The organism is Sneathiella sedimenti (assembly GCF_017313765.1).
GTDB lineage: Bacteria > Pseudomonadota > Alphaproteobacteria > Sneathiellales > Sneathiellaceae > Sneathiella > Sneathiella sedimenti.
This window is the reverse complement of the sequence record NZ_JAFLNC010000003.1, coordinates 344,627-402,297: the sequence shown is the minus strand read 5'-3', so window position 1 is coordinate 402,297 and position 57,671 is coordinate 344,627. Positions and strand designations below refer to the sequence as shown.

The following is a 57,671-nucleotide window of genomic DNA, read 5'->3' as shown; positions in this document are numbered from 1 at the left end:
CTGAAAACGCGGGATACAGCCTTGAGGGAACGCTGATGAAACAACTGTTGATATTCAGGCGTACAACGGCCCTCTTGCTGGCGGGGCTTTTTCTGCTTGGCCCGGCGACCGCCATCTCCGCCCGCGCGGAAGTCACCGAGAAGGGACTTTTCGGCCTCGTCGAAATCTCGTCGGATAATCTTGCCGCACTCCCTCACTGGCTCAAGGTCAAGGCAAGCTTTCCATTGCTCGCGAATGCAGCGTCCAAATGTGATGACCGGATCGAGGATTGTCAGTCGCAGCAGATGACCCTGTGGCGCACAAAGATCGCCGAATTGCAACGCTCGCCCAAGCGTATTCAGATGCAGGAGATTAACCGCTTCCTCAATGGCTGGAAATACATTCCCGACGACGTGGAAGCCAGCCCCGGAAGTCCTTGGGCGTCGCCCCTTGAATTTCTGTCTAACGGTGGCGGATCAAAGGATTTCGCCGTTATGAAATACATAAGCCTTAAAGAGCTTGGGTTTGACCCGGACTCCATGCGGATCGTTATTGCGAATGATGTGCTGCGCAATAAAGTACATGCGGTGTTAAGTGTTTCACAGCAAGGAAAACGTTATGTTCTCGACAGCCTGAACGACACAATTCTGGAAGAACGCTTCGTGAATTATTATGTCCCTCTCTATTCCGTAAACGAGAACACGAGATGGGCGCATATACCGATTGATTTCCTGACCGCCCAAGATGCCGCAGGGAGTAATACTAATGACTGACACGACGGCAAAGCTCGACCTTAATACATTTCTCTCCGACGGCGCCCCCAATGACAGCGGATTAATCGTGAAAGCGCCGTGGAAAATTGCCGCGCTTTTTCTCGCTGTCTTCGCAATCCTGGGATACTTCCTTTGTGATTATGCAATCCAGTCCCGGAAACTGGAGATGGTTGGAGAGCTACAAAAGCGGCTGGACGTCAGTGCCTCCGGGAAAGCACAAGTGATGGGAACCTGGCTCGCCGGGGAAATCGAGAATGCCAACCGGATTGCGGACAATGATCTTTTCCAGCTTTTCACTACGGAAATTAATCTTGTTGGAGGTGGGAAGCTACCAGCGTCGTTAAGCGAACAGCTCCCGTATATGCAGAATGCATTTTCGAATTTTGTGAACCAGACCGGCCTTATCGGGGCCTATCTCATTGGCAAGGATGGTCGCGCCTATCTGGCTTCGGGTGACGCCCCGGCCCTGACGGACGCTCAGCGTTCGACTGCTCAGGCGCAATATGAAAAGACGGAAATCACCTTCTCGCCGCTCCGGGCAAGCGAAACCGGCCTCGTTTTTGATTTTATCTTACCTATTCACGCGGCCCAAAGTGATCCCGGAAGTAGCAAATTAGATACTGTTGGTGTCTTACTTGTCACTGTGCCGGCGTCAGAACCCCTTGCTGAGCTGCTGAATGCGCCCCTCTACAACAACCAACCCGATATGACACGGCTATATCAGAAAGTAGACGGCAAATTTTATGAGCTTTTTCCTCTGAAGCCTCCCTATATTGCAGCCAAGGAAGAGTCGCAGCTTATGCCGGGTGCAATCGGCTTTCAGGAAATATCCAGAGAGAATGGGGAAAGCCTGTACTCATCCGGTGCCCTGGTCCCGAACACGAGCTTCGTCGTCTTTCAGCAAATTTCAAGTTCGGAAGCTCTGGCGCCGTTACGGACTTACGCACTGTTTGTGATCGGTCTGGCCGTCAGTTTCCTGATTATTGTTTTCACCATACTCGTAGTAATCTGGCTGATCCTTAAAGGTCAAAACGCCCGCGCGCTCGCCCATCAGTACAAGGAATTTGCCGCCCAGATAAACGCGCAACGGCGGCTCCTGGGCAGCATCAACAATACGATCGATGAACTTATCGGCCTGACCGATCCCGAGGGACGATATATCTATGCCAACCCGTCCCTCGCCCGTATTGCGGATTATCCGCTTCGGGCAATTCCCGGCAAGACCGATCGCGACCTGTTCGGCGATAAGGCCGCCCGTGAACTTGCCGAGCATGATCGCAAGGCCATTGCAACGGAGCAGACGGTTAACGCTTTTGTTGAGATTGAAACGGTCGATGGCATACGGATCTTGCGGGTTGCCAAATCCCGTTTCGTCAATGAGGACGGCGCATTTTTGGGCATTGTCACTGTCAGCAGTGACATTACTGACTATGTGAAGTTCCAGCGCCGTAAAGAGGAGATGGACCGTAAAGCCATGACGGTTCTTTCCCAGATGCTGGAGGCTAATGACCCTTATCTTTCGGATCATTCCGTCCGAATGGCACAGCTTAGCAATCACATATCGGTAGAGATGGGACTGCCGCCGGAAGTGATTAAAATAATCAACACCGGCGCACATCTTTCACAGATCGGCAAAATTTCCATTCCCCGTGAAATCAGGGAAAAGGAAGTGCGGCTGACCGAGAAAGAACAGAAGGTGATGCAGAAACATGTTCTGATCGCTGAAAAGATTTTGGCGAACGCGGATGTGGAGCAGGAAGTCCTTGATGCCGTCACGCAGATTAACGAGCATCTTGACGGAAGCGGCTATCCAAGAGGCCTGACAGGAGATGAAATAGATATGCCGGCCCGCATTCTCGGGATGGCGGATATCCTGATTGCCCGCATTTCGCCTCGGTCCTATCGTGATTCCATCAGCGTCGACGAGGCACTTCGCGTGTTCAAAAACAATCCGGAAAAATACGATCCGGAGGTTGTTGACGCTATGTTGCGCTTTTTCGAGACGGAAATAGGTGCCAATTTCAAGGCCAATATCGAGAAAAGCAAAAAGACTTAAACGACTTTACGACTCGTCAGAGACAATATTGCTTTTCAAGAGTAAATCAGTCGCATCCGGCAAATCATCGGATGCGGCATTGCCTAGGATTAGGTCGGTGCCTGAGATTTTCAGAGTCCCGAAATCTCCGCCACCGCCTTCGACAAAGTCCATAGAGCCGCTATTCTCTTCTGCCGCGATATTCAATGCATCAAACAAAGCATCAAGGTCGACAACGCCACTTTCGTCCAGCTCTAGAAACGCCAGATCCGCTGTCTCGCTATTTTCGGACACAGCCTGATCATCTTCGACCAGCTGGATTTCATCTGTTTGTTTGTCACTCATGATCGCTACAACCCCTGCGTCCCCAAGGCTGGATATTGTATTCCTTGGTTATTTCCCAGCTACTCTATCCATTGGTAAGACGTGATTCATCCCCCATTTGAGGTAGATTACAATAAATTTCGCCGTATTTTCATAAAATTTTATTTTTTTTGCTACTTTGGCAGTTGAGAAACACGATCACCAAACATATCAAGAGAAACAGCTATTCCCTCTGTTACCCCATTCGAGCTTGAAAATGTGGCGACGTGAATGCCTATGAGGGAATAATTTTTGCCATCATATAAAAAGAGAGGGGAGCCTGAATCCCCCTGGGTTGCGTCGCACTGGTGCCGCAAAAGAAAGCCCATTTTGCTCTGTTGGATTCCACTGATTTTACAGTCTTCATCCGCCGTCAATATATGCGCAATATCCCTGCTATAACCAGCCTGGACAATAACGGAGCCTGTGGAGAGAATTTCCCTTATCTTGAGAAGATTTATGTCTTCTACCGCTGCAAACCCGAATTGCTTTCCCAATGGCTTTTCCAGCTGCGCAATCGCCCAATCATTTTCCAGGACCGGCTTTTTCGTTGTCACCGTGGGTGGCCGGCCATTCGCCAGTTCGAAGCTCGCAATTTTTGTATGCGCCTTCACCTCGCCCTTCTCATAGCCAACAACAAAATGAAATGCACTTGGGATTGACCACTTGTTTTGCCGCTTGTCCCAGAAGCAATGGGCCGCCGTCAGCACCGATGACGGCCCGACAAGAATACCCGTGCAATGACTGCCATTGCGGTTTAACCGCCCGATCATGCGCCACGGATAATCCGTGATCCTGACCCGCACGCGATTGTCTTCCCCCTTGATTCCGGGAACCTTCAGTACTTTTGCCGGAACCGCCATATCGGCACGGGCAACATCTGGAGTAAGGAGCACAGCAAGAGGGAGAAGAACGCAAAGGCGCATTACTGTTGAAAGCCAATCCCCTACATACCCAAGAAATGGCTTCATCAATGCATCCTTAAACGGAAAGCCCGATCCTTTTGCGAAGGGTTTCGTCCCGTATTGACAACTCCTGCCCGGCCAGGTCGCTGGCGTCCTCACTACACAGCCAGGCAATAGCCTTCGCAGGATCTTCAGCAGGGGCAAGATCTTCACGTGGAATCTTGCTCACGACATTAATGCCGGAGGCGCGGATTGTACCCTGCATATCAGTATCGACGACGCCCGGCGCAAAACCATAGACGCGAACGCCCTTTTCACCTGTTTCCAGCGCCGTCGCCCGGGTCATCATATAGACGCCGGCCTTGCCGGAACAATAAGCACTCCATCCTTCCATGGGACCATGGGCTGCACCGGAACTGATATTGATGATGACACCAGCATTCTGGTTGAGGAAATGCGGCAGCACTGCACGTGTTCCGTTGTAAACACCGACAAGATTGATTGAAATATTCCGGGCCCAGGCCTCCGGTTCACTCGTTGCAATCTCGCCAATCGGATCGACTATCCCGGCGTTGTTGATCAACGCATCAATCCGGCCATAGCGGTCCAGCGTTTCCGCTATCATTTTTTCTACAGCGGCATAGTCGGACACATCGCAGCTTGCGGCAAATGCTTCACCGCCGGCATTCTTAATCTGCTCAAGAATACCGCTACAGGAACTGGCGGAACGCGCACTCAGGCAAAGTTTCGCCCCGTTCCTCGCGAGTTCGAGTGCGGCCGCCGCACCGATCCCACGGCTGGCTCCGGTGACAATTATAACCTGATCTGATAACTGACTCATTTAATTTCCCGTTCGATTAAATACGGTTGATGTTTAAAATGAAGAATTGGGTTTTTTTAAGAACGCTTCTTCTTCTTTGGTGCTTTGCCGGTTCAGCTGCTTGTTCCGATGCGGAAATCTTCCGAATTTTTCAATGATGTCATAGTGCCTTTCAGCATAATCAACCAGTTCATCCGACCCAAGTTGCTTGAACAGACGGAGCGACAATTTCTGGTCCTCAATATCCTCGCTATGCTCAAACGGCAGAGCTGCAAACTGCTTTTGCGTCGTATTGAGTTCATCATAAAACCCGCGTGACAGCATATGCCGGGCAATCTCCCTCGCCTTACCATCCGCCGCAAAGGCGCGGGGTGACACCCGAAACATGTTGCGTGTAAACTGGTCAAACAAGATAATTAAAGCAAGGGATCCGCGCGCGCTTTCTGCCCAGTCAAGATAGCGTCCAGCTTCTGCATTCTCGAAATCATCAAGGAACCGGCTTCGAATTTCCGCGTCAAAATCCGCATCCTTCTGAAACCAGACCTTCCGTGGTTTGCCGTAGTCCGCGTGGTTCTCTGGTAAAAACCAAAAATCGAGAATTTCCTGAATTCGGTCCATGGGTATCCTCTCTCAACTCTTGCTAATCGATCGCATCGAGTAATTATTGCGCATTCGCGAAACTTATAGATTGCCGCTTACCGTGACAAGGTGACGGCCCTAGTTTCCGTCTTTGTGATCGCTCCCGCGCTCGCTTTCAAGCAACGCCTGATAGGACGCGGCATCTTCGCTCTGGATGATGGTTTCGGAACCCTCTGCGCGAGAAGGATGCTCCATTTCTTCAGAATTTCCTTGGGTTGACGCCGGCGACGGTGACGAGGCTCCACCCATTAACGACCCGACATATCCCGTCGTTGCCCTGAAAACACGAACGACGGCAAGAGTTTCCTTACCATAGGCCTTGTTCCAGAAAAGCTGGAAATTGCTGGCCTGACCGGCCGCGACACTTTGCGCCCGCCGCGCCGTTAAAAGCCAGAGCGGGCTGATCATCAGGCTCAACGCAATCACGGTAATCATCAATTGCGAAATGTCTCGCGATACATATCCACTGGCGCCGCCCGTGGCCATAAGGAGAAAGGAGAATTCCCCGATTTGACCCAGTGCCGTGCCGGCAATAAATGCGGACCGCCAATCAACGCCTGTCACCCGCAGAATCACAATATTGATGGCTGTTTTCCCGACAATTACGATCAACAGCATGACGAGGACAAGACCAATATTCTGCCAGATATAGGTCACATCTATCAGCAAGCCAATGGACAGGAAGAAAATCATCAGCAGGATCGACTGGATCGGCTGTGTTGCTTCGACGATACCCTTCCGTTCCTGGCTGTTCCCGATGATGAGGCCCGCGAGAAACGCCCCAAACGCCGGGGACATCCCGAGGAGGCCGCTGATCGCTGCAAGCCCGAGGCAGAATACAATCCCGAAAAGCGGGGTAAGGTCCGCATGGCCCGAAATCACTTTCAGAAACGGCAGATGGATGCGTTCCCTGCGACTGAGAAAGAGAATAAGTCCGATCAGGAAAGCGACCGCTAGCCCAAGGGTCAGAACCAGAACGGAAATATTAAGCGACTCCCCCGAAAGACTGCCCACAATAAGCAGCATGGGCACGACGGCAAGATCCTGTGCAATCAGAAGCCCAACGGCAATATTGCCTGTCCTTTGATGCAGCTCCCCAATGTCTTCAAGGATTTTAACGGCGACAGCGGTCGAACTGATCGACAAGCTGAACGCCAGAAGCAGCGTCAACTCCCACGGCCAGTCCAGAAATAACGCAATAAGTCCCACAACGACGTAGGAAACCGCCACCTGGAGGATAACACCCCCGATGGCCGTCTTCCAGATACGCATAAATGATTTCAGATTGAGTTCCATCCCTATCAAATAGAGAAGCATCAGAACCCCAAGTTCGGCCAGTATCTCGACATTTTCCCGGCTCTCTACAAACCCGAAAGCCGAACGGCCAAGCACCATCCCTGCAAGCAGATATCCGACGATTGCCGGCTGCTTTAGACGTGTCATAATCATCCCGAAAATCAGGGCAATCGTCGCGATGATGGCTATATCAGTGAGTTGATGCATATTGAGCTATGGAGCCTGCTTGAAAGCGGTAATACTGAAAGGGTACGATCACGAGGTAAAAAGCGCAAGAAGCGGACTCAATCGAGGGTGATTTTTTGCGGTGTTACCTGCTTTTAACCCTCAATATTCCAGAAGCGACGGATTTCAGCCGCCGAAATCCGGAAAATATCATCGATGGTCAGTCGATAATGACGCGCATACCGGGTCAGTAATTCAAGCTCATTCAAATACTCTTCCTCACATCTGAACTGGTCACAAATTTCCCGATCGCTCATCAAATGCAAGGCGCGTACCTCCATGGCAACCCGGTGCCGGTTGACCGCTTTCGACTGATCCGCCGACCTCGCCGCGAGACACAGGAATTTCTCGACTGCCTCAATCAGCTTTTCCGCCGGATAGAATAGCGCGCTGGTACGCACGAATTGCCGACATAACTTCGCGACAAAGGCGGACTTTGGCAGGGTGTTTTGCTCCAGATATTTCCGGACAACCATCCGTCGACAATAGACCAGTTTTTCGGGCATCAATCGTGAAAGGCTCAGGAAAGATGGTGCATAGGCGACGAGCTGGCGGAATGTCAGCTGCTTTTCAAGGAATTTATACTCTGCAATCCAGAAACGCCGCTTTGTCGACGATAACCGCGCGAGTTCGCTGTCCACCGTATCACGAAGGATTGTCCGTTCCGTCCTTTCTTGCTCGATAATAGACTTTCTATGCGCCCGGGTGACCTGATTATCAACTATGAAAGGACGCGCCCATCCCTTCAGGGTCGGCGCCTCACTACGCCACGGAAGATTATCCCTTGGCGTCAATAAATCAGAAGCTGCCAGGCTGTCGCTTTCACCATCATTCATGGGAACCATGTCACATTGACTATCTAAGAAGGCACGAGCTAGACGCTTATCAGATACTTTGCGTGATCAAAAAATGGCGGAAAATCAGCCTGAAACCGTCGAAACCGACATCTGGATTGGTCCGTCTTTCCGCTTGTTCCAGAATTGCGTCACATATGGATTATCAGTGTGCCCGGCTTCACGAACATCTCCAGACCACACCACCCGTCCTTCATGCAGCATGGCGATCCGGTCCGAGATAATACGTGCTGTCAGCAAATTGCTGGTTATCGCCATAACCGTGCTGCCCAGTTCCCGCACATTATTGAAAATCTGGTCATTGATGACATTGCTCATGATCGGGTCAAGGCCTGCCGTTGGTTCATCAAGGAACAGGATCGGAGGATTTCCAGCGATGGCACGGGCAAACCCGACCCGTTTCTGCATACCGCCCGAGAGTTCCGCCGGGAATAAATCCGCCACATCCGCCGACAGGCCAACCGAACGCAGCTTCTCGATTGCCATTGCCTTGACATCCTGCTTCTTCATGCCCGGTTGCTGGCTCAGGCGAAAGCCGATGTTTTCCCACACCCGCAATCCATCAAACAATCCTGAACGCTGAAACAGAATGCCGAACTTCCGAAAAAATTCCATTCTGTCCTTCTCCGGCATGTCATTGACTTCCTCCCCGTCAAGAAGGATTGAGCCGCTATCGGGCTTGATCAACCCGAGTATGCATTTCAGCGTCAGTGTCTTGCCGGCACCGGAAGGGCCGATCAGGGTCAAAATCTCGCCAGCTTTCACCTCAAGATTTATACCGTTCAGAACCGGCACGCCATCAAAGCTCTTATACAGATCCCTAACGACAATTTTATGTGTTGCTGCCTCCGTCATGGGCATGAAACTACAGGATAAAATTGCGAAAACAAACTGCATTCTGCTATGACGGGGCAGTTTTACGGAGACGATGACGAGATGATCCCGACTTTTCCGCGAGAGAGTGAGAAGACGCGCCAGTTTCATGGCGGCGACCTTGGACATGTACAGGCAAAGTTCGGGCACGACCTGTCGGAATGGCTGGATTTAAGCACGGGAATTAACCCGGTGCCATATCCGCTTCCTCCTTTGGCAGAAGATCATTGGCGACGGTTACCGGGATTTGAGAATGAGGCCAGGTTGATTAAGGCCGCCCGCCAATATTATGACCTTTCCGGAAAGGCCGATATTTGTGCCTTTCCCGGCACTCAGGCCGCCATTCAGATGCTGCCACGGCTGACACCATTAACAGAAGTTGCCATCCTTACACCAACTTACAATGAACATGTAGCCTGTTGGCGGCGCGCAGGACACCGCGTCAGGGAAGTCGACGACATTTCCGCGATACCGGATACGACAACCATCGTCATTCTTGTGCATCCGAACAATCCTGATGGGCGCACCTACAACAGATCGACGCTGCGGGATTTAGCAAGAACACTCACCTCGCGAAATGGCTGCCTTATTATTGATGAAGCCTTCTCGGACGTCATGCCGGAATTGTCTCTCATGCCTGAGTTGCTTGATGACGGCATATTAATCCTGAAATCCTTCGGGAAGTTTTTCGGTCTCGCGGGTCTTCGTCTCGGCTTCCTCGCTGGCCCGCCGGACTTTATCCGCGTTATCCAGCAGGAAGTGGGTCCTTGGGCGATCAGTGGCGTTGCGCTCGAAATTGGCACACAGGCCCTGTCCGATACCACCTGGATCGCCAGCGCCCGCAACCAGTTGGAAAAGGCGTCGAGGCGATTGTCTGCCCTGCTGGGCGCTGCAAATCTCAAGATCATTGGCGGAACCGACCTTTTCTGCCTGACAGAATCACCCCATTCTCCCTCACTTTTCCAACATCTTTGCGAAGGCGCAATTCTGGTTCGCACCTTTCCGGATCATCCCGAACGACTTCGTTTCGGGCTGCCTAGAACAGAAACCGACTGGGTTCGCCTGGAAGGAAGACTTAACAGCTGGGCAAAACGATAAAAGCGTCGCCAATGGATTGACAGAAACGGCATTCCGCCGTAGCGTCGCCGCCGATGGTTCCCAATCAGGGATTATAAGGGAATGCGGTGCGATCCATGGATCAAGGCCGCGGCTGTCCCCGCAACTGTATGCGACTAGCCGGCACATAAAACCACTGAGATAATCGGGAAGGTAAGTGCCGGTGCCATTCGCAAGCCAGGAGACCTGCCATCAACTGTATCAATTTCTGCTGCATGACGGAGGATCATGATGAGCGTAATGACATTGCGAAATCCGCACCCTAATTCCAAACGCCCCTGCTCGGCCGACCCATTGGCCTGCGCGACTTCTTTCCCCGGAGTAATGATATGAGTGAGAAAATACCGGCAACCGTTATCACCGGTTTCCTTGGCGCGGGCAAGACCAGCCTGATTCGCCACCTGATCGAGAATGCGGACGGCCGAAAACTAGCACTTATTATCAATGAATTCGGGGATCTCGGCGTCGACGGCGAACTCCTCAAGGGATGCGGCAATGAAAATTGCACGGAAGAAGACATTGTCGAGCTTGCCAACGGCTGTATTTGCTGCACGGTTGCCGATGACTTCCTCCCAACCATACAGAAAATTCTGAGCCGGAAAGATCGTCCCGATCATATTATCGTCGAGACCTCAGGTCTTGCGCTTCCGAAACCATTGGTCCGGGCGTTCGGATGGCCCGAAGTAAGAACGCAGGTAACGGTGGACGGCGTAGTGACCGTGATCGACGGGCCGGCCTATCGTGACGGCCTGTTTGCCGCCAATCCTGACGCGGTGCAGGCGCAGCGTGAAGCGGATGAGATGCTGGACCATGACAGCCCGCTCGAAGAACTGTTTGATGATCAGCTCAATTGTGCGGATATGATCATTTTCAATAAGGCTGACCTAATCGCTGCGTCCGAAATGTCCTCGGCAGCGGCTAAATTGAAAGACCGTCTCCGCCCACAGGTGAAGATGCTCCAGACAAGCCACGGCAAGATCGATGCCCGGGTTCTGCTCGGTCTTGGGGCGGCGGCGGAAGATGATCTCGACGCCCGTCCGTCAGTTCATGACGATGCGGATGAACACGAGCATGACGACTTTGACAGTTTTGTTCTGGAGGTCGGGGAAATCACATCGCCAGAGACACTGATTGCCAAGCTGGAAAATGCCATCGCAGCAGAAGGTATTTTAAGAGTGAAGGGTTTCCTGTCAGTCAAGGACAAGGACATGAGGCTCGTTCTGCAGGGTGTCGGAAGCCGGTTACAGCATTACTTTGACCGGGAATGGGCCACCGATGAGGAACGTGTCAGCAAGCTCGTGATAATTGGTGAGCATGATATGGATCAGGCCGCCGTCACCAAGATAATTCTGGGCTAGCATGCATCTTCTCGCGGCCATACCCGGCGGCATCGCCGATGGATCGGAAGCAGTCGACCTGGCGCAGGCACCGGGCGACATCATCTTTCTGTCCGCGGCGGATACAGAGCTTTCAAGCCTTGCTCTAAGTCAGAAGGGTCGCTCAGGCGCGCCATCCCTCCGGCTCGCCAATACAATGCAACTGTCCCACAATCTTTCCGTCGATATCTATGTTGAGGATATGATTGCCAACGCAAAGCTGGTGGTTGTCCGCCTGTTGGGCGGAATCGGCTACTGGCCCTATGCGGTGGAAAAAATCACGGACTGCTGTCGTGCGAAAGGAATAAAGCTCGCGTTTTTGCCGGGTGACGATAATCCGGACGAAGAACTCGCCGCCCTCAATACAGTACCCCACGATACATCTCACCGGCTCTGGCGATATCTGGTGGAAGGCGGCCAGGAGAATTATGCGGGCTTTCTTGATTACTGCGCCTACTTGCTGGACCAGACAACAGAGTGGCGTGAACCTAAACCTTTGCTAAAAGTCGGTCTATACTGGCCAGGCCGCAAGCAACCGGGCCTCTCGGATCTCCGCAAAATCTGGAAAGAAGACGCACCGGTTACCGGCATTATATTTTACCGGGCGCTTTATCAGGCCAATAACCTTGCACCGGTGGATGCGCTGATCGATGCTCTGGTTAGACGCGGCCTTAATCCCCTTCCCATTTTTGTCTCCAGCTTGAAGGATCCCGTATCAGCTGAGATTGTGGAGCATATGCTCCGGGAAGCGCCACCATCCGTTCTACTCAACGCCACCGGCTTTGCGATTTCCAGCCCCGGCGCCACACGGAAGAGCACCCCGTTTGATAGTGCCGATTGCCCAATTCTGCAGGTGATTTTCTCCGGCGGCAATGAAGACCAATGGAGAGAGGGTGTTACCGGACTGTCCTCGCGGGATATAGCGATGAATGTCGCGTTGCCTGAAGTTGACGGGCGGATCCTATCCCGTGCTGTCTCGTTCAAAACTGATGGAGGATATGACGAGGCGACACAAACGAGTATTATCGCCTATAAACCTGTGCAGGACCGGGTGGATTTCGTTGCCGATCTTACGGCGAACTGGACGCGGCTGCGCAACACGCAGGCAACGAACCGGAAAATCGCGCTGATCTTTGCGAACTATCCCAACAAGAACGGCCGGATTGGGAATGGCGTTGGCCTTGATACCCCGGCGAGTTCCATCGAAGTCCTGAAAGCGTTGCAGTCCGAAGGATACTCGGTCTCAAGCATTCCCGAGAATGGGAATGCCCTGATAAAGGATTTACTGGACGGCCCGACGAATGACCGGGGCGGGAAGGCAAAAAGGGAAAGCGGCATTGCTTACCCCCTCTCCCGTTATCGCGCGTATTTCAACACACTGCCGGAGAGACTGCAAAGAGACGTCACCGAGAGATGGGGCGACCCGGAAAGTGATCCGTTCATCGAAGGGGAGCAGTTTCTCCTCGCAGCCCGTCGACTCGGCAATGTGATCGTCGGCATCCAGCCCGCACGCGGCTATAACATCGACCCGACAGCGAGCTATCATGACCCGGACCTCGTTCCCCCGCACGGCTACCTCGCCTTCTATGCCTGGCTTCGGGAGGAAGAACAGGTTCACGCCGTCGTCCATATGGGGAAACACGGTAACATGGAGTGGCTGCCCGGAAAATCCGTCGCACTCTCCCGCGAATGTTATCCAGAGGCTGTTTTTGGCCCGACAGTGCATCTCTATCCCTTTATCGTGAATGATCCCGGCGAGGGAACGCAGGCGAAGCGCCGCGCGAGCGCCGTCATCATTGATCATCTGACGCCACCCATGACCCGTGCGGAAAGCTATGGCCCGCTTGCCGACCTGGAACGGCTTGTCGATGAATATTATGAGGCCGCCGGTGTGGACCCTCGCCGCATTGCCTTGCTCAGGGAGCAGATTCTTGAGCTGACAGAGATGTCGGGCATCGATATTGACTGCGGGATCGCACAAGATGAGCCGGAGGATGAACGACTCACCAAGCTCGATAATTATCTTTGCGAATTGAAGGAACTGCAAATCCGTGACGGTCTTCATATTTTCGGAAGATCGCCTACCGGGCGACAGCTTACCGATCTGTTGGTCGCGCTCCTACGCATTCCACGCGGAGATGGCGACGGCGCGAATGCCTCCCTTATCCGCGGCATCGCGCTGGATCTCAATTTGCTGGAGGATTTCGACCCGCTCGATTGTGAGATGGGCGCAGAATGGACAGGCATCCGACCGGAGGTCCTTGATTTTGAAGGAACCTGGCGTTCCAATGGCGATACCGTTGAGCGGATCGAACTGCTTGCGGCGGCCCTTGTTTCCGGTGAAACTACACCAGATGAAAGTTGGCATCGGACAAAGACGGTGCTGAAGAGCCTTGAGAATCATCTGCGGCCGACCGTCGAAACCAGCGGCAACGCGGAGTTAACCGGCCTTCTTAAAGGGTTGAACGGACAATTTGTCGAACCCGGACCGTCCGGTGCGCCGACGCGTGGCCGGAATGATGTGCTTCCGACGGGGCGGAATTTCTATTCTGTCGATAGTCGCGCGGTCCCGACCCCGACAGCCTGGTTGCTGGGCTGGAAGTCCGCAGGACTTCTTGTCGACCGCTTTCGGCAGGAAAATGGTGCCTGGCCGAAAACCATGATCCTCAGCGCCTGGGGCACGTCCAACATGCGGACCGGCGGGGATGATATTGCGCAAGCGCTTGCGCTGATGGGCGTCCGGCCGACCTGGGACAAAGCCTCAAACCGGGTGACAGGATTTGAGATCATGCCCGCCAGCTTGCTGGATCGGCCCCGCGTTGATGTAACCCTTCGTATATCCGGATTTTTCCGCGATGCCTTCCCACAACAGATGGCGCTTTTTGACAGTGCCGTTCGCGCCGTCGCTGCATTGGATGAGGACGAGAAAACCAACCCCCTCGCCGCTCGGGTCAAGTTAGATGCGGAAACCCTTATCCAGTCCGGCGTTTCGCAAGAGGAGGCGCAGAACCGCGCCGGATATCGACTATTCGGCAGCAAGCCGGGCGCTTATGGGGCAGGATTACAGGCCTTGATTGATGAAAAAGGCTGGACTGATTCCGGTGATCTTGCGCGCGCCTACATCGCCTGGGGCGGCTACGCCTATCGTGCAGGCGAAGAAGGTAAGGCAGAGCAATCCTTGTTCGAACAGCGGCTCGGCCATGTGGAGGCCGTTATCCATAATCAGGATAATCGGGAGCATGACCTCCTCGACAGTGACGATTATTATCAGTTTGAAGGTGGCGTAGCGGCCGCCGTCCGGCATATCAAGGGCACGCAACCGACTGTCTATCATAATGACCATTCACGTCCTGAAAGCCCGAAAATCAGGACGCTGGAGGAAGAAGTGGGCCGCGTTGTCCGGGCCCGCGCCGCCAATCCGAAATGGATCGAGGGCGTGATGCGCCACGGCTACAAGGGCGCGTTTGAAATGGCGGCCACCGTCGATTACCTGTTCGCCTTTGCCGCAACGGCCCAGGCGGTGAAGGATCACCACTTCGATGCCGTGTTCGATGCCTATCTGATGGATGGCCGGGTCCGTGACTTCCTGAAAGAGAATAACCCTGACGCCCTGAGCGAAATGGCTGACCGGTTTCAGGAAGCGCTTGACCGCGACCTTTGGCGTCCCCGACGCAACACTATTCACGATGACCTTGCAATGCTGAAACGGGAGGGAACCCGATGACCACCAAGCTGACCCCGGAAGAAATCGCCCGCGCCAATGAAAAGGCGGCAAAGAAAAAAGCAGCTCGCGACAAGATGCTGGCGACAAAAACAATCGAGAAAGGCTTGCTGATTGTCCATACCGGCAAAGGCAAGGGAAAATCGACGGCGGCCTTTGGCCTCGCGGCTCGCGCGATCGGAAACGACATGAAGGTCGGCGTCGTACAATATGTGAAGGGAAAATGGGAAACGGGAGAGCGGAAGGTCCTGGAAGCCTTTCCCGACCAGATCGAAATTCACACCATGGGCGAAGGCTTTACCTGGGAAACCCAGGACAGGGAGCGCGACATCCGTGCCGCCGAAAAGGCTTGGGAGAAATCCAAGGAAATGATCGAGGCGAGCCGAGGCGATAACCCCGCCTATGACATGGTTATCCTTGATGAGCTGAATATTGTGCTCCGCTATGACAGCCTGCCGCTAGCTGAAGTGATCGAGTTTCTAAAAAACAAACCGGAGAAGCTTCATGTTGTCGTCACCGGTCGGAACGCCAAGGATGAATTGATCGAAGTTGCCGATCTGGTCACTGAGATGACGCAGATCAAGCACCCCTTCCGCTCGGGCGTCAAGGCACAGGTCGGGATTGAATTCTGATGTCGGCTGCCCTCATGCTGCAAGGAACGGGTTCGGATGTCGGCAAGTCGCTGCTTGTCGCCGGGCTGGCCCGCGCCTACAGCAATCGGGGGATGAAAGTCATGCCGTTCAAGCCGCAAAATATGTCGAATAATGCTGCCGTCACGATTGAAGGGGGCGAGATCGGGCGGGCACAGGCCCTGCAGGCACGGGCGGCAAGAACGCCCCTCCGCAATGACATGAACCCGGTACTTTTGAAGCCTCAGAGCGATGTTGGCGCGCAAGTGATAGTCCAGGGGAAAATGTATGGCACGGCTGTCGCGCGCGACTATCAAAAAATGAAGCCCGAACTGCTCTGTAAGGTACTGGAAAGTTTCCAACGGATTGGTGAGGGCGTCGACCTCGTGCTCGTAGAAGGCGCCGGCAGCCCCGCAGAAGTCAACCTCCGCGCCCATGATATTGCCAATATGGGATTTGCCGAAGCTGCCAATGTGCCAGTTATCCTGATCGGGGATATCGATCGCGGCGGAGTCATCGCGCAGATTGTCGGCACGCATATGCTGCTCTCCCCGTCTGAACAGCAGCGAACGAAGGGCTATATTATTAACAAATTTAGGGGAGATGTTTCCCTCTTCGACGATGGCCTGAAGATTATAACTGAGAAAACGGGCTATAAAAACTTCGGTGTGCTGCCCTTTTTTACAAAGGCACATCACCTGCCCCCCGAAGATGCCTTCTCGATCACGTCGCAGGCCCCGCGCGAAGACACCGTGAATATCGCCGTCCCTGTTTTTTCCCGCATTGCCAATTTCGACGATCTGGACCCCTTGATGGCGGAACCTGGCGTGACAGTACATATGGTGCGGCCCGGCACTTCCATTCCCGCCGGCATGGATGTAGTTCTGCTGCCGGGCTCAAAGGCCACTCTTGCGGATATGGATTTTATCCGGATGCAAGGCTGGGATATCGATATCCAGGCCCATGTCCGGCAGGGCGGGACGGTCATCGGTTTATGCGCCGGCTATCAGATGCTTGGTCGCCAGCTGTCTGATCCCGGAGGCATTGAAGGACCCGCCCGAACAATAGACGGGCTCGGCTTACTCGATTTCGAAACCACGCTAACCGCGGAGAAAAAACTGGTCGAGGAGGATGGAACAGAACATCTGACCGGCTCTCCGATCCGGGGCTATCATATGCATGTCGGCCGCACTGACGGTCCGGCTCTCGACCGGCCATTCGTGACCCTTGCCTCCGGTCCCGATGGGGCAATTTCGCCTGATAACCGGATTATGGGCGGCTATCTGCACGGATTGTTTGCAAGTGATGAATTCCGTAATAAATTTATTAACCGGTTTAAATATAGAAACGAAAAAATTGATAATTTTGAGAATCTTGTAGAGAATACCTTAGATAAACTCGCAGATCATTTGGAACATCATCTTGACCTTGATGGCCTGCTGGAGGTTGCCAATGGCGTCAGCTAAAGCTGTATATCGCGAAGGCGAGACCAAGAAGCAGCGCCATGATCAAGCCTCCTGCCACCCGGTAAAGAAGGAGGGCGCGAGAGATGTCATCCGGCCCTGCCATTCGTACGCCCGCTTCGTTCATCCAGTGATCCGGAACTTCGACACCATCATAGATACGCGGCCCGGCAAGCGCGATGCCAAGCGCACCTGCCATTGCCGCCTCCGGCCAGCCGGCGTTAAAGCTCCTGTGACGAGGCGCATCCCTGAACATCGCCTTGAAGGCATTCTTCGCGTTTGCCCCTCTTACCAAGCAGGCAGCAATGACGATCAAAAAACCTGTCAGCCGCGCAGGAATATAATTGACCGCGTCGTCAATCCGCGCAGCGGCCTTGCCAAAATATTCATATCTCCCGTTTCGATGCCCAATCATGCTATCGAGTGTATTGATCGCCTTGTAGGCACAAAGTCCCGGCAACCCCAACACCGCAAACCAGAAGATCGGGGCCACCGTCCCATCGGAGAAATTCTCGGCAAGGGACTCAATGGCGGCGCGCGAGATTGCACTCTCATCAAGGCTCTCGGGGTCCCGCCCGACAATATGGGAAATGGCTTCTCGCCCTTCCTCAAGGCTGGTATTCAGGCCGACCATCACATCGCGAACATGCGCATAGAGCCCACGCCAGGCGATCAGGCTACTCGCCAGCAGAGCAAGAATGATCATACCCGCCGGAATGATCTGGCAGAGAGCCGCGATGACATATCCCGCAATTGCGGCAACGGCAATGACAATGGCGCTGGACTGCACCCCTGCAATAAATCGACGCCTATTGCTTTCAATGGATTTGTTAAAGCCCGACTCCAACACCGAAATCAGCTTGCCCAACAACACGACCGGATGCGGAACACCCCGGTAGAGCCACTTTGGATCACCGACCAGCGCATCGATAATCATCGCCAGCAGGATAATCAGTGGCGGCGTGAAAAAAGCCGTATTGGAGATGAACAATATGCTGGACATCGGCTCAACATGATATGGGGAAGCAGATGCGTCAATCCTGAATCTGTTGACCCAGGCCAATGTGCCCCCCTAATACTAACACCAGCGCGGAACGTGATGCGCGCAGAAACTGGAGCTTGATATGACGGAAAAATACGGCGTAATGGTCTGTGGCCACGGTAGCCGCGACAAGGGAGCGGTCAGCGAATTCGCCTCCGTCGCAGAAGGGATCGCGGCGCGCCTTCCCCAGTATCAGGTGGAATCGGGCTTCCTGGAATTTGCAACGCCCATCATTCGTGATGGCTTGGACAAGCTTCGAGAGAGTGGTCATAACCATATCCTTGCCGTTCCGGGCATGCTTTTCGCCGCGGGCCATGCAAAGAATGATATCCCCTCCGTTCTCAACCGGTATGCGGCCGAGCATGAGGGCTTGACTATTTCCTACGGGCGCGAGCTGGGCATCGACCTTAAGATGATCCGCGCGGCCGGAGAACGTATCAAGGAAGCGCTCGCAAGTGCCCAAGATAATGTAGCCATGCATGAAACCATGCTGGTCGTCGTCGGGCGTGGTGCGTCGGATCCGGACGCCAACTCCAACGTTACAAAGGTTATGCGCCTCCTATGGGAAGGGCTGGGCTTTGGTTGGGGAGAGACGGTATATTCCGGCGTGACCTTCCCGCTCGTGGAGCCGGGGTTGGAGCATGCCGCCCGGCTTGGATATAAACGGATTGTGGTTTTTCCCTATTTCCTGTTTACCGGTGTTCTCGTCAATCGCATCTATGATTATACGGACAAGGTCGCCGCAGCCCATCCGGATATCGAGTTTATCAAGGCACCCTATCTCAATGATCACCCGCTGGTGCTCGACTGTTTCGCCGATCGGGTCGAGGAAATTCTCCTGGGCCAAAACAATATGAACTGCGGCATGTGCAAGTACCGGGAACAGGCGCTCGGGTTCGAGGATGAGGTTGGTCTCAAGCAGGAAAGCCACCATCATCATGTGGAGGGCATTGGTACGGGCACAGCGGACCATTCCCACGATCATCACCATAACCATGGCCATCATCATGATAATGACCACGACCATTCGCATGACCATAACCACGATCATCACCATCATCCCTATCCCCATGCGGATCATCCCCTGGGGCCGGTGAGCATGAAGAAAAGTGGCAACTGACGCTATGTATGACTATCTTCGCGACCCCGCCGCAATCTATGCAGAGTCATTCGCGACGATCGAGCGCGAAGCTGATTTCGCAGGCTTTGATGCGGCACTGCAGGCGGTAGCCACCCGCATAATTCACGCCTGCGGCATGCCGGAGATATTACCTGACCTTTCCTATCACCGGGATATCTGCACTTCCGCTATTGCGGCACTGCGCAATGGCGCGCCCATTTTCTGTGATTGTGAAATGGTTACGCATGGGATAATCCGGCGTTTTTTACCCGCAGATAATGACGTCATTTGCACCTTGAATAATTCGGAAACAGTTGACATTGCCGCACGGGAAAAAACCACCCGGTCTGCCGCTGCGATCGACCTCTGGCTCGATCGGGTCGAGAATTCCGTAGCTGTTTTTGGCAATGCACCGACAGCCCTGTTCCACCTCCTTGAGCAAATAGAGAATGGCGCCCCAAAGCCGGCCGCGATCCTTGCCTTTCCAGTCGGATTTGTCGGCGCGGCCGAATCCAAGCAGGCCATGATCGACAGTCGTCTCGATGTCCCCTACATCACCTTGCGCGGCCGCAAAGGCGGAAGTGCAATGGCCGCCGCCGCCCTCAATGCGCTCGCCAGCCTCGCAGGAAAATCCAAATGACGGCCTGGCTCAGCATAATCGGTATTGGCGAAGACGGGCTGGAGAATATTTCCCCTGCCGCCCGGCAGGCAATTGAGAACGCGACCCTGCTGGTCGGCGGGGATCGGCATCTTGCCATGCTGCCCGAGGATGGACGGGAACGAAAAACATGGCCAAGCCCGCTTATGATTCTGGTTGAGGAAATCTTGGCGCGGCGCGGGGAAAATATCTGCATTCTCGCGACGGGTGATCCGATGCATTACGGCATCGGCGTGACCTTTGCGAAAAGACTGCCGGCGGAGGAACTGGCAATATTCCCCGCCGTCTCCGCGTTCAGCCTCGCCGCTGCCCGTCTTGGATGGGATCTATCACAGACCGAGCAGATCACCCTTCATGGCCGGCCGCTGGACCTGCTCATTACGCATCTCGCACCCGGCAATCGGATTCTTGCTCTATCAGATAGTGGCGAAACCCCCTCTGATGTTGCCCAGCATCTCCAAACCCTCGGCCTTGGAGAGGCAGGAATGTCCGTATTGGAACATATGGGCGGCCCTTCAGAGAAAACACATCATGGAATTGCCCGCGACTTTCGTGGCAAAACTTTTCGCGACCTCAACACAATCGCCCTTCAATGCCCGAAAGAGCCAGCAGCACGAGTCTTTTCGAGGACGCCGGGCCTTCCCGACGACGCTTTCGATCACGATGGCCAGATTACCAAGCAGGAAATCCGCGCCGCAACGCTATCCGCCCTTGCCCCGTTTCCGGGAGAGCTTATCTGGGACGTTGGTGCCGGCTCAGGATCCATCGCCATAGAATGGGTGCGGTGCCATCAGGCGAACCGCGCCTATGCTATCGAGCCCCGGGAAGATCGCCAAGCTCTGATCGAGGCAAACTGCCGGAAGCTGGGCGTGCCTCAGGTGAAACTGATCAAGGGAACAGCGCCAGACGCCCTATCTAACCTCAGCGCACCGGACGCCATCTTTGTCGGCGGCGGCCTCAGCCATGAAGGCGTTTTTGACTCCTGCTGGTCGTCCCTCAAACAGGGCGGCCGACTGGTAGCCAATGCCGTCACCATTGAAGGCGAACTACGCCTCTTTGAAATCCATAACAGCTTCGGCGGGACATTAACCCGGCATAACATTTCACGTGCGGAAAAAATTGGTGGTTTCACAAGCTGGAAACCCTTCCGCCAGGTAACCCAAATACGATTGGTAAAAGAATGACAGGCACTCTCTACGGTCTCGGGATCGGCCCGGGCGATCCGGACCTTATCACCCTGAAAGCACTGAAGCTGCTGCAGGCGACAAAGGTACTTGCCTATCCGGCGCTTGAAGATGGTGACAGCCTTGCCCGGGCGATCATAGCGCCGCACTTGACGGAGCCGAAAACAGAAATTGCCGTGCGCATCCCGATGACTGTCGAACGTGCCCCCGCGCAGGCCGCATATGATGATGCGGCCGAAGAGCTGGGCGAGTATCTTGCAAATGGAGAGGACGTCGTTGTCCTTTGTGAAGGGGATCCCTTTTTCTATGGCTCCTTCATGTATTTATTTGGACGTATTGCCGAGAAATATCCCGTCGAAGTGGTTCCAGGTGTCTCCTCGCTAACCGCCTGCGCGACAGCGCTGCAATCGCCTCTTTCGGCGCGGAATGATATCCTGACCGTGCTGCCCGCGCCACTTCCCTCTGAAATATTGCGCGACCGGCTCCGCGATACCGATAGCGCAGCCATTATGAAAGTCGGGCGGCACTTCTCCCGTGTGCGCGATATCATCATCGACCTCGGGTTGGCAGAAAACGCCCGGTATATTGAGCGCGCGACAATGCAGACAGAACGAATCCTTCCCCTCTCCGACGTCCCGGACGATGCGGCGCCCTATTTTTCCATGATCCTCATTCACAAACGGGGGCAGGCATGGAAATGACTTCCCCCATAGCCATAATTCTCCTGAATGAAAGTGGCCGTGAAACGGCAGAGAAATTACAACGGGCATATCCGGAAGCGCTCCTTCACGGACTCGCCGGACGCACTGAGGAAACCGACCTCACTTTCACTCAAACAGCGACGCATCTGCAGGAGCTGTTTCGGGCCGGGACGCCAATTATCGGGATTTGTGCCGCGGCGATCCTAATTCGCTGCCTTGCCCCGGTTTTGCGGAACAAGCTGACCGAGCCACCGGTGATTGCTGTTGCGGACGACGGAAGCAATATCGTACCCTTGCTGGGTGGCCATCACGGCGCCAATAATCTGGCCCGGGAAATTGCGGTCAAGCTCAGTGCCCATGCGGCAATCACAACGGCCAGCGACATTCATTTCAATATCGCCTTGGATGCGCCCCCGCGCGATCTGGCGCTCGCCAATCCCCAACATATAAAAGGATTTATTGCCCGGCTTCTGGGAGGTGAAAAAATTCGTCTTGAGGGTACGCACGAATGGTTGAGCTCTTCGGACCTGCCATTTGCGACTGACGGGACGCTGACAATTGAAGTGACACCTAAGGCCGGCGAAGGCGGAGAAGACCGACTTCTATATCATCCGAAAACGCTGTCACTTGGTGTGGGATGTGAACGGAATACGCCGCCCGGCGACCTTGTCAGGCTTGCAAAAAGCACGCTGACAGCCGTGGGCCTTAGCCCGCTTGCCGTTGGCGCGGTTTGTTCGATCGACCTGAAATCAGATGAAGCAGCGGTTCACGCAGTCGCCGCTCATTTCGGTCTACACCCGCGTTTTTTCTCCGCTGCTGAACTGGCGGCGGAAACCCCGCGCCTCGCGACACCTTCTGACATTGTCTTAAAGGAGGTTGGATGCTATGGCGTCAGTGAAGGGGCGGCGCTCGCCGCTGCCGGACCAGAAGGAAAATTGATCATCCCAAAAGAAAAATCACAAAGAGCGACCTGTGCCGTCGCCGAATCCCCGACCCCGATCGATAGTGACAGTATCGGACGTCGACAGGGCAAACTCTCGGTCATTGGAATTGGGCCCGGACAGGAACCCTGGCGTACCCCGGAGGCGAGCCGCCTGATAGAGGACGCGACGGATCTTGTTGCTTATGGCCTTTACCTTGATCTCTTGGGAAACAGCGTTGAAGGAAAGACGCGCCATGACTTTGGTCTCGGTGAGGAAGAAAAGCGGGTCCGCGCGGCATTGAATCTGGCCGCAGAAGGCAAGAATGTCGCGCTTATCTCGTCGGGGGATATCGGTATCTACGCGATGGCCACGCTCGTGTTCGAACTTATTGACCGTGAGGAAAACCCGGATTGGGGCCGCCTCGATATACAGGTGACGCCCGGCATATCCGCCTTGCAGGCAGCGGCGGCCCGAGCGGGCGCCCCTTTGGGACATGATTTCTGCACCATCTCGCTCTCCGACCTGCTTACCCCCTGGGAGGTGATCGAGAAACGTATTAAAGCCGCTGCGGAGGGGGATTTCGTCATCTCATTTTATAATCCTGTTTCCCTTAAACGCCGGACGCAGCTTCACGCGGCAAAAAGAATTCTGCTTGAGCACCGCCCGACAGATACACCGGTAATTATTGCGCGCAATCTGGGCAGAGAAACAGAAAGCGTTTCATTTGTGACGTTAAGTGATCTTGATCCGGAGGCGATTGATATGCTCACGCTGGTCATGGTCGGGTCCAGTGAAAGCCGCCTCACCACAACGAATTCCGGCGCAAAAAGCTGGGCTTATACACCCCGTGGATACAGCGGGAAAAATGCAGACAGCAAGATAGAAGCAGGTACAGAGAAATGACGATCCATTTTATTGGAGCCGGGCCGGGCGCCGCGGACCTTATTACACTTCGTGGCCGCGATCTGATTGCCAGTTGCCCGGTTTGCCTCTATGCGGGATCGCTGGTGCCGGAGGAAATTCTGACCCATGCGCCAAATGACGCGCTCATCATTGATACCGCGCCGCTTACCCTTGATGAGATCATCAACGAAATGATCAAAGCAAATGACCAAGGCCTCGATGTTGCGCGGGTGCATTCGGGAGACCCCAGCCTGTATGGCGCCATCGGCGAACAGATGCGTCGCCTTGATGATCTCGGCATTGATTACACTATCACCCCCGGCGTACCGGCATTTGCTGCCGCGGCGGCCGCGCTCAAGACGGAATTTACCCTGCCAGAAGTGAGCCAGACCGTGATCCTCACCCGGACCTCCATGAAGGCGACCGCCATGCCAAATCGGGAGGATTTGAAAACCCTCGGTGCCTCCGGCGCAACTCTTGCCATTCACCTGTCCGTTCGAAATCTCCGGAATGTGACGGCCGACCTTATCCCGCATTATGGCGAGGATTGCCCGGTTGCCGTCGTATTTCGTGCTAGCTGGCCGGATGAACAGATAATCCGGGGCACACTTTCAGATATCCGGGAGAAAGTCCGCGCGGAGAAGATCACCAGAACGGCGTTGATCATAGTCGGCCGTGTTTTGGACGCGAAAGGCTATCGGGACAGCGCCCTTTATCACGCCGATCATGTGCATGTCCTCCGGCCCAAGCGGAACGTATAAACTTGCAGCCTAAAAACCAATCGCGGCAACCAGGTCATCAATCTCTGAATAGGTGACGCAATCGGGGAGTGCGGGACGCTCTATCATGAGGACGGGAATATCCAGAGCCCGCGCTGCCTCGATTTTTGCGTAAGTCGCCTTTCCGCCACTGTTCTTGCTGACCAGGAGGTCGATCCGTTGCTCGCGCAGCAGCCTGATTTCTTCCTCTATCAAAAACGGTCCACGCGACTGGATGAAGGTTACGTCACTTTCGTGCGGCGTAAAATCGGCTTTCTCGATGCTGCGAACGAGAAAATATCTATTGCTGCAATTTTCGAACGGTGCCAGTTCCTGCCGGCCGACGCTCAGGAAGATGCGGTTGAAGCCATTCAGCTTCTTTACTGCTTCCTCTACGCTGGCGACAGAAATCCAGTGATCACCGGGCAGGTGCTTCCACTCGGGGCGTTGCAGCCTTAGAAAATGGATGTCGGCCGCGGCACAGGCGTTGAAGGCATTCCGGGTAATTCTGTCAGCGAAGGGATGGCTGGCATCAATGACCAGGTTGATATGATTGACGGTGATGAACTGTCGAAGTCCCTCTTCCCCGCCAAACCCACCAACAATAATTTCACCCGACAGATGAGCCGGCTTGCGCGTGCGTCCGGCAAGAGAGGTTGTCAGTACTGCCCCGGGATGCCCCGCCAGGGTTTGATTCAGCCTGACCGCATCTTCCGTCCCTCCGAGTAAAAGAATGTTCTTAACCTCAGCCATCGCTTCGGCCCACCAAATGTCCGGATCTATCGAAAATCAATACATTAATGGTGACGGCTCCACTGGCGATATCAGATGCAACCTCCTTGGCCTTGCATGCCACAAGATCGGCAAGCGGTAGTTCCGCCTCTCCCGCAATTTGGAGCACTTGCATTGCCGTATTTGCCCCGATCGTCATTTCAACCAGTTTCTTTTCCGCCCCAAGGGCACCCAGCTGATCGGCCAGCCAGTTGAAATCTACACTGCTACGCCCCGAATGAAGATCCATATGTCCCTGCGCAAGCTTGGTGATCTTGGCGAAGCCGCCCGCAATTGTCAGCTGCGGCACAGGGTGCTTTTTAAGATACTTTAACACCCCACCGGCAAAGTCGCCCATATCCAGAAGAGCCGTTTCGGGAAGGTCATAGATCGCAGCAACCGCCTTTTCGGAAGTCGACCCCGTACTCGCCGCGAGATGCGTAAGGTTGTTTGCCCGCGCAACGTCAATGCCGCGGTGAATTGACGCGATCCAGGAAGCACAGGAATAAGGCACAACGATGCCGGTCGTCCCCAGCACTGACAATCCTCCGACAATGCCGAGTCGTCCGTTCATCGTATGGCGTGCCAGTTCCTCGCCATTCTCAATGCCAATCTCAATCTCAATATCATCGGGTTCGCCAAACTTCCCGGCAATTTCTGTCACCACCTCCGTCATCATTTTCCGTGGGACAGGATTTATAGCAGCCTCACCAACGGAGATCGGAAGCCCTTCCTTTGTTACCATGCCCACGCCCACGCCCGCATGAAAGCGTATCCCGCTGCCCTTAGCCCCTCGGCGAACCGTGGAAATAACTCTCGCCAGATGCGTGACATCCGGATCATCGCCCGCGTCCTTGATAATGCTGGCACGCGCAAAATCTGTTCCTTTTTCCTCCGTTGCCAGTGCAAATGCTGGCGTCTGACCTCGCGGCAGAGTAATTGTCACCGGGTCCGGAAATTCCGCGCCAAAAAGAGCGGTCAGCGCCGCCTTCGTTGCGGCGGTTGCACAAGCGCCTGTGGTCCAGCCATAGCGCAGCTCCTTTGCGGTTTTTTCTTTCATGAGTACATTTATAGGGCTCGGCCTCACTGATGGCTAGGCGTCATGAGAATAGATGTGTAAAAGAGGGTTATGGAAGAAATATTGAGCAAATTACCCGCCTTTGAGCCGGGTTCTGTCTGGTTGGTTGGCGCGGGTCCCGGTGACGCCGGATTGCTGACTTTATATGGATATGAAGCGCTGAGACAAGCGGACGTACTTGTCTATGACGCGCTGGTCGGACAAGACATCTTGAGCCTGACTGGTCCGGATACAATTCTTGAATATGCGGGCAAGCGCGGTGGTAAACCGTCGCCGAAACAGACGGATATTACAGAGCGGTTGATCACTCTTGCACGAGAAGGAAAGAAGGTGCTGCGCCTGAAGGGGGGCGATCCCTATATCTTCGGTCGCGGCGGAGAAGAAGCATTGATGCTGGCGGCTCATAATATCCCTTTCAGGGTAATTCCGGGCATATCGTCGGGCGTTGGCGGACTTGCCTATGCGGGAATCCCCCTCACCCACAGGGAAACCAATTCCGCCGTTACCTTCCTGACCGGCCATGACGCGAGCGGCGAAGTGCCAAACGTCAAATGGGAACATATAGCCAAGGGTTCTCCCGTGATTGTTATCTATATGGGACTTAAGCACATCGGGACGATCACAGAACGATTGATTGGCTTCGGCCGACCAAAAGAGGAGCCCGTGGCCGTGATTTTCAAGGCGACGACGGACGATCAGGAAGTTATCGTTTCGACGCTGGAAAAGGCCACAGAGGATGTTGAGAAAAGCGGGCTGAAACCCCCGGCCCTGATTGTCGTGGGAGATGTCGTGAGCCTTCGGCCTGAGCTTGACTGGTACAGCCGCTTCCTCGGCAAAAACAGCGGAAACTGACGCGGTGTCGGCGATAGCCCCTGCCCTGCTTATTGCTGCGCCGTCCTCCGGCTCAGGGAAAACGACTGTCACCCTTGCTCTTTTAAGGGCATTTCGCCGACACGGCATCAGGATAGGCTCGTTTAAGGTTGGACCGGACTATATCGATCCGGTTTTTCACAGCCACGCCAGTGGAAATCCCTGCCTTAATCTAGACCCTTGGGCGATGCGTCGTGAGAGCCAGGCCGCGGTTCTTGAGCAAGCTGTCTCGGGCAATGATCTGTTGATCGGGGAAGGCGTGATGGGCCTGTTCGACGGCGCCCGGGATGGTACCGGTTCAACTGCCGATGTTGCCGCCAATTGGCGAATTCCTGTTATTCTTGTCGTGGATGCGAAGGGCCAGGGCGCGAGCGTGGCGGCCCTGCTGCAAGGTTTTAATAATTACCGACATGATGTGTATCTCTCCGGCGTGATTTTTAACAAGGTCGGCGGTCGGGGCCATGTGCAAATTCTGAAAGACGCGGCGGCAGCGGCGGGTATTCTGGCTCTCGGGTTCATTCCAAAGTCTGAGAGCCTCACTCTCGACCACCGGCATCTTGGTCTGGTTCAGGCACGCGAAAAGCCCGATCTTGACCTATTTCTGGAAAAAGCCGCAGATATTATTGAAACCAGCTGCGATCTTGCCGAGCTGCGTAAGATTGCAAAGCCGGCTGGGTTGGAACGCGTTTCTCCAATCCAGACTATTCCCCCGCTCGCCCAGCGGATTGCCATAGCGGACGACGAAGCCTTTGCGTTTGCCTATCCGCATATATTGGAGGGTTGGCGCAATTCCGGCGCGGAAATCACCTTTTTCTCCCCGCTGGCGAATGAGGCACCAGATCAGGATACCGACGCGATATTTCTGCCTGGCGGCTATCCCGAGCTTTATGGCGAAACACTCGCGGCGTCAGAAAACTACAGTTCTGGCGTACAAGCGGCAGCGGCGAAAAGCAAGCCGGTCTATGGCGAATGTGGGGGCTTCATGGTGCTTGGTGAGTCGCTCATCGACCGGCGGGGAAAGTGCCGCAAAATGCTGGGTTTGCTGCCTGTTGAAACGTCTTTCGCGAACCCGAAGCTACATCTTGGATACAGAAACGCGCGGCTGAACGATAATTGCATTCTTGGGAATATAAATGAACCTTACTCCGCACATGAGTTCCATTACGCAACCCTGACAAGGTCTGATGCGGCTCCTTCCCTATTCAGTATCTCGGACGCAAATGGGAAAGATCTCGGTTCCGTTGGGGCGATTGTTGGCTCTGTCGCCGGGTCGTTCATTCATCTGATTGATCGGAGGTAACATGTCCGGCAAAGTCACCCTTATTCTTGGCGGCGCCCGATCAGGCAAAAGCCACTTTGCAGAAAATCTGGTAAAGGAAACCGGATATCCGCGCCTTTACCTGGCGACGGCACAGGCCTTCGACAGCGAAATGGAAAACCGCATTGCGCGACATCAAGAAGACCGGGGGAACGGTTGGACGACTATTGAGGAACCTCTCAATCTCTGTGACGCGTTGGCGAAGCATTCAGCAAAAGATCGGGTTATCCTTGTGGACTGTTTGACCCTCTGGCTCAGCAACCTCATGGCAAGTGGCCAACCCGTCGAGGAGGAATTCAAGAAGCTGATCGCTAGACTGCAAAAACTTACCGGTCCAGTGGTACTCGTCTCAAACGAGGTTGGCCAAGGTATCGTCCCTGACAATGCACTTGCGCGGGCCTTCCGTGATCATGCGGGACGCCTTCATCAACAGGTAGCGGAAATTGCAGAAGAGGTTTATTTTATTACCGCCGGTATTCCGCAGAAATTGAAATAGACATAAATGACCGACCCACACTCCAACAAACCCTCGGCTTACAAAGGCGGCTGGATCCAGGACTTTATGGTAGGTCTGATCTTTCTGACGCGTCTGCCTATACAGCCGGGCTTCACCTTCGATATGACCGCGCTTAAGTCTGCCTGCCGAGCCTTTGCGCTGATCGGCCTGATAGTCGGCGGAGTGACAGGAACGGTTTATCTCCTTGCGGCCTATATGGGGTTGCCGCTCCATGTCTCTGCCATTCTTGCCATTGCCGCCCAGATAGTAGTGACGGGCGCCCTTCATGAGGATGCGATTGGCGATGTTGTTGACGGTTTCGGCGGCGGTACCGACAAGCAGAAAAAGCTTGCCATTATGCGGGATAGCCGTGTTGGAACCTATGCGGTTGTCGCTCTTATTCTGGTTATTGGCCTTAAAATTTCGGTTCTAGGCAGCATGCCCGATCCGCTGCTCGGATTTGCCTTTATCGTCGTCGCGGCATCGCTCAGCCGAGGATTAATAACCTGGGCACTCTATCTCCTGCCCGCGGCGCGCGTAGATGGGCTGGGGCATGGCGCCGGCCGCCCGGACATGATGGCCCCACTGGCTTCAACGGTTATTTGCGTTCTCGTCGCCATCTTCATACTCGGGCCTCAACTCGGCGCAATCGCCCTTATGGCCGGGATAGTCGGCGCCAGTTTGATGGGAATGATTGCAAAACGCCAGATCGGCGGGCAAACGGGCGATGTATTGGGTGCCATTCAACAGATTTCGGAAGTCTTTATCCTGATCGCCTGTCTCGCTGCTATCTGACTAACTGCGCCGCTACCCCTTGCGGGGCTTCACACGACGCGTGGCCTCCGCCTGCATGGGATCGTCCGGCCAGTAGTGCTTCGGATAGCGACCTTTCAAGTCCTTCTTCACGTCCGTATAGGTATTTCGCCAGAAACTTGCCAAGTCCTGAGTGATCTGAACCGGTCGTCGCGCCGGGGAAAGCAAATGAACGGACACGGCAACACGCCCATCTGCTACCTTCGGAACATTGTCCAATCCAAAAATTTCCTGGAGGCGCACGGCAAGAACAGGCATCTCCGGGTTTGAATAATCAAGGCGGATATGAGACCCGCTCGGCACCGTGATCGTCGCGGGGGCAAAGGTATCCAGACGCGTTTGCTGCTCCCAACTCATTAGATTTTTCAAGACATCCAATAGATTAAGACGCTGCAGATCCGCGAGAGAACCTAACCCCGCCAGGTAGGGCAAAAGCCAGTTTTCAAGCGTTTTTTCCAGTTCAGAAAGTGACAAGTCTGGCCACCCTCCATCCGGGTCGTTATATTTCGCGAAATTAACGCGCTCAATGAGCGAAAGACTGTCGGAATTCCAGGGAAGCTCTTTTAACTCCTTGCCTCTTAACGCATTCAACAAGGCTGTCTCAATTTCCTCAGGGGCCGGGTCCTTGATACGGCGACTCGCCAGCACTAACGCCCCCAACTTTCGTTCTGTCACGGCCACAACCCGCGCTTTTTTCTCATCCCAATAAACACGGCGGGTTGAGACAATCTGGTCGACGAAGTTTGCCTCTATGTCCGCAATGGAAATCGGTGCGGCAAGATCGATCCGCGCCTCGCGCCCTTTTCCGTCCAGCTCGGCAATGACAAGATACGGCTCTCCTTGCAGCCGGTCGTTCTCTGCAAGGCGGGCACCACGACCTCCGGAAAGGCGATACTGCAACTCACTTCCCTCTCGCAACTCACCAATGCGATCCGGATAGGCAAACGCAAGTAATTGCCCAATAAAGCTGTTATCCTGCACGCCCTCCTTGACGGAAAGCCGCCGGGCGAGATCGTTACGCACACGCAAGATCTGCTGGACAGAACCAAATCCTCCGCTTTTGCCTTTGTGTTTTCTCGCTGCATGGAGAATATCCAGCCGTGCCCGAATGTCCGAGTTCGGAAACTCCCGATCGCGGCGCAGTATATCCCGTTCCGATAGCAGTGCCGCGATATCAGCAGCAATACTTTCCGCCCCTATCTCCCGGGCACGCAATAGCATACCGGCGAGTCGTGGATGAAGCGGGAACTTAACGATTTCGCGTCCCAGCCCTGTAATTTTCCCGGCGTCATCTAGGGCACCAAGCGCCACGAGCATGTCCCGTCCTTGCGCATAGGGACCCGGTGGCGGTGCATCCATCCAGGCAAGTTCATTGACATCCTGTACACCCCAATTAACAAGTTCAAGGACGAGGGAACTTAAGTCCGCATTCATGATTTCAGGCGAGGCAAATTCGACGAGGCCCCGATCCTCGGCCGCTGTCCAGAGGCGATAACAGATTCCCGGCCCTTGCCGACCCGCACGTCCCCGCCGTTGATCAGCAGACGCGCGGCTGACCCGCCGGGTCGACAACGCCGTCATACCACTATTTGGATCAAAGACAGGATTACGGGCCAACCCAGCATCGATGACAATCCGCACGCCTTCTATGGTAAGGCTGGTTTCGGCAATATCCGTCGACAGGACAATTTTCCGCTTACCGTCAGGATCTGGCAAAATGGCACGGTCCTGATCCCTGGCGGGAAGATTGCCATAGAGCGGCAATATCATAGTATCAGGCAAATTCTCCGACCCCATAAGCAGCTTTTCTGTTCGCGTGATTTCACCTGCCCCGGGCAGGAAAACAAGAATATCGCCCGTCTCCTCCTGAACCGCCTGCTCCACCACTGCGGCTGCTGTGTGTTCAATCCGTTTCGGGGAGGGGCGCGGTAGAAATCGTGTCTCGACCGGGAATTGGCGGCCATCGCTTTTAATGATCGGAGCACCGCCCAACGCATTGGAAAGACGGACTCCCTCTATCGTGGCAGACATCAGCAGTAACTTTAAGTCATCCCGCAGGATTTCCTGTACCTGCCTCACAAGAACCAGTCCAAGATCGGTTTGCAGGCTACGTTCGTGGAATTCGTCAAATATTATGAGACCCACGCCCGAGAGTTCCGGATCGGCCTGCAACCGGCGCGTCAGAATACCTTCCGTCACCACTTCAATCCGGGTCTGGCGACTGACCTGACTGTCAAGGCGTACGCGATACCCGACGGTTTGGCCAACGTCCTCACCAAGAAGGTCTGCCATCCGGCGTGCAGCGGCGCGAGCAGCAAGACGGCGGGGCTCCAGCATGATAATTTTTTGATCGCCAATCAGTCCCATTTGCAGCAGATATAGCGGCACCAGTGTTGTTTTACCCGCACCGGGGGCGGCTTGCAGAATTGCGGACGGCGCGGATTTAAATGCCGATGCGATATCTTCCAGAATACCGACAACCGGCAAACCGGTTCTAGTAAAATCGACGGTCATGCAGACCTCAACGAAGTTACAAACAGCCTGGCCAACATGGGAAACAAGGTGAGCGCCGCCACGCCCGCAAAGAGGGCGCCAAGTACAATCTCCCCGCCGAAGCGAGCAGTCGGCGGAAAAGCAGAAATCGAAAAGATCATGAAACCGGTCGCAATAATTCCGCTGGACGTAACGATTCCCAAATACTGGTCCCGTAACGCGTTATCAATCGCCGCCTCCCCTTTTGCTGGATATCCGTTTCGTCGAAGCGCCAGCGCCAGATGTATCAGCGCATCAACGGCGATACCGAAGCACACGCTGACAGCAGGCGCGGATACGATATCCACCGGTATTCCGAACAAGGACGCGCTCCCCAACAGCGTGACAGGAATCAGCGCCGCCGTGACAGTCATCGCTGCTGCGATCCGCCAATTACGACTAACCATCCACGCGATCATTCCAAAAAGCAGAAGCAACATAGAAATTCCGGTGAGGAGACTACGCGTCACCAGATCGGAAAGCCGCCCCTGCAACATGTAAACCCCTCCAACAAGAGTCGTCTCAAACCCTGCGGCTGTGACGATACCTTGGAGCCGTTCTGTAACCTCGTTGCGTGGCTCTACCCGTGAGGTTTCCTTCATCCTGAGCACATAGAGTACCTGATCCCTGTCTTCATTCAGGAAACTGTTCACAACGTTATCGTTAATGCCCAGTGACAAGAGGCTCACAATTTCCCGCCATGGCAACAGGAAGGCTAGCGGATGGGAGTTCGCCTCGGCCAATAGCGCAGGCAGCGAAATGACCGTTCCGACATTTTTCTCAGCCAGAAGATCGTTATGCAAACGCCACATGGCCTCATATCCGGATTCCGTGTCCAAACGCCCGCCCTCTTTCAGCCGGACAACGAGCTTGAGGGGGCTACTGCCGCCGTTTCTATCGACGAAGGCGAGCCCTTCATGAAGATCGGATCCTTCCTCAAAATAGGAGAGAAGGCTCGGGTCGGTGTTCAGGCGGAACAGCCCCGGCACCGTCGCCAAGGCGATCAATATCAGGCAGAAACCAATTCCGTATTGAAATCCACGCGCCAATTTCTTGTTTCCCGCGTCGCGTGATACCTTAACCTCTGGCTGCCGCCTTACCGCGAAGAGCAGGAAAACGGGGTAAAGCAGATAGCAGCTTAGCAGCGCGACGATTGCCCCGACGACACCTCCTGTCCCGAGCTGACGCAATGGTTCCGCCGCCACACTTACCAGCGTTGCAAAACCAAGCAGCGTTGTCACCATGCACCAGAATGATGCTCGAAAAGTCTGGAATACCGCACGACGCACCGCACCGACGCCCTCGCTCTCACAAAGTTGTCGCCAATTCGCCGTCAGATAAATTACCTGCGACTGGACAAGGACAAAGACAATAATCGCAAGATTTGCCGTCAGAATACCAATTGACTGGCCAAGCCCCTGTAATATCAGCAATGTCAGAAAAATCGCTGTAATGCCACTCGCGCAGGCGCCAAGGGCGATCACCGGCGACCGGAAAACCATCAACAGGATGATCGCAAAAATGACAAGAGATGCCGTGCTGAAGATTTTAAGATCATAGACCAGACTTCGGCGGATCTGCTCGACAATATATGGCATCCCCGAGATCCGAATATCAAATACCTCGCCATCGCTGAAAAGTGCAGACGTAGCCTCCACCTCCAGAATCAGGTCTGGAGACGCATTCGAGTCAATAAACGCAATTATCAACGTGGCGCTGTTATCGTCGCTGATGAGAAGCGGTCGCCAGAACGGGCTTTTGCTTGCGGCTTTCACATTCTCAGGCCCTGTGGCAACACTCACTACACGGCTTATCCCGGCGATCTTGGCGAGATCTTCCGAAAAGCTCAAAAGCCGATCATAATATCGGGGTGAGAAAATATCGCGTGCCCCGACACTGAACATCAGGAATTCATCAGATGGAAACAGATCATGAATGGCTGCAGCCTGGGCGAGCTCCGGATCATTCGAGCCAAAAAAGAAATCGGGCGAGACTTCGGGCCGGAGATCAACAAACCGCATAAACAGGAAAGTGATCAGGATCATAGAGATTATACAAACCGTCATCAGGCGATTCTTCAACGGCTTAAATAAAGAACCCATGGGCAGACCAATGCTCCTGTGGCAGTATGGGAGATAATTCCCGGCCCTCTTAGGAATACGAACTCAATTAAGTTTCAATGATGCATTATGATACATCGGATCGCTGAAATAGAAGCCCACTCCCTTTCCGCCATCCCCGCACTTAGAACAGAAATCTATGACGGCTGGCATCTTCGTTTTGCCCGGAACCATACACGTCGGGCCAATTCGGTCAATGTTGTATCGCGTGGCGAACTGCCGATCCAAGAAAAAATCGATTACTGCGAAGCGGCCTATGCGAAAGAGAGACAACCCAGTCACTTCCGTCTGACCCCGCTCGCGGATGACGGCCTTGACCCGTTGCTGGCGGAGCGAAACTACGGCTTATTTGGCGAGACGGAAGTGCGCGTACAGACAATCGACGATTCCTACAGTTCCGATTCCGGCAGTGATCTTGTCACTTATGACGCCAATTCGGAATTCTGGATGAAAGGCGTTGCTGCACTTACCGGGCAGAACACGGCGCAACAGGCCGTCTTCAGGGAAATGCTGTCCCTGATCCAACTCGACATTCAGGCCATCGCGATACTACGCGGAAAGGAGATCGTAGCCTGCGGGATGGGGGTTCAATCGAAGGATTACCTCGGACTTTTTGAGTTCGCGACCCATCCGAACTTTCGCCGTCGAGGTTTTGCCGCACGAATTGCCCGCCATATGCTCCAGTGCGCTAAGAACGCAGGCATCGCTCGGGCGTATCTACAGGTCGTGACAGAAAATAGGTCTGGGCGTGATTTTTGGAGCCGCGTGGGTTTTCGCGAGGTACTTTACCACTACCACTACCGGAGCAAATTATAGGGCAAGGATCAGGTTCGGGTCCTCGAAGTAGAACTCATCACAATTATTTCCTGCCCCGCCCCTGTCAATCACCAGAAAATCACTTACCTCTTCCAATGCGAGGACAGGATGATGCCAAGTGCCGGCATGATAATTAACGCCCTGATGGCCTTTTGCCATGAACACCCGTATATCCTCCGGCCGCACTGACTCCCCTTTCGGTGCGACAAGCACAAGATAGGGCCGGTTATTCAACGGAACAAAGGCCTGGCTGCCTTTCGGATGTCGCTCCACCAAACGAATGGCAAGCGGATAGTCGAGGGGACTGGCCCGAAAGATATTCACGAGAACTTTTCCCTCGGGATCTGTTTCAATATTCGCGAGATCGTGAAAACGGATTGTTGATCCCTCATTAATCAGAAAATTTTCCGCACCGTCCGTCTGGATCACATCGCCAAAGGGCGCAAACGCCTCCCTCGTCAATGGTTGTATCTTGAGGGTCATTTCGCATCCCTCTTTAGTCGACCGAACAGCCTAAGGCGGCTGATCCCTCCATCGGGAATGATGTTGAGCCGAACGTGACTGACCGGGCCGATGTCGACCACCTCTTTTTCAAAACTGTGAATGGCATCCATTTCAAGCTTCTGTTCCGGCAGGAGTGTTTTCCAGAACATGCTTTGCGTGACCAGAGATTCCTCTGTGCCACCGGTTACCATGGCGGCCTGAATTGAACAGCGGTCCGGATAGTTACCCTTGAAATGCGCAGTATCCACCTCGATTTTTGAAATGACGCCCGGATGACCAAGGCCGATCAATGCCCAGTCATTGCCAGGTTCCCGCCGTCGGCGAGTTTCCCAGCCGTCCCCCATATTAATGCCGCGCCCCGGTGCCAGAATTTGCGACGGTGTGCCGTAATGCTGATCGCTCGCCGCGATTCCCCGCCCGCCGTTGACCAGCGCCGCAAGATCAACCAGTTCTTCAGGATCACGCAAATCCCAGTTACACTGGACTTGCCCATAGACACGAAGACGGGCAACACCACCGTCCGGATAGATGTTAAGCCGTAAATGGCTCCAGGTCCGCCCATCCGACACCTCATGAATATGATGGCTGTTCCCTTTAAGGCCGACGGCAGGGAGAATTTCGGTCCATTTCGTATTCGGGTCCGGCTCGTCCTCAACAAGACAGGCATCAATTGACGCCGACGGCGGGAAATTTCCCGTAAAATGGCTGGTATCAATATCGACACCATGAATTATGCCGGGAAGACCCAGGCGGACAATACAGTAATCATAGCCCTCCCCGCGCTTGCGGCGGCTTTCCCAGCCATCCATCCATTTCCCGTTTTCATCATACTTATCAGCAATGAAAACCGCCGGCGCCGGATCTATAAGCCGGGATTTGTCAGCGAAGAAATCATCCGTTGCAAACGTCACTTCCGCGCCAAGGCGCGGCGACGCAAGATCAACATGCTTCCGGAGGAAACTGGCATTATCTGCGGTTGGCGAACTCATTCATCTCTCCATCTGCGATCCGGGGACCGAAATACTTAAAGCTCCGCCAGGCGAAACCGGGCAATCTTGTCGATTTCCGCGAGCGCCGTGGCAAATTCCTCCTCTACCGAGTTTTGAAGCCGTGCTTCGAACCCGGCCAGAATCTTTCGACGATCACTATTTTTTACCGCCATGATAAAGGGAAATCCGAATTTTTTCTTATAGGCTGCGTTATAATCCTGAAATATCGCGAATTCCTCCGCCGTGCAATTGTCCAGCCCCGCGCCTGCCTGCTCCGATGTTGACGCCGCGGTCAATTCCCCCTTTACGGCAGCCTTTCCCGCTAGGTCCGGATGCGCCTTGATGAGCGTGTGTTTTTCCAATTCATCCGCATCCGCTACAATCCTCGCCATCAAATCCGCCAACTCTTCTATCTCATCATGCTTTTCGGTAATGCCGTGGACCCAGGCGCGCTCCGCCACCCAAGGGGAATGCTCATAAACGCCCCCGAATTTCCCAATAAATTGAACACTGTTCATTTTACTAGGCAATGATTTAAATTTGGTCACGACTGAGCCTTTTCCGAAGCAGGAGGATGGTATTCATGCCAGTGCCGGGCGATATCGATCCGCCGGCAAAACCAGACATCGTCATGGCCACGTGCATATTCGATAAAGCGTTTGAGCGCCGCGATGCGTCCCGGCCTGCCAACAATTCGGCAATGCAGCCCGACAGACATCATTTTCGGACTTGTCGCTCCCTCCTCATAAAGGGTGTCAAAACTATCCTTCAGATAGGCGTAAAACTGATCACCGCTGTTAAACCCCTGCAAGGACGCAAACCGCATGTCATTTGCATCGAGTGTATAGGGGATTATCAACTGGGGGCGTCCGCCCTCATAATTCCAGTAAGGCAGATCATCGTCATAGGCATCCGCATCATAGAGAAAGCCCCCCTCTTCCGAGACAAGGCGGCGGGTATTCTGGCTGGTCCGGCCGGTATACCACCCCAACGGGCGCTTGCCCGTCAATCGCTCGATAATCTCAATCGCTTTTTGCATATGTGCGCGCTCGACCGCTTCCGGCACATCCTGATAGTTGATCCAGCGATAGCCGTGGCTACAAATCTCATGGCCAAGATCAACGAACGCGCGGGTAACGTCGGGGTTTCGCTCCAGCGCCATGGCGACACCAAAAACGGTTAACGGGATATCATATTTTTTAAATAAGTTAAGGATCCGCCAGACACCGGTGCGGCTGCCATATTCATAAAGCGATTCCATGCTGATGTGCCGCTTTCCCTGAAGTGGCACAGCCCCGATAATCTCGGAAAGAAATGATTCTGATGCATCGTCCCCGTGCAGGATACAGTTTTCGCCGCCCTCTTCATAATTGAGGACAAACTGAACCGCTATTCGCGCCTTTCCCGGCCATTTCGGATCGGGCGGCGTCCCACCATAGCCAATCAGATCACGCGGATAATCCTGTCGTTCACTCATTTCGCGCCCCTGGATTTTCCGGTCTTTCTGGTAGGCTTGGCAAAGATCGAGTAGAGGTCGGCCTTGGTGTCATTTTCACACAAATTGAGTTGATCTTCACACGCCTGCAAATGAGTATTCATCAGCGTAATTGCGCGATTTTCGTCACGCGCGGCAATGGCCTCAATTATCTCTGAATGTTCATCGCAGCTACAGGGCGAAACCGCCCCTTTCTGATACTGGACGATGATCAGGGACGTCCGCGAAACGAGCTCCCTCAAAAAAGCCGATAGCGTTTGGTTCCGTGCAATTTCCGCCAGCTTCAAATGAAAATCCCCCGACAATCGAACCCAGGCCTCATGATCCCCGTTTTCCAGACTGTGGCGCTCCGCGGCAACAGACTGATTGAGCTCCTGGATGTCTTCTGGAGACTGGTTGCGGACGGCTCCGCGAATAATTCCTTCCTCAATCAGGCGTCGGGCCTGCAGGACCTCTCGTGCTTCTTCTGGCGACGGTTCTGAGACGAAGGCTCCCCGGTTGGGTTGAATTCGGACAATCCGCTCATGGGCGAGCCGTTGCAGGACCGTGCGGATCACCGTCCGGCTGACGCCGAATATTTCGCCTAATGTGTCCTCGGAAAGCTTGGTGCCAGGGGCCAGTCTTTGCTCAAGAATGGCATCCAGCATCTCCTCATATATAAAGTCATTCTGCGAAACCTTGGGAGAGGCTCTACTTCCTCGGTTCAAGGCGGCTGTTGGGGCAGTCCGGCTCATGAATCTTCCTTAAACTTTTATATTCCCTCACATTATTTATACAATACTTTAAATTATTGTATACAAAAATAATAAATTATGTGGACAATCTGAATTGTGTAATGCAGAATTTTGACCGTCCCCTTGGGAGAGCTGGGACAGGGAGCATTCTTTAAGGGCAGCTATGGGCAAACTGACAACGCATGTTCTGGATACAACCGCCGGCGCACCCGGAGAAGGAATTCAGATTGAACTTTTCCGGCAAACGGATAATCAGTGGACCTTGATCGAAACCAGGCGCACAAATGCCGACGGCCGATGCGATGAGCCCCTCCTGGAGGGAGACTCATTTTCTCAAGGGCAGTATGAACTTCATTTCCATGTAGGACCTTATTTCGATCAGAGCGGTCTCGTCCTGCCGAACCCCAAATTTTTCGATGAAGTTGTTCTTCGCTTTGGAATTGCCGACGCGGAGGAGCATTACCACGTACCCCTACTTATTTCGCCTTTTGGCTACTCCACCTATCGGGGAAGTTAAGGTCCTCGGAATGATATGATATGATGATATAATGCACGATCGGACGTTCCTTATGCGCCAGAAGATCAAATACATTCACAAGGGTGAAATTGTCACGTTGGAGAATATTGACCCGACGATGACAGTACTGAACTATCTTCGCTATAACCAGGCGCTGACTGGCACTAAAGAGGGATGCGCCGAAGGCGATTGCGGGGCCTGTACCGTCGTACTTGGGGAGTTGGTGGAAGGAAAACTCCGCTATCAGGCCGTCAATGCCTGCATCCAGTTCCTGCCCACCCTCGATGGCAAGGAACTTATCACCGTCGAGGACCTGAAGGCAAAAGACGGCACCCTGCATCCTGTACAACAGGCCATGGTTGAGGCCAATGGTACGCAATGCGGCTTTTGCACCCCGGGTTTCGTTATGTCGCTGTTTGCAGAAATGCACTCCAACCCGAAAGTCGATAGACTACATATCAACGATGTTTTGGCGGGAAACCTGTGTCGCTGCACAGGATACGGAACAATCGTCGAGGCAGCGATAACGGTTGCTCAATCCAACGCCAAGGACAAGTTTCATGCAACAGAAGCGAACACGATCGCCCTGCTCGCGGCCCTCGAGAAGGAAGCCGGACTTCAACTGACGTGGCAAGATCGCACCTATTTTGCGCCGAAAACAACCGATGAACTGGTCGAGATTCTTGCCCGCTATCCGCAGGCGACGCTTCTGGCTGGGGCCACGGATGTGGGCCTTTGGGTAACAAAACAGCATCGTGATTTAGCGACCGTAATCTACCTCGGGCAAATTCGAGAGCTCAAAACCATCAACACGCAGCAAGGCGGATTAAAAATCGGCGCGGGTGTTACCTATAGCGACGCCTGGGCACCCCTTGCCGAGTTATATCCAGACTTCGGGGAACTGATCCGCCGCATCGCGTCCACACAGATCCGCAACAGCGGCACAATTGGCGGCAATATTGCCAATGGGTCGCCTATTGGTGACACACCGCCTGCGCTGATAGCTCTGGGGGCTCAGCTTCATTTACGCTCAAAAGATGGTCGGCGCGACATACCGCTTGAGAATTTCTTTATCGACTATGGCAAACAGGACCTGAACCCCGGGGAATTTGTTGCCGCTGTTACATTGCCCCTTCCCGAGACGGGCAGCAAATTTGCAACCTATAAAATATCCAAACGCTTCGACCAGGATATTTCAGCGGTTTGTGCCGCCTTTAACCTTACCTTGAAAGGGGATGTCGTCGACGATATCCGCATTTGCTACGGCGGCATGGCGGCCACCCCGAAACGCGCACGCAAAACGGAAGAAGCAATTATCGGACAGGTCTGGGACGAAACGACAATTTCAAACGCAGTGGCCTCCATGACTGAGGATTACCATCCCCTGACGGACATGCGGGCGAGTGAACAGTACAGGATGCTTGCGGCACAGAACCTGCTTCGAAAATTCTATATCGAAACGGTCACGCCGGATATTGCGACGCGACTGGTTGGTGAAGGAGGGTTGGCCTATGCGTAATCCGCCACTCAGCCGAAACATTATCCGCGGTGCCGTTCATGCTCCCAGACACCATGATAGTGCCGCAAAACAGGTGACGGGAGAAGCGCTCTACATAGATGATATCCCGGAACCAAAGGACCTGCTGCATCTCTATATTGCCCAGAGTGAAAAAGCGCATGCAAGAATTCTGAAACTGGATGTCTCGGCAGTTCGGCAGGCACCCGGCGTTGTCGCCGTTATGACCGCGGAAGATGTGCCCGGCGTCAATGACGCGTCCCCCATTGCCGGTGACGATCCGGTATTTGCAGAAGATATCGTCGAATATGCGGGGCAATCACTTTTTGCCGTTGCCGCCGAAACTATCGATCAGGCCCGGGCAGCCGCCAAATTAGCTGTTATCGACTATGAAGAATTACCGGCAATTGTCACCGTCGAACAGGCGATGGCCGAAAAGTCTTTTGTCCTGCCAACACGGGAAATAAGGCGGGGCGATGCGACGGCGGCGATAAAGGCGGCAAAGCATCGCCTTACGCAGCGGTTCGACATTGGCGGGCAAGATCATTTCTATCTGGAGGGTCATGTCGCCCTTACCCTGCCGGGTGAAGATGAAGATATTTTTGTCTACTCTTCCACCCAGCATCCGACGGAAGTGCAGCACAATGTCGCAAAGTTCCTCGACCTGCCGGATCACGCCGTCACTGTTGAGGTTCGGCGCATGGGCGGCGGTTTCGGCGGCAAAGAGACCCAGGGTGCGTGGTTTGCAGCCATCGCGGGCCTGACGACAAAACTAACCGGCCGGCCTGCGAAACTTCGCCTGGACCGGGACGATGACATGATCATGACCGGCAAGCGGCACGACTTCGTTGTGACCGTTGAAATGGGATTTGATGATAAAGGGCGCGTCAGCGGGGCGGAATTTATCTTTGCCTCCCGCTGCGGTCGATCCGTAGATTTATCCGGCTCCATCAATGACCGGGCTATGTTCCATGCGGACAATTGTTACTATTTCGAGAATGTGACGATTATCTCCCATCGCTGCAAGACTCACACCGTATCCAACACTGCTTTTCGCGGCTTCGGCGGCCCGCAGGGGATGCTGGCTCCAGAGCGTATGATGGACGCCATCGCCTGCTATCTTGGCAAGGACCCAATTGACGTTCGCAAGATCAACCTCTATGGCAAAAAAACCCGCAATGTCACGCCATACCAAATGACTGTCGAAGACAATGTCGCTCCGGAAATTATAGCTGAGCTAGAAAAAAGTTCCGACTACGCGGCGCGCCGGCGCGCTATCCGTACCTTTAACGAGACCAGCCCTTACCTTAAGAAAGGAATTGCCCTCACCCCGGTAAAATTCGGCATCTCCTTTACGGCTACCCATCTTAATCAGGCCGGCGCATTACTTCATGTCTACACGGACGGCAGCGTGATGATTAATCATGGCGGAACGGAAATGGGACAGGGTCTCTATATCAAGGTCGCCCAGGTAGTCGCAGAGGTTCTCCAGATTGATATTGAGCGGGTAAAAATCACCGCGACACGGACGGACAAGGTTCCAAACACATCGGCGACGGCCGCATCTTCAGGCGCGGATATCAACGGCAAAGCGGCAGAAGCTGCCGCTTTAGAGATTAAGGAGCGCCTCTCCCGGTTCGCAGCTGAATATTACGGCGCGAAACTGTCTGATGTTACTTTCCTGCCGAACCGTATCCGTGTCGGAAATCAGGTTATTTCCTTCCGGGACCTAGTGCAGATGGCTTATATGAGCCGGATTTCTCTCTCCGCCACAGGTTACTACCGGACACCGAAAATTCATTATGATGCGGAAACCTTTAGCGGACGTCCCTTCTATTATTTTGCTTATGGCGCCGCTGTTTCTGAAGTGGTGATTGATACCCTTACGGGGGAAAACAAGGTTGTCGCGGTAGATATACTTCACGATACCGGTAAAAGCCTGAACCCGGCAGTTGATCTTGGCCAGATTGAAGGTGGCTATATCCAGGGGATGGGTTGGCTGACGACAGAAGAACTCTATTACGATGATAAGGGCATCCTCAAAACACATGCGCCGTCGACCTATAAAATCCCTGCCTGCAGTGATCGCCCGGCCAAATTCAATATGAAGATTTTTGAACGAGGCGAGAATGTCGAAGAAACCATTTTCCGCTCCAAGGCGGTGGGCGAGCCGCCCCTGATGCTCGCCATCTCAGCCTTTAATGCGATTGCAGACGCGATTTCCAGCATCGCCGACTATCGCCTCTATCCGGAACTGGATGCCCCGGCGACGCCGGAAAAGGTCCTGATGGCCATTCAAAAAATATCAGAAACCGCACGGTCAAACAAACTTACGGAAGCCGCCCAATGAGCAACTGGTCGGAAATACGAGCTGGCTATGAGCCGACTCTCGATGGCCCAGCGGTCCTTGTCACCGTCGGACGGATCAAGGGGTCAACCCCGCGCGACACCGGTTCGAATATGCTGATAACAGCAACCAAATGCATTGGGACCATTGGCGGTGGACGACTTGAATATATTGCTATTGAAAAGGCCCGCGACCTTCTTGGCAGGGAGACCAAGTTTTCGGATATCTATGAGCTGCCGCTCGGGCCTGAGCTCGCGCAATGCTGCGGCGGTTATGTTGAGTTATTACTGAACAAACTTGCCGACGAAACAGCATTATCAATATTTAACCGGTTAATTATTGATAATGAGAATTCTGTTATTTTATCGCACTGGTCATTGTCCGAATGCCGCCAACAAATTGTCCGGGCGAGCGACAGCCTGACCTACCTCGATAAACCGCTTCAAGCGGCAATTGAACGAAGACTCGCCTCACCGGGATCGGAAATCGTTGAAAACAGGAACTCAGTCTACAAGACATTTACTCTCGTCCAGTCCCTTCTGGATACCGAGTTTCATGTCACGATCTTCGGTGCGGGCCACGTTGGACGGGCATTGGCTACAGCGCTTGCGCCCCTTCCCTGCCAGATCACCTGGATTGATTCCCGCGCGTCCGAGTTTCCAGAGAATACTCCAAAAAACGTAGCCATGGTTGTCACAGAGAACAGTGTTAGCGCCATTCCCGACAGCCCAACGGGAAGCTATTTCATCGTTATGACACATAGTCATCAACTCGATCTTGAAATCTGCGAGAAGCTGCTGTCCTCCAGAGATGATGCCGCGTTTATTGGGCTGATCGGCTCAAGAACAAAAAAATCAAAATTTGAAAAGCGGCTGGCGGTAAGAGGCTTCAGCCCTTCCGCAATTTCCAGGATAACCTGCCCAATCGGGCTGCCGGGGCAAGAGGGGAAACGCCCGGCTGAAATCGCGCTTAGTGTTTCAGCGGATATTTTGCGTCGGCACTACCAGAAAAAGGACAGCAAATCTCCCCGCCGCTGGGATGAAGTCCATAACTCAAACTGAAAAAGCTTTACCAGATAGCAACAACAACGGAAGATATGGCAATAGTGAAGGAGAGGGTGCAATTTCGGGGATAGCAAAATGAATGGGAACGAGGGGGGAACTCCGCAACTCGAACTGCGGGGAATAACAAAGGCCTATCCCGGTTGCCTTGCCAACGATCATATCGATCTTAAAATCATGCCGGGCGAAATTCACGCACTACTCGGTGAGAATGGCGCGGGGAAAAGCACGCTTGTTAAAACCATCTATGGCGTCCTGCAGGCAGATGAAGGGGAGATTATCTGGGCCGGCTCTCCTGTAACCATTCCAAACCCTCATACCGCCCGGAAAATTGGTATTGGGATGGTCTTTCAGCATTTTTCCCTATTCGAGGCAATGACAGTCACCGAAAATATCGCACTTGGCATGTCCGGCCGCCAGGACATGAAGATCCTGGAGCGGGATATTATCGAAGTATCCAACAGTTACGGGCTGCCGCTTGAACCGAACCGGCAAGTCCATACGCTCTCCGTCGGTGAGAAACAACGCATTGAGATCGTTCGCTGCCTGTTGCAAAAGCCAAAACTCCTGATCATGGACGAGCCAACGTCAGTCCTCACCCCGCAGGAGGCCGAGAAGATGTTTGAAACGCTCAGGCGACTGTCTGGTGAAGGCGTGTCCATTCTCTACATCAGCCACAAACTCGATGAAATAAAAGAGCTCTGCCATAAGGCGACCATCCTGCGCGGCGGTAAATATATCAGTGAATGCGACCCGACCAAGGAGACGGCGAAAAGCCTTGCTGAAATGATGATCGGGACCAACCTGAGGGCACCTGAGCATCATGAAACAGCTAACGGTGGGCCGATCCGGTTAAAAGTCCGGGACCTGTCGATCGACGCGGATGTTGAATTCGGCGTCAATCTCAACGCCATCAACTTCGATGTCCGCAGCGGTGAAATTTTTGGCATCGCAGGCGTTGCGGGTAATGGCCAGATTGAACTTCTCTCCGCCTTGAGTGGGGAGACGATTTGCCGAAACCCGGATACCATTATGCTCGATGGGAAACCAATCGGCCGGCTTGGTCCGAACCCGCGTCGCGATCTCGGGCTCGCGTTTGTTCCTGAAGATAGGCTTGGCCACGGTTCCGTGCCCGAAATGCTTCTGACAGAGAATGCCTTCTTGAGCGGTTATAGCCGTATGGCACTGTTAAACGGCGGCTTTATCAATAATAGTAGCACCGCCGAATATGCGTCAGAGATCGTGAAAGAATTCGATGTACGAACGCCCGGTATACATCATACCGCCAGCAGCCTTTCCGGCGGAAACTTGCAGAAATTTATTGTCGGCCGCGAAGTCCTGCAAAAACCTGGGATATTGATTGTTGCCCACCCGACCTGGGGCGTGGATGCCGGAGCCGCCGCCTTCATTCACCAAACGCTTATCGATCTAGCCGAGGCGGGTGCGGCCGTGCTCGTCGTGAGCCAGGATCTCGATGAACTCTTCGCGATTAGCGACCGTATTGCTGTTATCGCGGAAGGCCGCCTGTCCGTCGGTCGGGAGTTGAACGAGATAACGATAGAAGAAATAGGACTGCTTATGGGAGGCACTCACGGTATGGGTGAAACTGCGGGGGCCGCCGATGTTGCTTAAGATTGAAAAACGGGCTGAGTACTCCAAAACGATGGTCTATTTGACCCCGATCATCGCCCTCGTCCTGACGGTGCTGAGCAGTATAGTCCTGTTTGAATCTCTCGGCGTTAACCCGATTGAGGCGCTGTACCAGTTCTTCATCGCTCCACTCGATACCAAGTACGAATTCTCTGAATTATTCGTAAAGGCCACCCCGCTGATTTTATGTGCTATCGGCCTGTCTGTCGGTTTCCGCGCCAATGTCTGGAATATCGGCGCTGAAGGTCAATTGACGATGGGCGCCATCGTCGGCAGCAGCCTGTTTATCTACTTCCCGGAAACTGACAGCATTTTTCTTTTGCCGGCGATGATAGTTATGGGAGCGTTGGGAGGTGCCGCCTGGGCCGCCATACCGGCATTCTTCAAAACACGATTCAATGCAAATGAAATCCTGACCAGCCTGATGCTGGTCTATGTGGCACTGCTGATACTTTCGTTGCTGATTCACGGCCCGTGGCGGGATCCTGCAGGCTTCAACTTTCCAGAGTCCGAGACTTTCAGCGACAGCGCCAGCATGCCTATACTGATATCAGGCACCAGAATGCATTTTGGCACCCTTATGGCGCTTCTCGCTGTATTCGGCGCTTGGATCATGATGGCACGCACCCTGATTGGTTTTCAAGTCAAGGTCATTGGTGAAGCTCCCCGCGCAGGCGGTTATGCCGGCTTTAGCCGGAAAAAAATCATCTGGTTTACCCTTCTTTTTGCCGGTGCCCTGTCAGGTATCGCCGGCCTTTCCGAAGTCAGCGGCCCAATTGGACAGGTCGTCCCGTCCATATCTCCGGGTTATGGCTTTACGGCAATTATCGTGGCATTTCTCGGGCGTCTTCATCCGGTCGGGATTTTCTTCGCGGGCCTCCTCATGGCCCTCACCTATCTCGGCGGCGAGACCGCACAAATTAACCTTGGTCTGCCGGTTGCTGTAACCGGCGTGTTTCAGGGAATGGTGCTGTTTTTCCTGCTTGCCTGCGATGTCCTCGTCCATTACCGGTTCCGTCTGAATATAGCAAGAAAGGTAACGTCACAATGAGTGGATTTGATTGGGTCGTTCCGATTATCCTCACTGTCATTACGGCGGCGACTCCTCTTGTTTTCGCCGGGATCGGGGAACTTGTGACGGAAAAATCGGGGGTCCTCAACCTCGGGGTTGAGGGGATGATGCTGGTCGGTGCCGTCAGTGGATTTATCACGGCACTCGTAACCGGCAACTATTTCCTCGCCGTCGGTGCGGCGGCTCTGGCCGGCGCAATTATGGCATTTCTTTTCGGGGTGCTCACCCTTTCGCTCATGGCGAACCAGGTCGCAACTGGCCTGGCGCTCACCTTGTTTGGTGTGGGTTTGAGCGCGTTGATGGGGCAGGAATTTGTCGGCGAACCAATTGCCGCCTTGAGCAAGCTCAACATCACGGGCTTGTCCGACCTCCCCTTTATCGGCCCCATCATATTTGGCCAGGACGTCTTGGTGTACCTGTCTTTCGTCATGGTCGCCCTTGTAAGCTGGCTCCTTTACAAAACCAAGGCCGGGCTGATCTTGCGGGCCGTTGGTGATTCTCATGATGCCGCACATTCAATCGGGTATCCGGTTATTGCCATTCGATATCTGGCGGTGATGTTCGGGGGGGCGATGTCGGGCATTGGCGGCGCGTATCTATCACTCGCCTACACGCCGATGTGGGCAGAGAATATGACCGCGGGACGGGGCTGGATCGCCCTTGCCCTGATCGTCTTTGCGACATGGAAACCCGGCCTGGTGCTGGTTGGCGCCTATATGTTTGGCGGCATCACGATTTTGCAGTTGCACGCACAGGCCGCCGGACTTAACGTACCCTCACAAGTCCTTTCGATGCTGCCGTATTTGGCGACAATACTTGTTCTCGTCCTGATATCGAAAGACGAATCCCGCATTCGAAAACATGCGCCGGCTTGCATAGGCAAGATTTTTCATCCGGCGGCGTAAGAGCGAATAATTTCTGTTCAAGAAGGAGAAAGTTATGACACGAAAACAATTCTCAGGCCTCGTCAGTGCAGTCGCATTGGCCGGCGGATTACTTATGGGTGGGACGGCAGCCGCAGAAGATAAAGTCGGATTTATCTATGTCGGTCCGATTGGTGACCATGGCTGGACATACCGCCATGAACTTGGCAGACAAGCCGTTCAAAATGAATTCGGCGACAAAGTCAAAACCAGCTATGTCGAGAGCGTCAAGGAATCAAGCAGCGAGCCGGTCATTCGCCAAATGGCTGCAGATGGCTATAAACTGATTTTCACGACTTCTTTTGGCTTCATGAATCCGACCCTCAAAGTCGCCAAACAATTCCCGGATGTGAAGTTCGAGCATGCCACCGGCTATAAGCGAGCCGATAACGTCAGCACATATTCCGCGCGCTTCTATGAAGGACGCTATGTGGTTGGAAAAATCGCCGGCAAAATGACCAAATCCAACGTCATTGGTTATGTCGGTTCCTTCCCCATCCCGGAGGTTGTTCGCGGCATCAACGCCATGACCCTCGCCGCGCGCAGCGTAAACCCGGATGTCACCGTGAAGGTCGCCTGGGTAAACACCTGGTATGACCCAGGCAAGGAAGGCGATGCTGCCAAGGCCCTGATTGACCAGGGTGCGGATATCATCTTGCAGCACACGGACAGCCCGGCACCGCTTCAGGTTGCCGAAAACCGTGGCGTATGGGCTGTCGGCCAGGCGTCAGATATGGCCAAATTTGCTCCTAAGGCACAATTGACGGCGATTATCGATAACTGGGACGGATACTATGTTGCCCGCACCAAAGCCGCACTCGACGGCACCTGGAAATCAGAAGACACTTGGGGTGGCTTGAAGTCCGGCATGGTGGAACTCGCACCTTATAACGAAGCGATCCCCGCTGATGTCATTGCCCTTGCTGAAGAAACCAGAAAAGGTATTGAAGATGGGTCAATCGTACCTTTTGCCGGTCCGTTTAACAAGCAGGACGGATCTGTTGGTGCGAAAGAAGGGGAAGCGCTAGACGATGGAACCCTTCTCGGACTGAACTGGTACGTAGAAGGCGTTGACGGAAAATTACCGAAATAACTTCTGTTAAGAGTCCCGTGTCCCCGCCGAGTTCGGTAATTTCGGCGGGGATATATTTCCACTAGTAGCAGGGAAGTGATACGGCCATGGATGACCTGAAGCGCTTCATTCAAAAAATGCCGAAGGCAGAGCTGCATCTTCATATCGAAGGCAGCCTGGAACCGGAGCTGATGTTTGCGCTCGCCAAACGCAATGACATTGAGATCCCGTTTGCGACTGTGCAGGAAGTTCGCGACGCCTACAGTTTCTCAAACCTGCAGGATTTTCTCGATATCTATTACCAGGGAATGAGTGTTCTGCTGAAAGAGCAGGATTTCTATGATCTGACGTTCGCATACCTGACCAAAATGCAGGAACAAAACGTCATCCATGTTGAGATATTCTTTGATCCGCAAGGTCATACGGACAGAGGCGTCCCCTTCGCAACGGTTATTGACGGCATTACCCGGGCGCTGGATGACGGCCTCGCAAAGTTTGGCATTACGTCAAAACTCATCCTCTGTTTTTTGCGTCATTTAAGTGAAGATGCAGCCTTTGACACCCTTGCTCAAGCGCTTCCCTTCCGCGACAGGATTACGGCGGTCGGCCTTGACTCATCGGAGATGGGGCATCCACCGTCCAAATTCGCCCGGGTGTTTGAAAAAGCAAAGGCCGAAGGGTTCCTTGCCGTCGCCCATGCCGGCGAAGAAGGCCCGCCTGAGTACGTCTACGAAGCCCTTGACCTGCTAAAAGTAGATCGGCTGGACCATGGCAATCGGGCACTTGAAGATACGGCACTGGTGACGCGGCTCGCAGACAGCCAGATTGCGCTTACAGTCTGCCCTCTCTCAAACTACAAGCTTGCTGGCGTGACAGACATGCGGGCTCACCCCATCAAGAAAATGCTGGACCTTGGACTGAAGGCGACCGTCAATTCCGATGATCCCTCCTATTTCGGCGGCTATGTAAACGAGAACTACGACGCCATCATCGAAAGTCTGAGCCTGACGAAAGCTGAAATCCTAAAGCTCGCGCGCAATGGTTTTGAGGCAAGCTTCTGCAGTGAGAAAGAAAAACAGGCCATGATCTCCCGGCTTGAGGCTTATGGGGCCTAGGTCATGGCCAGCCGGACAACAGACCGCCGACAAGTGATGTTTGAAGGCGAGACTCTGACCCTTCCAATCTACCTGGATTATCAGGCCTCCACGCCACTTGATCACCGGATCGAAAAGGTCATGACAGATTGCCTGCAAGATTTCACCGGCAACCCGCATAGCAGCACTCACCGCTTCGGGCATCAGGGCAGGCGCAAGATTGAAGAGGCACAGGACCATGTTGCGGCGTTGATCAATGCGCGACCGCATGAGATTATTTTTACTGCCGGAGCGACAGAAGCGAACAATCTCGCGCTTCTCGGTATCGCCAGAGCCCGGACTGGGCCGCGCCATATTATTTCAGGTCAAACGGAACATGAATCTGTCCTTCAACCGCTTGACCATCTCGCCGCGCAGGAGAATGTCACGGTAACATTGCAGCCGGTCGACAAAAACGGGCTGATCAACCTTGATGATCTAATGTCCGCCATACGACCGGAAACGATCCTGATTTCCATTATGGCGGCCAATAACGAAACCGGTGTCTGCCAGAACCTCAGCGCTATCGGCCAAATCTGTAAAGAGCGGCGAATTCTCTTTCATACGGACGCGGTGCAGGCGCTTGCAACTGAGAAAATTGACGTACGCGCAATGAACATATCTCTCCTCAGCCTGTCGGCCCATAAACTATATGGACCGATGGGCATTGGCGCCCTGTATGTGCGGGACGGAACAGAAATCACTCCTCTGCTTCATGGCGGCGCACAACAGCGATCGATCCGACCGGGTACGCTCCCGACGGCTCTTTGCACCGGTTTGGGAGAGGCCTGCCGGTTAATCAGGGAATATCGATCAAATGCGCGGGAGCATTTACAGGGTCTTCGCGCACGGCTCATTCAGCGTCTTGAAGCCGAGTTGGGTAATGCAATTGAGTTAAATGGAGAAGAGGCACCGCATATACCCGGCTGCGTCAGCCTGACATTCAAAGGGATTGAGGCGGAAGATCTTCTGCATGAACTTCCTGATCTCGCGCTTAGTACAGGATCGGCTTGTAGCTCGACGTCCGGTGAGCCCTCCCATGTCCTAAGGGCGATGGGACAAAACTCAATCGATATTGCGGGGACCATTCGGCTCGGGATTGGCCAGCCGACCACGGTAGCTGAAGTAAACTATGCAGCGGCTCAAATCGTCACCGCATATCGCCGCCTCATCGCCGGCAACGCGATACCCAGCAAACAAGGGAAAACCACCCATCACAACGGGATATCATAGGGGGAGTTGATGGAAATAGAATTGATGGAATGGTTTCAACTCGCTATCCGCTGGATTCATATGATTACCGGTATTGCCTGGATCGGGGCCTCCTTTTACTTTGTCTGGCTGGACATGAACCTTACGCCACCGGAAAAGGACGGATATAAGGACAAGGCAGGTGTCGGCGGCGAGCTTTGGGCGGTGCATGGCGGCGGGTTTTATGAAGTACAGAAGTACCGACTGGCGCCCCCTGAAATCCCGGAGAGACTTCATTGGTTCAAATATGAAGCTTACTTTACTTGGATCAGCGGCTTTATCCTGCTGACAATCCTCTATTACTTCGGCGCAGACATTTATCTCATCGACAGGAATATTGCCGATATTTCCACCGATGCGGCAATCCTGATTGGCGTGGGTTCCATCGCGGGCGGCTGGATCATCTATGATCAGCTCTGCAAGTCCCCCTTGATCAACAACCAGATGATCTTCGGTCTGGTCCTGTTTGCCCTGCTCACCTTCGCGGCCTATGGACTATCCCAGGTTTTCAGCGGCCGCGGCGCCTATATCCATGTCGGCGCGATCATGGGGACAATCATGGTGGCGAATGTCCTGATAATCATCATTCCGGGACAGGTTGCCCTTGTCACTGCCGCAAAAAAGGGAGAGGCCCCCGATCCTGTTTATGGTCTCCGGGCGAAGCAAAGATCCCTACACAACAATTATTTCACCCTGCCGGTCCTGTTTATCATGATCAGCAACCACTACCCGATGACCTATGGGAGCTCATATGGCTGGTTGTTGCTCGCAGGAATCTCTCTGGTCGGAGTATTGGTCAGGCATTATTTCAACATGAAAAACCAGGGCAAGGCGAAGCAGGGCTTTATCCTGCTCCCCATCGCCTTTGTACTTTTTTTCGCCATTGCCTATGCAGCGGCGCCAAAGCCGGAAAGCGTGCCAACCGAAAAGATATCTTTCTCTGCGGTAGAAACCATTATTCATGAACGCTGTACCAGTTGCCATGCGGCCAAGCCGGCAAACAAGGATTTCGAAAGCCCGCCGAAAGGTGTCCGGCTGGAAACAGCTGCGCAAATCGCGCGCGAGAAGACCCGGATCAAACAGCAAACCGTCGATACGAAAACCATGCCGCTCGGCAATCTCACCCAGATGACAGATGAGGAACGCAAGCTTATTGGCTGGTGGATTGCACAGGGTGCCTCGACGGATTAGGAATAGATTTGAACCGGATTTCCCGTTGCAACGGAGGCTAGCGGTTTTTCACTCTCCCGTCTGTCACGTGAGAAATGGCGGATATATTTGCTTGTTACATTCTCGGTTTCCACAATCACACATACATCAATTGTATTGAATTCATGGTCGATGACCGCGCCGTCTCCGATATACCCACCTAGGCGGAGATATCCCTTCAAAAGGGGCGGCAACTCACGCTGGGCAAGCTCGATATCAACTTCCTTGCGCTTCATCATCTTCATCGGGATATAATGTTCTTCCAGCGCACGGGGGCGAAGATGCCCCGGCGCCTTGTGGAAATGATGCAGATAGGAAAGGACCCGCGCCTGTTCCTTCAAATCCGTGCCGTGAATACTGCCACAACCGAACATTATCTGAACATTGTGAAGATGGATATAACTTGCAATTCCGCGCCATAAAAGCTGCATCGCACCACGCCGGCGATAGGCCGCATCGATGCAGGACCGGCCCAGTTCCATGATCTCGCCGGGAAAGAGCGTCAGGTTGCAAAGGTCAAATTCAGACTCTGAATAGAAACCACCCTTTTTCTTTGCAACACTGCTGCGGAGGAAGCGATAGGTTCCGACGACATAAGGGGCACCCTCGGTTCCTTTCTCAAGATCGATCACGAGCAAATGATCGCAAAACTCATCGAACCGGTCCATGTCCCGCGATTGTTCCCGGCAGAGAACTGACGGTTTAGCGCCCATTTCCTCGTAGAAAATGCGATAACGTAAAGCCTGGGCTGCGTCCAGGTCAGCCGCATTGCGGGCCAACCGAAGCTCCAGATTATTAAATCGTAACGGTTCCAAGACAAACTCCTAAACACTCTTTCGAGAAATTAAGGAGAACATCTCAAATGTTTGTTGCGACTAAATGGCCAATTAGTGACGCTAATTTTGCATTTTTATTTCAGATTTGCGACATCGGACGCGCCTAATCCACCATTGCCTGATAGACCAGAGACCGTAGTTCTTTTCGCAATGGATAATGGCTGCTCGGTATGAACTGGGTAAGGAACAAAACTGTCATATCTTCCATCGGATCGACCCAGAATACAGTACTCGCCATGCCGCCCCAGCCAAAATCCCCAGGTGATCCCATCATCTGCGACAAGGGCGGATCCATCATCACCCAACCGCCAAGCCCAAAGCCGACGCCTACAAATGATACCTCCGAGAAAACCGCCTGGCCATATTGGGCGAGGTCGCCATCGAGATGATTTTCCATCATGAAATCAACTGTACGGGGCCCTAATAGCTGTCCACCGTCGTAGGCGCCACGGCAGCGGAGCATCTCCGCGAATTTAAGATAATCCGAGGCGGTCGAGATCAACCCACCGCCGCCGGAATAACAGGCGACGTTCTCTTTACGAAATGCACTTTTCCCGGCCGGATCCATCACCATGAGGGCGCCTGTCTCGTCCGCACCGTAGGCAGTGGCATAACGGTTGATCTTCTCTTTTGGAATCCCGAAATCCGTATCGACCATGCCAAGCGGTGAGAAAATATTGTCATGGAAGTATGATTTCAGGTCCTGTCCCGAAATAATCTCCACCAGGCGACCGACGACGTCGGTTGACACGCCATAATTCCAGCGCGTCCCGGGGTTGAACTGAAGGGGCATCTCCGCCAATTTCTCGATCTGGCTTTCCAGGCTTCCTCGTGTCGGGCCAAAATCCATCTTGCTGGCGTCGTAATGCTTACCGAGGACGCCTTCATTGAACCCATATGTCATGCCAGACATATGGGTCAGCAGGTTGTGAACGGTTATCTTGGCCTTCGCCGGTTCAGTATCCTCAATGCTGCGTGCCTGTGGCCTGAGTACCTGCATGTTCTTGAAAGCCGGAATAAACTCTTCCAGCGGATCGTCCAGATGAAACAGCCCCTTTTCGTACAACATCATCAGGGCCACTGACGTGATTGGCTTGGTCATCGAGTAGAACCGCGCCATGGTGTCATTCTTCCAGGGGAGGCCGCTTTCTCGATCCGCCTGCCCAATTGACTGGTGATAGGCAATTTTACCACTGCGGGCTATCAGCGTTTGAGTCCCCGCGAGCTTCCCACCGTCCACGTAACGCTTCATCCAATCGGTGATATACTCAAGACGCTTGGGATCAAATCCAAGACTTTCGGGTTGATGAACGGGTTTCACGATAAGCGTTCCTTTTCCAGAGTTCCGATGATTTAAGCCTGAATGGTTTTCTGCAGCTGTGTGCCCAGCCCCTCTACACCCAGCTTCATTTCCTGCCCCGGCTTGAGGAATATCGGATTTGGCTTTTGCCCCATGCCAACGCCAGGTGGTGTGCCTGTGGAAATGACATCACCAACATTCAACGTCATGAATTGGCTCAGATAGGAAATAATCTTTGCGACGCTGAAGATCATGGTCGCTGTACTGCCATCCTGTCGGCGGACGCCATCGACATCCAGCCAAAGATTAAGCGCCTGCGGATCCGGCACTTCATCGCGTGTTACCAGCCATGGACCGAGAGGGCCGAAGGTATCGTGGCTCTTTCCCTTCGTCCACTGACCACCGCGCTCTGATTGAAATTCACGCTCGGAGACATCATTGGCCACGCAATATCCCGCGACATGATCGAGGGCCTCCTCCTCCGTCACATATTTGGCGCGCTTGCCGATGACGACCGCAAGTTCAACCTCCCAATCCGTTTTTTTCGAACCGCGCGGAATCTCAACATCATCATTGGGACCGCAAACGGCCGATGTCGCCTTCATGAAAAGAATGGGCTCCTTCGGCACGGGCTGGCCGGCCTCAGCCGCGTGATCTGAGTAGTTAAGGCCAATACAGGCGAATTTTCCGATACTCCCGACGCATGGACCAATTCGCGGGGTTCCCACGACTGTCGGCAGCGTATTCAAGTCCAGACCTTTTAATTTAGCCAGCCCCTCATCAGTGAGAACGTCGCCGGAAATATCGGGGATTATTCCGGACAGGTCCCGGATGTTGCCTTGCTCGTCAAGGATACCGGGCTTCTCCGCGCCAAATTCACCAAATCTTACTAACTTCATAATTTTCTCCTGTTGCGTTCTATGCGCACTTAAATGGTAACTACGATCTTTCCGAAATGGCCGGCCTTTTCCATCATCCGATATGCCTCTTTCGCATCTTTGAATTCAACCGAGGCGTCAATGACAGGGTGAATTTTATTTTGTACTAAAGCCGCGTTCATTCGCTCGAACATATCACGGGGACCGACATATATCCCCTGAAGAGTGATGGATTTCCGCATTATGGACGTCGGGTCCATCTGACCGCCCGTCAACACGCCAACCAGTGAAATGCGCCCGCCGACACGCGCCGACGCAACGGATTTTTCAAGCGTTCCCGCGCCGCCAACCTCAACCACCAGATCAACGCCCTGGCCGTCGGTTGCCTCCATTACCTTCTCTTCCCAGTTCGGGTGATTTCGATAGTTAATCAGCACATCGGCCCCAAGTGATTGCGCCCGAGCGAGTTTCTCGTCACTGCTGGAGGTCAGAATGGTCCGGATACCGGAGGCATTGGCAATCTGTTGCGCGAAAATGGAGACCCCGCCCGTGCCCAGAAGGAGGGCTGTTTGCCCTGCCCGCGCCTTTCCGCCATCGATCAGGCAATGCCAAGCCGTAAGACCAGCGCAGGGCAATGTCGCCGCTTCCTCAAAGGATAGATGGGCTGGCACATGAAGCGCGCCCCATTCCTTTAGCAGCGCATATTCGCACAACAGCCCATCAATCGGGCCGCCCAGCGCACTTGGCATTACACCGTCATGGATCGATCCGCTAAGCCAGTTCTGGAAAAAAGTTCCGACGACCCGATCGCCTGCCGCGAAAGCTGTCACACCCGGCCCGACCTCTTCAACAATGCCCGCGCCGTCAGAATTTGGAATTCTCTGTCCCTTGATCCCCCGCGCACCGGCGTTTTTTATGGTCGCAAGGTCGCGGTAGTTGATGGAGTTTGCCTTCAGGCGTACCAGGATTTCTCCAGGGCCGGGTTTCGGGACATCCCGCTCGATCATTTGCAGGCCGTCGATTCCGCCGTCTCCGCTTATTACCCAAACTTTCAAGATTTTTCTCCGAACTAGAGGTTATATCGTCGACAATGCAACAAAGTGGTTGGCGGCGATGCGTTTTTATGGTCCTTAGTTTTCTGAAACTGTCAGGATTGATTTCCACCCTGACTGGATTTTTTTGTTTTGAATGCGGCCCCTAGCCATGATCACCCAATATCTTCCTGAATTCAATCTTTTCCATCTGCTTGTCGTCTGCATTGCCTTTGCACTTGGGGGATTTGTTAAGGGCATTTCCGCATTTGGCCTGCCAACTATCGCGGTGCCTATTATCGTCTTTTTTATGTCCTTGCCTGCGGCGGTTGCCATAATGACGTTGCCAATGGTTATCACCAATTTTGTTCAGATGATCGTGTCAGGTCATATCAAGACATCGATCGCACGGCACTGGCGACTGCTGCTGGGATTGTTTATTGGATTACCGATCGGCGTGTTCATGCTCTCTACTGTCGACACGAAGTATCTTCTTATCGCGGTTGGCAGTTTCCTGATCCTAATTTCAGGGCTGGAATATTTTGGCGTTTCCTTCTCCTTTCTGGGATCGCACGAGAGAATTTCTGGCCCAACGGTTGGTCTCGCAGCCGGTATAATCGGGGGCATAACAACGCTTTTTGGGACGTTGCCGGTCTTTTTCTTTATTGCGCTTGGCCTGGAGAAGGAAAAGTTCATCGCGGCGGTCAGCGTCATGCTATTTGGTGGCAGCATTTTCCTGTTGCTCAGCCTGCAAAGCATGAATTTTCTAAAACCCACGGAAATTGCCTACAGCCTCATCGGCCTGGGGCCACTCTTCGCCGGGATGTGGGCGGGAACCAAGGTACGTCACCTGATTGATCAGAAAACCTTTAAGAAAATTGTTCTGGGCCTGGTTTGCCTAATCGGCTTTATCATGATCTACAGGGCCAATACATGAGTTTCTATTCGGCAGAGAGCCTCATATCCTGACGATCGGCGCGAGG

The 57,671-nt window shown here is 53.8% G+C and carries 53 protein-coding genes and 1 riboswitch (2 of these 54 running past the window's edge); of the genes, 31 read left to right on the top strand and 22 right to left on the bottom strand.

Features of this window, described 5'->3' with window-relative positions; all coding sequences use genetic code 11:
- The 3 genes in view from J0X12_RS11220 to J0X12_RS11210 are tightly spaced (each overlapping or abutting the next) and all read left to right on the top strand, a layout consistent with a single transcriptional unit that may run on beyond the window.
- A protein-coding gene (locus tag J0X12_RS11220; protein ID WP_207045701.1) for an HlyD family type I secretion periplasmic adaptor subunit crosses the window boundary here: on the top strand, positions 1 to 36 show its final stretch. 1,293 nt of this gene lie to the left of the window's left edge; 36 of the gene's 1,329 nt are visible here — the last part of the coding sequence; its start codon lies beyond the left edge, outside the window; the stop codon is at positions 34 to 36.
- Complete coding sequence (locus J0X12_RS11215) at positions 36 to 752, top strand: transglutaminase-like cysteine peptidase (RefSeq protein ID WP_207045699.1); 717 nt, start codon at positions 36 to 38, stop codon at positions 750 to 752. The genes J0X12_RS11220 and J0X12_RS11215 overlap by 1 nt, the downstream gene beginning before the upstream one ends.
- Positions 745 to 2,808 (top strand): HD-GYP domain-containing protein, encoded by a 2,064-nt coding sequence (locus J0X12_RS11210; RefSeq protein WP_207045698.1) that lies wholly within the window; start codon positions 745 to 747, stop codon positions 2,806 to 2,808. Before J0X12_RS11215 ends, J0X12_RS11210 begins: the two co-directional genes overlap by 8 nt.
- Before the next feature lie 6 nt (positions 2,809 to 2,814).
- Here J0X12_RS11210 and J0X12_RS11205 read toward each other — a convergent pair whose 3' ends face one another.
- From J0X12_RS11205 to J0X12_RS11175, 7 genes are all read right to left on the bottom strand, one after another.
- Positions 2,815 to 3,132 (bottom strand): hypothetical protein, encoded by a 318-nt coding sequence (locus J0X12_RS11205; RefSeq protein ID WP_207045691.1) that lies wholly within the window; start codon positions 3,130 to 3,132, stop codon positions 2,815 to 2,817.
- A 152-nt stretch (positions 3,133 to 3,284) separates the two neighbouring features.
- Positions 3,285 to 4,121 carry a trypsin-like serine peptidase gene (locus J0X12_RS11200; RefSeq protein ID WP_207045689.1) on the bottom strand — a complete coding sequence of 279 codons (837 nt, stop codon included), beginning with the start codon at positions 4,119 to 4,121 and terminating at the stop codon, positions 3,285 to 3,287.
- Between the two features lie 10 nt (positions 4,122 to 4,131).
- Positions 4,132 to 4,896, bottom strand: coding sequence for an SDR family NAD(P)-dependent oxidoreductase (locus J0X12_RS11195; protein ID WP_207045687.1), 765 nt, complete (start codon positions 4,894 to 4,896; stop codon positions 4,132 to 4,134).
- A gap of 33 nt (positions 4,897 to 4,929) precedes the next feature.
- The gene (locus tag J0X12_RS11190; protein WP_207045685.1) at positions 4,930 to 5,493 is read right to left on the bottom strand and encodes a DUF924 family protein; all 564 of its coding nucleotides are present in this window, start codon (positions 5,491 to 5,493) and stop codon (positions 4,930 to 4,932) included.
- A 99-nt stretch (positions 5,494 to 5,592) separates the two neighbouring features.
- A complete protein-coding gene (locus J0X12_RS11185; protein ID WP_207045683.1) occupies positions 5,593 to 7,017 on the bottom strand; it encodes a cation:proton antiporter in 1,425 nt (474 codons plus the stop codon).
- A 113-nt stretch (positions 7,018 to 7,130) separates the two neighbouring features.
- On the bottom strand, positions 7,131 to 7,871 hold the full coding sequence (locus tag J0X12_RS11180; RefSeq protein WP_207045681.1) for a hypothetical protein: 741 nt from the start codon (positions 7,869 to 7,871) through the stop codon (positions 7,131 to 7,133).
- An 84-nt stretch (positions 7,872 to 7,955) separates the two neighbouring features.
- Entirely contained in the window at positions 7,956 to 8,744 is a 789-nt protein-coding gene (locus tag J0X12_RS11175) for an ABC transporter ATP-binding protein (RefSeq protein ID WP_207045679.1), read from the bottom strand.
- Positions 8,745 to 8,792: 48 nt separating this feature from the next.
- On the opposite strand from J0X12_RS11175, the gene cobD reads away from it, so the two are divergent.
- The 5 genes from cobD (at position 8,793) to J0X12_RS11150 (ending at position 17,070) form a co-directional block, all read left to right on the top strand.
- On the top strand, positions 8,793 to 9,860 hold the full coding sequence (gene cobD, locus J0X12_RS11170; protein ID WP_207045676.1) for a threonine-phosphate decarboxylase CobD: 1,068 nt from the start codon (positions 8,793 to 8,795) through the stop codon (positions 9,858 to 9,860).
- Between the two features lie 37 nt (positions 9,861 to 9,897).
- Positions 9,898 to 10,086: riboswitch (cobalamin riboswitch) on the top strand.
- 121 nt (positions 10,087 to 10,207) lie between these two features.
- Complete coding sequence (cobW, locus tag J0X12_RS11165; RefSeq protein ID WP_207045674.1) at positions 10,208 to 11,236, top strand: cobalamin biosynthesis protein CobW; 1,029 nt, start codon at positions 10,208 to 10,210, stop codon at positions 11,234 to 11,236.
- Position 11,237: 1 nt separating this feature from the next.
- Positions 11,238 to 14,978, top strand: coding sequence for a cobaltochelatase subunit CobN (cobN, locus tag J0X12_RS11160; protein ID WP_207045672.1), 3,741 nt, complete (start codon positions 11,238 to 11,240; stop codon positions 14,976 to 14,978).
- Positions 14,975 to 15,607, top strand: coding sequence for a cob(I)yrinic acid a,c-diamide adenosyltransferase (cobO, locus tag J0X12_RS11155; protein ID WP_207045670.1), 633 nt, complete (start codon positions 14,975 to 14,977; stop codon positions 15,605 to 15,607). Before cobN ends, cobO begins: the two co-directional genes overlap by 4 nt.
- On the top strand, positions 15,607 to 17,070 hold the full coding sequence (locus tag J0X12_RS11150; RefSeq protein ID WP_207045668.1) for a cobyric acid synthase: 1,464 nt from the start codon (positions 15,607 to 15,609) through the stop codon (positions 17,068 to 17,070). Before cobO ends, J0X12_RS11150 begins: the two co-directional genes overlap by 1 nt.
- Here the strand turns inward: J0X12_RS11150 and cbiB are convergent.
- The gene (gene cbiB, locus J0X12_RS11145; RefSeq protein ID WP_207045665.1) at positions 17,063 to 18,130 is read right to left on the bottom strand and encodes an adenosylcobinamide-phosphate synthase CbiB; all 1,068 of its coding nucleotides are present in this window, start codon (positions 18,128 to 18,130) and stop codon (positions 17,063 to 17,065) included. The two genes, J0X12_RS11150 and cbiB, sit on opposite strands and share 8 nt — an antisense overlap.
- A gap of 61 nt (positions 18,131 to 18,191) precedes the next feature.
- On the opposite strand from cbiB, the gene J0X12_RS11140 reads away from it, so the two are divergent.
- From J0X12_RS11140 to cobM, 6 genes are read left to right on the top strand one after another with little or no spacing between them, the layout of a single operon-like run.
- The gene (locus J0X12_RS11140; protein WP_207045663.1) at positions 18,192 to 19,229 is read left to right on the top strand and encodes a sirohydrochlorin chelatase; all 1,038 of its coding nucleotides are present in this window, start codon (positions 18,192 to 18,194) and stop codon (positions 19,227 to 19,229) included.
- A 4-nt stretch (positions 19,230 to 19,233) separates the two neighbouring features.
- On the top strand, positions 19,234 to 19,869 hold the full coding sequence (locus J0X12_RS11135; RefSeq protein ID WP_207045893.1) for a precorrin-8X methylmutase: 636 nt from the start codon (positions 19,234 to 19,236) through the stop codon (positions 19,867 to 19,869).
- Positions 19,866 to 21,071: a precorrin-6y C5,15-methyltransferase (decarboxylating) subunit CbiE gene (cbiE, locus tag J0X12_RS11130; protein ID WP_207045661.1), complete on the top strand. Its 1,206-nt coding sequence runs from the start codon at positions 19,866 to 19,868 to the stop codon at positions 21,069 to 21,071. Before J0X12_RS11135 ends, cbiE begins: the two co-directional genes overlap by 4 nt.
- Entirely contained in the window at positions 21,068 to 21,772 is a 705-nt protein-coding gene (cobI, locus tag J0X12_RS11125) for a precorrin-2 C(20)-methyltransferase (RefSeq protein ID WP_207045658.1), read from the top strand. The genes cbiE and cobI overlap by 4 nt, the downstream gene beginning before the upstream one ends.
- The gene (cobJ, locus tag J0X12_RS11120) at positions 21,763 to 23,598 is read left to right on the top strand and encodes a precorrin-3B C(17)-methyltransferase (protein WP_207045657.1); all 1,836 of its coding nucleotides are present in this window, start codon (positions 21,763 to 21,765) and stop codon (positions 23,596 to 23,598) included. Before cobI ends, cobJ begins: the two co-directional genes overlap by 10 nt.
- Complete coding sequence (cobM, locus tag J0X12_RS11115) at positions 23,595 to 24,359, top strand: precorrin-4 C(11)-methyltransferase (protein ID WP_207045655.1); 765 nt, start codon at positions 23,595 to 23,597, stop codon at positions 24,357 to 24,359. Before cobJ ends, cobM begins: the two co-directional genes overlap by 4 nt.
- Positions 24,360 to 24,368: 9 nt before the next feature.
- Here the strand turns inward: cobM and J0X12_RS11110 are convergent, their stop codons facing one another.
- Entirely contained in the window at positions 24,369 to 25,109 is a 741-nt protein-coding gene (locus J0X12_RS11110) for a cobalt-precorrin-6A reductase (RefSeq protein ID WP_207045654.1), read from the bottom strand.
- On the bottom strand, positions 25,102 to 26,187 hold the full coding sequence (locus J0X12_RS11105) for a cobalt-precorrin-5B (C(1))-methyltransferase (RefSeq protein WP_207045651.1): 1,086 nt from the start codon (positions 26,185 to 26,187) through the stop codon (positions 25,102 to 25,104). The genes J0X12_RS11110 and J0X12_RS11105 overlap by 8 nt, the downstream gene beginning before the upstream one ends.
- 69 nt (positions 26,188 to 26,256) lie before the next feature.
- Here J0X12_RS11105 and cobA point away from each other — a divergent pair, with 69 nt between their 5' ends.
- Genes cobA through cobS form a run of 4 tightly spaced genes read left to right on the top strand, consistent with a single transcriptional unit; the run spans position 26,257 to position 29,684 of the window.
- Positions 26,257 to 27,057 carry a uroporphyrinogen-III C-methyltransferase gene (gene cobA, locus J0X12_RS11100; protein ID WP_420497073.1) on the top strand — a complete coding sequence of 267 codons (801 nt, stop codon included), beginning with the start codon at positions 26,257 to 26,259 and terminating at the stop codon, positions 27,055 to 27,057.
- A 4-nt stretch (positions 27,058 to 27,061) separates the two neighbouring features.
- Positions 27,062 to 28,375: a cobyrinic acid a,c-diamide synthase CobB gene (locus J0X12_RS11095; RefSeq protein WP_207045647.1), complete on the top strand. Its 1,314-nt coding sequence runs from the start codon at positions 27,062 to 27,064 to the stop codon at positions 28,373 to 28,375.
- A gap of 1 nt (position 28,376) precedes the next feature.
- On the top strand, positions 28,377 to 28,889 hold the full coding sequence (gene cobU, locus J0X12_RS11090) for a bifunctional adenosylcobinamide kinase/adenosylcobinamide-phosphate guanylyltransferase (protein ID WP_207045645.1): 513 nt from the start codon (positions 28,377 to 28,379) through the stop codon (positions 28,887 to 28,889).
- 6 nt (positions 28,890 to 28,895) lie between these two features.
- Entirely contained in the window at positions 28,896 to 29,684 is a 789-nt protein-coding gene (gene cobS, locus J0X12_RS11085) for an adenosylcobinamide-GDP ribazoletransferase (RefSeq protein WP_207045643.1), read from the top strand.
- A gap of 12 nt (positions 29,685 to 29,696) precedes the next feature.
- Here cobS and hrpB read toward each other — a convergent pair whose 3' ends face one another.
- Complete coding sequence (gene hrpB, locus J0X12_RS11080) at positions 29,697 to 32,216, bottom strand: ATP-dependent helicase HrpB (RefSeq protein ID WP_207045641.1); 2,520 nt, start codon at positions 32,214 to 32,216, stop codon at positions 29,697 to 29,699.
- Positions 32,213 to 34,300, bottom strand: a complete 2,088-nt coding sequence (locus J0X12_RS11075) for an efflux RND transporter permease subunit (RefSeq protein WP_207045639.1) — start codon at positions 34,298 to 34,300, stop codon at positions 32,213 to 32,215. Before J0X12_RS11075 ends, hrpB begins: the two co-directional genes overlap by 4 nt.
- Before the next feature lie 123 nt (positions 34,301 to 34,423).
- Between J0X12_RS11075 and J0X12_RS11070 the strand changes: the two genes are divergently transcribed.
- On the top strand, positions 34,424 to 35,170 hold the full coding sequence (locus tag J0X12_RS11070; RefSeq protein ID WP_207045637.1) for a GNAT family N-acetyltransferase: 747 nt from the start codon (positions 34,424 to 34,426) through the stop codon (positions 35,168 to 35,170).
- On the opposite strand, the gene J0X12_RS11065 is transcribed toward J0X12_RS11070, so the two are convergent.
- From J0X12_RS11065 to J0X12_RS11045, 5 genes are read right to left on the bottom strand one after another with little or no spacing between them, the layout of a single operon-like run.
- Positions 35,165 to 35,653, bottom strand: a complete 489-nt coding sequence (locus J0X12_RS11065; protein ID WP_207045636.1) for an ureidoglycolate lyase — start codon at positions 35,651 to 35,653, stop codon at positions 35,165 to 35,167. The two genes, J0X12_RS11070 and J0X12_RS11065, sit on opposite strands and share 6 nt — an antisense overlap.
- On the bottom strand, positions 35,650 to 36,663 hold the full coding sequence (gene alc, locus J0X12_RS11060) for an allantoicase (protein ID WP_207045633.1): 1,014 nt from the start codon (positions 36,661 to 36,663) through the stop codon (positions 35,650 to 35,652). Before alc ends, J0X12_RS11065 begins: the two co-directional genes overlap by 4 nt.
- 35 nt (positions 36,664 to 36,698) lie before the next feature.
- Positions 36,699 to 37,211, bottom strand: a complete 513-nt coding sequence (gene uraD, locus J0X12_RS11055) for a 2-oxo-4-hydroxy-4-carboxy-5-ureidoimidazoline decarboxylase (protein ID WP_420497072.1) — start codon at positions 37,209 to 37,211, stop codon at positions 36,699 to 36,701.
- Positions 37,208 to 38,140, bottom strand: coding sequence for an allantoinase PuuE (gene puuE, locus J0X12_RS11050; protein WP_207045629.1), 933 nt, complete (start codon positions 38,138 to 38,140; stop codon positions 37,208 to 37,210). Before puuE ends, uraD begins: the two co-directional genes overlap by 4 nt.
- Positions 38,137 to 38,892 (bottom strand): GntR family transcriptional regulator, encoded by a 756-nt coding sequence (locus tag J0X12_RS11045; RefSeq protein ID WP_207045627.1) that lies wholly within the window; start codon positions 38,890 to 38,892, stop codon positions 38,137 to 38,139. The genes puuE and J0X12_RS11045 overlap by 4 nt, the downstream gene beginning before the upstream one ends.
- A gap of 163 nt (positions 38,893 to 39,055) precedes the next feature.
- Here J0X12_RS11045 and uraH point away from each other — a divergent pair, with 163 nt between their 5' ends.
- The 11 genes from uraH to J0X12_RS10990 all read left to right on the top strand — a co-directional run bounded on the left by uraH (position 39,056) and on the right by J0X12_RS10990 (position 52,625).
- A complete protein-coding gene (gene uraH / locus J0X12_RS11040) occupies positions 39,056 to 39,409 on the top strand; it encodes a hydroxyisourate hydrolase (protein ID WP_207045626.1) in 354 nt (117 codons plus the stop codon).
- Positions 39,410 to 39,461: 52 nt separating this feature from the next.
- On the top strand, positions 39,462 to 40,928 hold the full coding sequence (xdhA, locus tag J0X12_RS11035; protein WP_207045615.1) for a xanthine dehydrogenase small subunit: 1,467 nt from the start codon (positions 39,462 to 39,464) through the stop codon (positions 40,926 to 40,928).
- On the top strand, positions 40,921 to 43,275 hold the full coding sequence (gene xdhB / locus J0X12_RS11030; protein WP_207045614.1) for a xanthine dehydrogenase molybdopterin binding subunit: 2,355 nt from the start codon (positions 40,921 to 40,923) through the stop codon (positions 43,273 to 43,275). The genes xdhA and xdhB overlap by 8 nt, the downstream gene beginning before the upstream one ends.
- Positions 43,272 to 44,333, top strand: a complete 1,062-nt coding sequence (xdhC, locus tag J0X12_RS11025; RefSeq protein ID WP_207045612.1) for a xanthine dehydrogenase accessory protein XdhC — start codon at positions 43,272 to 43,274, stop codon at positions 44,331 to 44,333. The genes xdhB and xdhC overlap by 4 nt, the downstream gene beginning before the upstream one ends.
- A 78-nt stretch (positions 44,334 to 44,411) precedes the next feature.
- Complete coding sequence (locus J0X12_RS11020; RefSeq protein ID WP_207045610.1) at positions 44,412 to 45,965, top strand: ABC transporter ATP-binding protein; 1,554 nt, start codon at positions 44,412 to 44,414, stop codon at positions 45,963 to 45,965.
- A complete protein-coding gene (locus J0X12_RS11015) occupies positions 45,955 to 47,034 on the top strand; it encodes an ABC transporter permease (protein WP_207045608.1) in 1,080 nt (359 codons plus the stop codon). Before J0X12_RS11020 ends, J0X12_RS11015 begins: the two co-directional genes overlap by 11 nt.
- Positions 47,031 to 47,960, top strand: coding sequence for an ABC transporter permease (locus J0X12_RS11010; RefSeq protein WP_207045606.1), 930 nt, complete (start codon positions 47,031 to 47,033; stop codon positions 47,958 to 47,960). Before J0X12_RS11015 ends, J0X12_RS11010 begins: the two co-directional genes overlap by 4 nt.
- Before the next feature lie 34 nt (positions 47,961 to 47,994).
- On the top strand, positions 47,995 to 49,071 hold the full coding sequence (locus tag J0X12_RS11005) for a BMP family ABC transporter substrate-binding protein (protein WP_237688103.1): 1,077 nt from the start codon (positions 47,995 to 47,997) through the stop codon (positions 49,069 to 49,071).
- 86 nt (positions 49,072 to 49,157) lie between these two features.
- Positions 49,158 to 50,165 carry an adenosine deaminase gene (locus J0X12_RS11000; RefSeq protein ID WP_207045605.1) on the top strand — a complete coding sequence of 336 codons (1,008 nt, stop codon included), beginning with the start codon at positions 49,158 to 49,160 and terminating at the stop codon, positions 50,163 to 50,165.
- Positions 50,166 to 50,168: 3 nt separating this feature from the next.
- Complete coding sequence (locus J0X12_RS10995) at positions 50,169 to 51,416, top strand: cysteine desulfurase family protein (RefSeq protein WP_207045603.1); 1,248 nt, start codon at positions 50,169 to 50,171, stop codon at positions 51,414 to 51,416.
- Positions 51,417 to 51,425: 9 nt separating this feature from the next.
- Entirely contained in the window at positions 51,426 to 52,625 is a 1,200-nt protein-coding gene (locus J0X12_RS10990) for a urate hydroxylase PuuD (protein WP_207045601.1), read from the top strand.
- Here the strand turns inward: J0X12_RS10990 and J0X12_RS10985 are convergent.
- The 4 genes from J0X12_RS10985 to J0X12_RS10970 form a co-directional block, all read right to left on the bottom strand.
- The gene (locus J0X12_RS10985) at positions 52,622 to 53,458 is read right to left on the bottom strand and encodes a GNAT family N-acetyltransferase (protein WP_207045599.1); all 837 of its coding nucleotides are present in this window, start codon (positions 53,456 to 53,458) and stop codon (positions 52,622 to 52,624) included. The two genes, J0X12_RS10990 and J0X12_RS10985, sit on opposite strands and share 4 nt — an antisense overlap.
- A gap of 124 nt (positions 53,459 to 53,582) precedes the next feature.
- Complete coding sequence (locus J0X12_RS10980; RefSeq protein WP_207045597.1) at positions 53,583 to 54,800, bottom strand: serine hydrolase; 1,218 nt, start codon at positions 54,798 to 54,800, stop codon at positions 53,583 to 53,585.
- Between the two features lie 32 nt (positions 54,801 to 54,832).
- Entirely contained in the window at positions 54,833 to 55,678 is an 846-nt protein-coding gene (locus tag J0X12_RS10975; RefSeq protein ID WP_207045595.1) for a fumarylacetoacetate hydrolase family protein, read from the bottom strand.
- A 29-nt stretch (positions 55,679 to 55,707) separates the two neighbouring features.
- Positions 55,708 to 56,712 (bottom strand): zinc-dependent alcohol dehydrogenase family protein, encoded by a 1,005-nt coding sequence (locus J0X12_RS10970; protein ID WP_207045593.1) that lies wholly within the window; start codon positions 56,710 to 56,712, stop codon positions 55,708 to 55,710.
- A 133-nt stretch (positions 56,713 to 56,845) separates the two neighbouring features.
- Between J0X12_RS10970 and J0X12_RS10965 the strand changes: the two genes are divergently transcribed.
- Positions 56,846 to 57,625 (top strand): sulfite exporter TauE/SafE family protein, encoded by a 780-nt coding sequence (locus J0X12_RS10965; RefSeq protein ID WP_207045591.1) that lies wholly within the window; start codon positions 56,846 to 56,848, stop codon positions 57,623 to 57,625.
- Between the two features lie 4 nt (positions 57,626 to 57,629).
- On the opposite strand, the gene J0X12_RS10960 is transcribed toward J0X12_RS10965, so the two are convergent.
- Positions 57,630 to 57,671: the final stretch of a sensor histidine kinase gene (locus tag J0X12_RS10960; protein ID WP_207045589.1), read on the bottom strand. Its footprint extends 2,709 nt past the window's final position; the window shows 42 of its 2,751 coding nt (coding positions 2,710-2,751); its start codon lies beyond the right edge, outside the window; the stop codon is at positions 57,630 to 57,632.

Excerpts from the sequence above, each read along its gene's own strand:
- J0X12_RS11215 (WP_207045699.1), top strand. The coding sequence starts at position 36 with ATGAAACAACTGTTGATATTCAGGCGTACAACGGCCCTCTTGCTGGCG.
- J0X12_RS11210 (WP_207045698.1), top strand. The coding sequence starts at position 745 with ATGACTGACACGACGGCAAAGCTCGACCTTAATACATTTCTCTCCGAC.
- J0X12_RS11205 (WP_207045691.1), bottom strand. The coding sequence starts at position 3,132 with ATGAGTGACAAACAAACAGATGAAATCCAGCTGGTCGAAGATGATCAG.
- J0X12_RS11200 (WP_207045689.1), bottom strand. The coding sequence starts at position 4,121 with ATGAAGCCATTTCTTGGGTATGTAGGGGATTGGCTTTCAACAGTAATG.
- J0X12_RS11195 (WP_207045687.1), bottom strand. The coding sequence starts at position 4,896 with ATGAGTCAGTTATCAGATCAGGTTATAATTGTCACCGGAGCCAGCCGT.
- J0X12_RS11190 (WP_207045685.1), bottom strand. The coding sequence starts at position 5,493 with ATGGACCGAATTCAGGAAATTCTCGATTTTTGGTTTTTACCAGAGAAC.
- J0X12_RS11185 (WP_207045683.1), bottom strand. The coding sequence starts at position 7,017 with ATGCATCAACTCACTGATATAGCCATCATCGCGACGATTGCCCTGATT.
- J0X12_RS11180 (WP_207045681.1), bottom strand. The coding sequence starts at position 7,871 with ATGAATGATGGTGAAAGCGACAGCCTGGCAGCTTCTGATTTATTGACG.
- J0X12_RS11175 (WP_207045679.1), bottom strand. The coding sequence starts at position 8,744 with ATGACGGAGGCAGCAACACATAAAATTGTCGTTAGGGATCTGTATAAG.
- cobD (WP_207045676.1), top strand. The coding sequence starts at position 8,793 with ATGACGGGGCAGTTTTACGGAGACGATGACGAGATGATCCCGACTTTT.
- cobW (WP_207045674.1), top strand. The coding sequence starts at position 10,208 with ATGAGTGAGAAAATACCGGCAACCGTTATCACCGGTTTCCTTGGCGCG.
- cobN (WP_207045672.1), top strand. The coding sequence starts at position 11,238 with ATGCATCTTCTCGCGGCCATACCCGGCGGCATCGCCGATGGATCGGAA.
- cobO (WP_207045670.1), top strand. The coding sequence starts at position 14,975 with ATGACCACCAAGCTGACCCCGGAAGAAATCGCCCGCGCCAATGAAAAG.
- J0X12_RS11150 (WP_207045668.1), top strand. The coding sequence starts at position 15,607 with ATGTCGGCTGCCCTCATGCTGCAAGGAACGGGTTCGGATGTCGGCAAG.
- J0X12_RS11140 (WP_207045663.1), top strand. The coding sequence starts at position 18,192 with ATGACGGAAAAATACGGCGTAATGGTCTGTGGCCACGGTAGCCGCGAC.
- J0X12_RS11135 (WP_207045893.1), top strand. The coding sequence starts at position 19,234 with ATGTATGACTATCTTCGCGACCCCGCCGCAATCTATGCAGAGTCATTC.
- cbiE (WP_207045661.1), top strand. The coding sequence starts at position 19,866 with ATGACGGCCTGGCTCAGCATAATCGGTATTGGCGAAGACGGGCTGGAG.
- cobI (WP_207045658.1), top strand. The coding sequence starts at position 21,068 with ATGACAGGCACTCTCTACGGTCTCGGGATCGGCCCGGGCGATCCGGAC.
- cobJ (WP_207045657.1), top strand. The coding sequence starts at position 21,763 with ATGGAAATGACTTCCCCCATAGCCATAATTCTCCTGAATGAAAGTGGC.
- cobM (WP_207045655.1), top strand. The coding sequence starts at position 23,595 with ATGACGATCCATTTTATTGGAGCCGGGCCGGGCGCCGCGGACCTTATT.
- J0X12_RS11110 (WP_207045654.1), bottom strand. The coding sequence starts at position 25,109 with ATGGCTGAGGTTAAGAACATTCTTTTACTCGGAGGGACGGAAGATGCG.
- J0X12_RS11105 (WP_207045651.1), bottom strand. The coding sequence starts at position 26,187 with ATGAAAGAAAAAACCGCAAAGGAGCTGCGCTATGGCTGGACCACAGGC.
- cobA (WP_420497073.1), top strand. The coding sequence starts at position 26,257 with ATGGAAGAAATATTGAGCAAATTACCCGCCTTTGAGCCGGGTTCTGTC.
- cobU (WP_207045645.1), top strand. The coding sequence starts at position 28,377 with ATGTCCGGCAAAGTCACCCTTATTCTTGGCGGCGCCCGATCAGGCAAA.
- cobS (WP_207045643.1), top strand. The coding sequence starts at position 28,896 with ATGACCGACCCACACTCCAACAAACCCTCGGCTTACAAAGGCGGCTGG.
- hrpB (WP_207045641.1), bottom strand. The coding sequence starts at position 32,216 with ATGACCGTCGATTTTACTAGAACCGGTTTGCCGGTTGTCGGTATTCTG.
- J0X12_RS11075 (WP_207045639.1), bottom strand. The coding sequence starts at position 34,300 with ATGACGGTTTGTATAATCTCTATGATCCTGATCACTTTCCTGTTTATG.
- J0X12_RS11070 (WP_207045637.1), top strand. The coding sequence starts at position 34,424 with ATGATACATCGGATCGCTGAAATAGAAGCCCACTCCCTTTCCGCCATC.
- J0X12_RS11065 (WP_207045636.1), bottom strand. The coding sequence starts at position 35,653 with ATGACCCTCAAGATACAACCATTGACGAGGGAGGCGTTTGCGCCCTTT.
- alc (WP_207045633.1), bottom strand. The coding sequence starts at position 36,663 with ATGAGTTCGCCAACCGCAGATAATGCCAGTTTCCTCCGGAAGCATGTT.
- puuE (WP_207045629.1), bottom strand. The coding sequence starts at position 38,140 with ATGAGTGAACGACAGGATTATCCGCGTGATCTGATTGGCTATGGTGGG.
- J0X12_RS11045 (WP_207045627.1), bottom strand. The coding sequence starts at position 38,892 with ATGAGCCGGACTGCCCCAACAGCCGCCTTGAACCGAGGAAGTAGAGCC.
- uraH (WP_207045626.1), top strand. The coding sequence starts at position 39,056 with ATGGGCAAACTGACAACGCATGTTCTGGATACAACCGCCGGCGCACCC.
- xdhA (WP_207045615.1), top strand. The coding sequence starts at position 39,462 with ATGCGCCAGAAGATCAAATACATTCACAAGGGTGAAATTGTCACGTTG.
- xdhB (WP_207045614.1), top strand. The coding sequence starts at position 40,921 with ATGCGTAATCCGCCACTCAGCCGAAACATTATCCGCGGTGCCGTTCAT.
- xdhC (WP_207045612.1), top strand. The coding sequence starts at position 43,272 with ATGAGCAACTGGTCGGAAATACGAGCTGGCTATGAGCCGACTCTCGAT.
- J0X12_RS11020 (WP_207045610.1), top strand. The coding sequence starts at position 44,412 with ATGAATGGGAACGAGGGGGGAACTCCGCAACTCGAACTGCGGGGAATA.
- J0X12_RS11015 (WP_207045608.1), top strand. The coding sequence starts at position 45,955 with ATGTTGCTTAAGATTGAAAAACGGGCTGAGTACTCCAAAACGATGGTC.
- J0X12_RS11010 (WP_207045606.1), top strand. The coding sequence starts at position 47,031 with ATGAGTGGATTTGATTGGGTCGTTCCGATTATCCTCACTGTCATTACG.
- J0X12_RS11005 (WP_237688103.1), top strand. The coding sequence starts at position 47,995 with ATGACACGAAAACAATTCTCAGGCCTCGTCAGTGCAGTCGCATTGGCC.
- J0X12_RS11000 (WP_207045605.1), top strand. The coding sequence starts at position 49,158 with ATGGATGACCTGAAGCGCTTCATTCAAAAAATGCCGAAGGCAGAGCTG.
- J0X12_RS10995 (WP_207045603.1), top strand. The coding sequence starts at position 50,169 with ATGGCCAGCCGGACAACAGACCGCCGACAAGTGATGTTTGAAGGCGAG.
- J0X12_RS10990 (WP_207045601.1), top strand. The coding sequence starts at position 51,426 with ATGGAAATAGAATTGATGGAATGGTTTCAACTCGCTATCCGCTGGATT.
- J0X12_RS10975 (WP_207045595.1), bottom strand. The coding sequence starts at position 55,678 with ATGAAGTTAGTAAGATTTGGTGAATTTGGCGCGGAGAAGCCCGGTATC.
- J0X12_RS10965 (WP_207045591.1), top strand. The coding sequence starts at position 56,846 with ATGCGGCCCCTAGCCATGATCACCCAATATCTTCCTGAATTCAATCTT.